The sequence below is a fragment of the Cupriavidus laharis genome, assembly GCF_914271435.1.
Classification (GTDB): Bacteria; Pseudomonadota; Gammaproteobacteria; order Burkholderiales; family Burkholderiaceae; genus Cupriavidus; species Cupriavidus laharis.
Map to the genome: position 1 here is coordinate 57,194 of NZ_CAJZAI010000015.1, position 49,924 is coordinate 107,117.

Below are 49,924 nucleotides of genomic sequence, written 5' to 3' on the forward strand. Positions count from 1 at the left end.
CGGTCGTAGCAGTCGCGGATGTCGCGCACGACGGCGTCGTAGCGCTCCTTCGAGGTCTTGTAGATCTGGTCCTGCAGGTCCTTGCGCTGGGCCTGTCGGTTGGTCGGGATCACCACCACCTCCAGGCCATAGATCTCCTGGAATTCGTAGGCTTCGGTGTCGGCCGTGCCAGTCATGCCCGCCAGCTTGGCGTACATGCGGAAGTAGTTCTGGAAGGTGATGGTCGCCAGCGTCTGGTTTTCCTGCTGGATCGACACGCCTTCCTTGGCTTCGACGGCCTGATGCAGACCGTCGGACCAGCGGCGGCCCGTCATCAGGCGGCCGGTGAATTCATCGACAATCACGACTTCGTCGTTCTGCACCACGTAATGCTGGTCGCGGTGGAACAGGCTGTGCGCGCGCAGGGCGGCGTACAGGTGATGCATCAGCGTGATGTTCTGCGGTGCGTAGAGCGATTCGCCCTCGCCGATCAGGCCCTGCTGCACCAGGATCTCTTCCGCTTTCTCGTGGCCGGCCTCGGTCAGGTAGACCTGGTGGCCCTTCTCGTCCACGTAGTAGTCGCCCGGCTTCTCCACGCCCGTGCCGTCGGCCTTTTCCTCGCCGATCTGGCGCTCGAGCAGCCTGGGGATGCCGTTCATGCGCTGGTAAAGGTCGGTCTGGTTCTCGGCCTGTCCCGAGATGATCAGCGGTGTACGGGCCTCGTCGATCAGGATCGAGTCCACTTCATCGACGATCGCGTAGTTCAGCGGCCGCTGCACGCGCTGCGACGGGTCATAGACCATGTTGTCGCGCAGGTAGTCGAAGCCGAACTCGTTGTTGGTGCCGTAGGTGATGTCGGCGTTGTATGCGGCCTGCTTCTGGTCATGCGCCATCTGCGACAGGTTCACGCCCACCGACAGACCCAGGAAGTTGTACAGGCGCCCCATCCACTCGGCGTCGCGCTGGGCCAGGTAGTCGTTGACGGTCACCACGTGCACGCCCTTGCCGGTGATGGCATTGAGGTACACGGCCAGCGTCGCAGTCAGCGTCTTGCCCTCGCCGGTGCGCATTTCGGCGATCTTGTTGTCATTGAGCACCATGCCGCCGATCAGCTGCACGTCGAAGTGGCGCATCTTCATGACGCGCTTGCTGGCCTCGCGGCACACGGCGAAGGCCTCGGGCAGCAGCGATTCGAGCGATTCGCCGCCGGCGTGGCGCTGCCGGAAGGTCTCGGTCATGCCGCGCAGGTCGTCGTCAGAGAGCTGCTCGAACTTGGGCTCCAGCGCGTTGATCTGCGCCACCGTGCGGCGGTATTGTTTGATCAGCCGCTCGTTGCGGCTGCCGAAGACTTTCTTGAGAAGGCCCGTGATCATCGAGTGCTTTCACCTGCGCGGACCGGATCGGCGACCCGCGTACGGGAAGCCCCAGCCGTGCCAGGCATGGATAGATTGGCGCAAAACGCCGAGTTTATCATGTGCCGGGGTCGCGGCCGGGATGGGGGGTGGCCGTGTTACCAAAGCCCGACGGGCCCCGGCGGGACGTTGATTTATCGAGAGATCGGGGCAAACCGGCAAGGTTCAATCGCCCGCCTCCGGACGCGCCGCGACCGCCGCCGCGGGAGGCTCCGCGGCCGCCTGCAGAAAGCCGTGCGGATTGCGTGGCACGCCGTTCACATGGACCTCGAAATGCAGGTGCGGGCCCGTAGAGCGGCCGGAGCTGCCCACGCGCGCGATCGCCTGCCCGGGCCGGACCAGGTCGCCGGCTTTCACCAACACCGCCGAAGCATGCGCGTAACGCGTGCGCAAGCCGTCGCCGTGGTCGATATCGACCAGGTTGCCATACTCGGGATGGAATTCGGCGGCGACCACCACGCCACCCGCCGCCGCGACGATGGGGGTTCCCGACGGCGCGGCAAAGTCCACGCCTTCATGGCGCACGCGCCGGCCGGTGAACGGGTCCAGCCGCGTACCGAAGCCCGAGGCGTCATAGCCCACCGCCACCGGGCGCACACGCGGCAGGCGCCGTTCGCGCATCTCGCGGTCGAGCAGCGCGGCTTCCAGCACGTCGAAATAGTCGGCGCGGGTCGCAGCCTGCTCGCGCAGACGGCGCAGCTCATCGCGCAGCTCGGGCAGCGTAAGCGCCGGCAACCTGCCCGGCGGCAGCGGGCCGCCCCGTCCGGGCGGATGCTGGAAATCGAAGTCCTGCGGCGCGATGCCAGCCAGCCCGGACACCCGCGCCCCCAATGCATCCAGGCGCACCATCTGCGCCTGGAGTTCGCCAACGCGCGTGGCCAGCTCAGTGAGGTTGTCGCGAAGGTAGGCGTCAGCACCACCCGGCGGCGTTGCGTGCGAACGGCCGCGCGCCAGGTGCCAGCTCGCCGCCGATGCTGCCAGAACAGCCGCCAGGCACAACGCGCCCGCGGCGGCCAGCACGCGCGGCGTCAGCGTGAAGCTGCGCACCTGCGACTGGCGCCGGTGAATGACAATGATCTGCATGACCCGATTCCCGAACCAATGACTGCGTTGACCCGCCTGCTGGGCCAGAACATCGGTCCGCTGGCTTGTTAAAATGTATGAATGCGCCTGTTCACCCACCACGCCCTGCAGACACCGGCGGCCAAGCCTCTCAACGACTGGCTGACCAAGGCCGGGCCGGTTTCCGCGCTGATGCAAACCGCGCGGGAACTCGCGACGCTGGAAGCGGAGGTGCTGTCGCTGCTGCCGCCCGGCATGCGCAACGGCATTGCCGTCGCCGGGGTCAAGCGCGGCGGCCGCGGACCGCAGCAGGAACAGGTACTGCTATTGCTGGCCGCGCATGGCGCGGCGGCGGCGCGTGTGCGCCAGGTGGTGCCGACATTGCTGTCCCGCCTGCAAGAGCGGGGCTCGCAGGTTACTGCAATCCGGGTGCGGGTACAACCGGAGGCCACGCGGCACAGCGACTGGGATATGGGGCCTGTGGTGCGGACGCGGACTGGCGGGAAGATGAGCGCCGTCGGGCTGGCAAGCCTCGATGAACTGGCCCGCAGCCTGCCGCCGTCACCGTTGCAGGACGCGTTGAAGACCTTGCTGTCGCATCATCGGTAGTACCGCAACAGCAAAAACCGGCCAAAAGGCCGGTTTTTGCTTTCAGGGCTTACCCAAATCAGGCAAACGCAGGCTGGACCTGCGGCAGGAACGCGGCGGGCGCATCCTCCACGCGATCGAAGGTCACGACTTCATAGGCTTCCTGGTCAGCCAGCAATGCACGCAGCAGCTGGTTGTTCAGGCCGTGCCCCGACTTGTGCGCGACATAGGCGCCGATCAGCGGATGGCCGACGACGTAGAGGTCGCCGATCGCATCCAGGATCTTGTGGCGCACGAACTCGTCGCCATAGCGCAGCTCTTCGTTGTTGAGCATGCGATGCTCATCGAGCACGATCGCGTTGTCCAGGCTGCCGCCGCGGGCCAGGCCCATCTCGCGCAGCGCCTCGACCTCATGGGCAAAGCCGAAGGTGCGGGCACGGGCGATCTCGCGCACGTAGCTGGTATCGGCAAAGTCGATCGAGAAATTCTGGCCGGTCTTGTCGACGGCCGGATGGCGGAAGTCGATCGTGAACGACAGCTTGAAGCCGAAGAACGGCTCCAGGCGCGCCAGCTTGTCGCCTTCGCGCACTTCCACCGCCTTTTTCACGCGGATGAAACGCTTGGCGGCGTTCTGCTCTTCGATGCCGGCCGATTGCAGCAGGAACACGAACGATGCCGCGCTGCCGTCCATGATCGGAATTTCCTCGGCATCGACATCGACATAGAGGTTGTCGATACCCAGGCCGGCGCAGGCCGACATCAGGTGTTCGACCGTGGACACGCGCGCACCATCCTTCTGCAGCACCGATGCCAGGCGCGTGTCGCCAATGGACCCGGCGGCAGCGGGAATTTCCACGGCTTCCGGCAGGTCCACGCGGGTGAATACGATACCGGTGTCAGCCGGTGCCGGCCGCAGGGTCAGCGTCACTTTGCGACCCGAGTGCAGACCGATGCCGACCGTCTTCACCAGGGACTTGATGGTGCGCTGTTTGAGCATGGCGGTCTCAGTAATTATTAAAACCTATTAGGTTTCATTATTCAATTAAGCGATTTTACCACTGCTAGGGAAATCCCGCTAAGACTCTTTGTTTCGGCGTGTTAATCCACGCACACGGCGCGTCATATGCATCACATCGAATGACTGATCTGTGTCAGCCGCGCAACGCCTCGAGCATCGCTTCCGCACTGCTGACCTTGAATTCGCCAGGGGCTTCCACTTGCAGGTGGGTCACCACGCCATCGTCCAGCACCATGGCGTACCGCTTCGAGCGCACGCCCATGCCGCGCGCGGAAAGGTCCTGGTCCAGCCCCAGCGCACGCGTCCATTCTGCGCTTCCGTCGGCCATCATGCGGACCTTGCCCGCGGTGCGCTGCTCGCGGCCCCAGGCGCCCATCACGAAGGCGTCATTGACCGAAACGCACCAGACCTCGTCCACGCCCGCGTCACGCAGGGCCTGCGCCTCGGCCACATAGCTAGGCACGTGCTTGGCGGAACAGGTCGGCGTGAAGGCGCCGGGCAAGGCAAAGACCACGATCTTGCGGCCTTTGACCAGATCCGACACGCGGAAAGCATTGGGACCCAACGAGCAGCCGTCGCTCTGGGTATCGAAGAATTCCTGCAGCGTGGCGTCCGGGACGCGTTGTCCGACAGCGATCATGGTGATTGGCGTCCTGTCAAAAAGAGGGGAGCAAGGCCTGCCGGCAATCATAGGCTCCCGGGCGCGCTCGTCCAAGATCAATGACATCCGGTGGCATTTCGAAACAGCTTGCTACAAAAACGTCCGCGCGGCGCACCTGTGAGGCACGCCGCGCGGACGACGGCACATCCCGACCGGGAAGGCGGGAAACCAGTCCGGGGAGGCGGCCAGCGGCCGCCTGTCCCGGCAACAGGATGTGAGCGGAGGCGGTTCAGCGCGGACGCGGCATCACCGGCAGCCCGGGCGGTTCACACAGTCCATGCAAGGCACGCGCGGATAGGGAGCGCTGCGTGCTTCGCGACAAGGACGCGCAAGCCGTCAGGGACCGGCCCTGCGATGCTGGATCCGGCCGTTCCGGCTCAGTCTGCCTGCTTGCGCAGGAAGGCCGGGATGTCGTACGTATCGACACCCTTCTCCTGCAGCGCGGCCACGTGGGCCGACGCCGATTCACGCGAGCTGCGCCACACTGCCGGGGTATCCAGGCCGCTGTAGTCCGGCGAGCTGTGATGCGTGGCCGCCGCAGCCATGCCGGCCATCATCTGCACCGGGATGTTGTCGGTGCCGGTCTTGAGCAGGGTCATCGGCTGCTGCTTCTTGGCCGAACGGCCCAGGCCCGTCGCCACCACGGTCACGCGCAGGGCATCGCCCATCGCGTCGTCGTACACCGTACCGAAGATCACGGTCGCATCTTCCGCGGCGTAGCTGCGGATGGTGTTCATGACTTCCTTGGTTTCCGACAGCTTGAGCGAACGGCTGGCGGTGATGTTGACCAGCACACCGCGCGCGCCCGACAGGTCCACGCCTTCCAGCAGCGGGCTGGCCACGGCCTGCTCGGCAGCCAGGCGGGCGCGGTCGACGCCCGACACGGTGGCCGTACCCATCATGGCCTTGCCCTGCTCGCCCATCACCGTCTTCACGTCTTCGAAGTCGACGTTCACCAGACCGTCCACGTTGATGATTTCGGCAATGCCGGCCACGGCGTTGTGCAGCACGTCGTCGGCGCACTGGAAGCACTTGTCCATCTCGGCGTCATCGCCCATGACTTCGAAGAGCTTCTCGTTGAGCACCACGATCAGCGAATCGACCGAGCTTTCCAGTTCGCTCGATCCATGTTCGGCCACCTTGGCGCGGCGCGCGCCTTCGAAGTCGAACGGCTTGCTGACCACGCCCACCGTCAGGATGCCCATTTCCTTGGCCACCTGCGCCACGATCGGCGCGGCGCCGGTACCGGTGCCGCCGCCCATGCCGGCAGTGATGAAGACCATGTGGGCGCCGCGCAGTGCGTCCGCGATCTGCTCGCGGGCCTGCTCGGCGCAGTTGCGGCCGACTTCCGGCTTGGCGCCGGCACCCAGGCCGGAATTGCCCAGTTGGAGCACGCGCGAAGCGGTCGAGCGCTTCAGTGCCTGCGCGTCGGTGTTCATGCAGATGAATTCAACACCCTGCACGCCGCGGCTGATCATGTGCTGCACGGCATTGCCGCCCGCGCCGCCCACGCCCACCACTTTGATGATGGTGCCGTCCATCACTTCCGTTTCGATCATGTCAAAGTCCATCACTGCCTCCGAGAAAAATCAGTCCCCAGACTTTGCAGCCTCCCCGCCGCAACCCCTGGTTCCTGAACAAGAAACCGATTAAAAGAAATTGTTCCCTTCAACGCGCCATCCCTGCCTAGGTAGACACGAACGACAAAGACAGCGCGACTTTCCTTTCGTCAGACAAGCTTCACGTCAGAAGTTGCCGACAAACCATTCCTTCATGCGGCCCCACACCTGCTTGACCGAACCGCTCTGCACCGCAACCTTTCGTCCGCGCATGCGCTGCACGCGGCCTTCTAGCAGCAGGCCCATCACCGTGGCATAGCGCGGGCTCTTCACCACCTCATGCAAGTTGCCGCGGTACTCCGGCACGCCCACGCGCACCGGCTTCAGGAAGATGTCCTCGCCAAGCTCCACCATGCCCGGCATCATCGCCGTGCCACCAGTGATCACCACGCCGGACGAGAGCAGCTCTTCGTAGCCCGACTCGCGCACCACCTGGTGCACCAGCGAATACAGTTCCTCGATGCGCGGCTCGATCACCGCCGCCAGCGCCTGGCGCGACAGCGTGCGCGTGCCGCGGTCGCCCACGCCCGGAACCTCGATCATGTCGTCCGGGTCGGCAATGGCCTGCTTGGCGATGCCGTACTGGATCTTGATGTCCTCGGCGTCCGGTGTCGGCGTGCGCAGCGCCATGGCGATGTCGTTGGTGATCTGGTCGCCGGCGATGGGGATCACGGCCGTGTGGCGGATCGCGCCTTCGCTGAAGATGGCGATGTCGGTGGTGCCGCCGCCGATGTCGACCAGCACCACGCCCAGCTCCTTCTCATCCTCGGTCAGCACAGCCAGGCTCGAAGCGAGCGGCTGCAGGATCAGGTCATGCACTTCCAGGCCGCAGCGGCGCACGCACTTGACGATGTTCTGCGCCGCGCTGACCGCGCCGGTGACGATATGCACCTTCACTTCCAGCCGGATGCCGCTCATGCCGATCGGCTCGCGCACATCTTCCTGGCCGTCGATGATGAATTCCTGCGTCAGGATGTGCAGGATCTGCTGGTCGGTCGGGATATTGACCGCCTTGGCGGTTTCGATCACGCGTGCCACGTCGGTCTGCGTGACCTCCTTGTCCTTGATGGCCACCATGCCGCTCGAGTTGAAGCTGCGGATATGGCTGCCGGCAATGCCGGTGAACACTTCGGCAATCTTGCAGTCGGCCATCAGCTCGGCCTCTTCGAGCGCCTTCTGGATCGACTGCACGGTGGCCTCGATGTTGACCACGACCCCTTTCTTCAGACCCTTGGACTCGGACTGGCCCATCCCGATCACCTCGTAGCTGCCGTCGGGGCGCAGTTCCGCCACCACGGCCGCCACCTTCGAGGTGCCGATATCGAGACCGACCAACAGGTCCTTGTATTCCTTGCTCATCGGTTTTTCTCCGCGTTCTTGCTCTTCAGTCGCGTCGGATTGTTGTTGGAAGTACCAGTTGCCGTTGTTCCCGTGCCGGCCGCCGCCTTGGCCTTCGCGGCTGCCGCAGCCTGCGCGTCGGTCAGGAAGCGCGCGTTGGCCGTGCGGATCGCAAACCCGTTCGGGTAGCGCAGGTCCGCGTAGTCGATCTGCTTGCCCCACTGCTCGGTGACCTGGGGCCACGCGGCGACGAAGCGCTTCACGCGCTGCTCCATCGCCGCGCGTTCCTCGTCGTTCTGCTCGCGGCCCAGTTCCACCACCATGCCGTTGGAAAGCCTGGTGCGCCAGGCATAGCGCCCGGACAGCGCCACCGACAGCGGTTCGGCCTTGAGCGGCTTGAACCATTCGCGCATGACCTCGAGCTTCTCGATCACGTCGCCTTCGCTGTCGGGCGGGCCGTCCAGCGCCAGCAGCTGGGCGTCTTCCTCGGCCTCGGCGGTATTGGCAACGAAAACCTCGCCATAGGTATTGATCAGCCTGCCGCTGTCGGGAGCGCCCCAGGTGCCTAGCGGCTCGTGCTCCTCGACTTCCACGGTCAGCCCGTTGGGCCATTCGCGCCGCACGCTGGCGCGCCGCACCCAGGGCACCGACTCGAATACCTGCCGCGCCGCGTTCAGGTCCAGCGTAAAGAAGTTGCCGGTCAGCTTGCCCACCGCATTGGCCCGCACACTCGGCGCGTTGACGTGGCGCAGCGTGCCGCCGTCCATCGGCGCCACCACCACATGGGTAATGGCGAACACGGGCCGCTGCGCCAGCCACAGCAAACCAGCCGCGAGCGCCATCAGCGCCACCAGCGCGTAAAGCGCGGAGGCGATCAGGTTGAGCAGGCGTGCGTTATGCCACATGGTGCGAGGTCGTCCGGTGCGGTCTTGCCAGGGTTATTCGGGTTTCCAGTGTTCGTTCGGATGCAGGTCCAGCGTCGCGGCGGCCACCACCTGCATGACGAAGTCCTCATAGCTGATGCCAGCCGCGCGCGCGGCCATCGGCACCAGCGAATGGCCGGTCATGCCCGGCGAGGTATTCATCTCAAGCAGGAAAGGCTTGCCGTCGGCGCGCAGCATCACGTCCGCGCGCGCCCAGCCACGGCAGCCCAGCACGCGGTAGGCCTGCACCGCCAGTTGCTGCACTTCGCGCTCAACCTCGGCGCTCAGGCCCGACGGACACAGATATTGGGTATCGTCAGTAAAGTACTTATTTTGATAGTCGTAGTTGGAATCCGGCGCGACGATGCGGATCACCGGCAGCGCTTCGGCCGTGGCGCCCTCCCCGACGATCGGGCAGGTCAGCTCGGCGCCGTCGATGAAGGTCTCGGCGATGACGTCGTTGTCCAGCGCCGCCGCCTTCTCGAAGGCTTCGCGCATCTGCGACGCGTCGGTGACCTTGCTCAGGCCGATCGACGAGCCCTCGCGCGCCGGCTTGACGATCAGCGGCAGACCCAGGTCGGCCACGACCGCGTCGAAATCCGTATCGGCATACAGCATGGCGAAGCGCGGCGTGGACAGGTCGTGCGTCATCCACAAGCGCTTGGTCGCCTGCTTGTCCATCGCCAGCGCGGAAGCCAGCACGCCGCTGCCCGTGTAGGGCACGCCGAGCTGCTCGAGCAGGCCCTGCATGGTGCCGTCCTCGCCGTAGCGGCCGTGCAGCGCGATAAAGACGCGGTCAAAACCCGCCGCTGCCAATTCGGCCACGCCCTGCTTGCCCGGATCGAAACCATGCGCGTCGACGCCGCGCGACTGCAGCGCGGCCAGCACGCCGCTGCCGGACATCAGCGAGATCTCGCGCTCGGCCGAGCGGCCACCGTACAGCACGCCGACCTTGCCCAGCGATTTCGGGTCGATCTTGGGATGGGCGACGAAGCTCATGCCGCACCTCCGGCCTGCAGCGGCTGCTGATGCGAGACCACTTGCCCCGGCACCGCGCCGATCGAGCCGGCCCCCATGGTCACGACCACATCGCCGGGCCGGGCGGCACTCATGATGGCCTGCGGCATCTCCTCCATCTGCTCCACGAAAACAGGTTCGACCTTGCCTGCCACACGCAGGGCACGGGTCAGCGCGCGGCCATCGGCCGCGACGATCGGCGCTTCGCCGGCGGCATAGACTTCCGCCAGCAACAGCGCGTCAACGGTGCCCAGCACCTTGACGAAATCCTCGAAACAATCGCGCGTACGCGTGAACCGGTGCGGCTGGAACGCCAGCACCAGGCGGCGGTCCGGGAATGCGCCACGCGCGGCAGCGAGCGTGGCGGCCATTTCCACCGGGTGGTGGCCGTAGTCGTCGACCAGCGTGAACGTGCCGGTGCCGTCCGCCGTGGCCACTTCGCCGTAGCGCTGGAAGCGGCGTCCCACACCGTGGAACTCGCGCAGCGCCTTGACGATGGCGGCGTCGGGCACCTCGAGTTCGGTGGCGATGGCGATCGCGGCGAGCGCGTTCTGCACGTTGTGCAGGCCCGGCAGGTTCAGCACCACGTCCAGCGGTGGCTCGGTATTGCCGTTGAGCTGGCGCAGCACGGTGAAATGCATCTGGCCGTCGACGGCGCGTGCGTTGACCGCGCGGATCTGGGCGTCCTCGGCAAAGCCGTAGCGCACCACCGGCTTGGACACGAACGGCAGGATCTCGCGCACGTTCGGGTCGTCCACGCAGAGCACGGCGATGCCGTAGAACGGCAGGCGCTGCGTGAATTCGACGAACGCCTGCTTGAGCCGCGCAAAGTCGTGGCCGTAGGTGTCCATGTGGTCGGCATCGATATTGGTGATGACCTCGATGACCGGGAACAGGTTGAGGAACGACGCGTCGGATTCGTCCGCCTCGGCCACGATGAAGTCGCCCGTGCCCAGGCGCGCGTTGGCGCCGGCGGAATTCAGGCGGCCGCCGATCACGAAGGTCGGGTCCAGCCCGCCTTCGGCCAGCACCGAGGCCACCAGGCTCGTCGTAGTGGTCTTGCCGTGCGTGCCGGCGATGGCCACGCCCTGCTTCAGGCGCATCAGTTCGGCCAGCATCACCGCGCGCGGCACCACCGGGATGCGCTTGCTGCGGGCCGCCAGCACTTCGGGGTTGTCGCCGCCCACGGCAGTGGAAACCACCACGGCGTTGGCGCCGGTGATATTGGCCGCGTCATGCCCGTGCATGACCGTGGCGCCCAGCGAGGCCAGGCGCCGCGTGGCGGCATTGCTGCCCACATCGGAACCCGAGACCTTGTAGCCCAGGTTCAACAGGACCTCGGCGATGCCGCTCATGCCGGCGCCGCCGATGCCTACGAAGTGGATGTTCTTGACGATATGCTTCATTGAGTCACTACATGTATTGGGCTTCAGTCCCTGGCCATCTGGCTGCACACCTCGGCTACGCGCCGGGTCGCCTCAGGCTTGGCCAGTCCGCGCGCCAGGCGCGCCATCTCTTTCAGTTGCGGCCGGTTCAGGCCGGCGATGGTTTTCGCCAGCCCGTCCGCCGTCAGTTCTTTTTGCTGCACGAGCAGGGCCGCGCCCTGCTTCGACAGGAATTCCGCATTGGTCGTCTGGTGATCGTCCACCGCATGCGGGAACGGCACGAACAGCGCCGCCACACCGGCGGCCGCCACTTCCGACACCGTCATCGCGCCCGCGCGGCAGATCACCAGGTCGGCGTCGGCATACGCCTTCGCCATGTCGTCGATAAAAGGCACGGTCTGTGCAGACACCTGCGCGGCGGCATAGTTCGCGCGCAATGTGTCGATCTGCTTCGCCCCCGCCTGGTGCGTAACCACCGGACGCTGATCTTCCGGCAGCATGGCGATGGCCTTCGGCACGACTTCGTTGAGCGCCGCGGCGCCCAGGCTGCCGCCAACCACCAGTACGTTCAGCGGACCGGTACGCTGGTCATAGCGCGCCTCGGGCTCCGCCATATGCGCCAGCTCTTCGCGCACCGGGTTGCCGGTCCACTCGCTGCCAGGCAGCGTGTCCGGAAACGCGCACAGCACGCGGTCCGCGACCTTGGCCAGCACCTTGTTGGCCAGCCCGGCGATCGAGTTCTGCTCGTGCAGCACCAGCGGGCGCCCGATCAGCGAGGCCATCATGCCCGCCGGGAAGGTGATATAGCCACCCATGCCCAGCACCACGCTCGGACGCACGCGGCGCAGCGCGCCGAGGCTCTGCCAGAACGCGCGCAGCAGGTTCAGCGGCAGCAGGAACTTGGTCACCAGCCCCTTGCCGCGCAGCCCGCCGAACTGGATGAACTCCATCGGGATGTCGTGCCTGGGCACCAGCGTGGCCTCCATGCCGGTACGGTTGCCCAGCCAGACCACCTTCCAGCCCTGCTCGCGCAGCGCATGCGCGACCGCCAGCCCCGGGAAGACGTGCCCCCCGGTGCCGCCGGCCATCACGAGCAAGGTGCGCTGCTGCGTCATACCTTGCCTCCGCGCATCTCACCGTCATTCCCGCGCAGGCGGGAATCCAGTGTGTTTGAAACGCCGGCAAAAGCCGCTGGGTCCCCGCCTGCGCGGGGACGACGTTGGATTGGGCGCGTCAGCTTCATACCTTGCCTCCGCGCATCAATACCCGGTTTTCATAGTCAATGCGCAGCAGGATCGCCAGCGCCATGCAATTCATCAGGATGCCCGAGCCGCCATAGCTCACCAGCGGCAGCGTCAGCCCCTTGGTCGGCAGCAGGCCCAAGTTCACGCCCATATTGATGAAGGTCTGCCAGCCGATCCACACGCCGATGCCCTTGGCCACCAGGCCGGCAAAGGTGCGGTCGAGCTGCAGTGCGGTGCGGCCGATATTGAACGCGCGGCGCACCATCCAGTAGAACAGGATGATGACGACCAGCACGCCCACGAAGCCGAATTCCTCGCCGATCACGGCGAGGATGAAGTCGGTATGCGCTTCGGGCAGGTAGTGCAGCTTCTCGATGCTGCCGCCCAGGCCGACGCCGGTCCACTCCCCGCGCCCGAAGGCGATCAGCGAGTGCGTGAGCTGGTAGGCCTTGCCGAGCGCATTGCTCTCTTCCCACGGGTTGAGGTACGCGAAAATCCGCTCGCGCCGCCATGGCGACGCCGTGATCAGCAGCGCGAACGCGCCGACCGCCACGCCGACCAGCCCGGCGAACAGCTTGCCGTTGATGCCGCCCAGGAACAGGATGCCCATGGCCACTGCGGCAATCACCAGGAACGCCCCCATGTCGGGCTCGAGCAGCAGCAGCATGCCGACCACCACCACGGCCACACCCATTGGCAGGAAGCCCTTGGACACAGTCTGCATCCACTCCTGCTTGCGCACCGTGTAGTTGGCGGCGTACAGCACCACGGCCAGCTTCATCAGCTCCGACGGCTGGAAGTTCATGACGCCGAGCGGGATCCAGCGGCGCGCGCCGTTCACGCCCTTGCCGACGAACGGCACCAGCACCACCACCAGCAGCAGGAGCGCGATGATGAAGAGCTTGGGCGCGTAGCGGTCCCACACCTTGACCGGAATCTGGAATGCCGCCAGCCCCACCGAAAACCCGATCAGCAGCGCGAACGCATGCCGCACCAGGAAGTGGCTTTCGCGGTAGTTGGCGTAGCGCGGCGAATCCGGCAGCGCGATCGAGGCCGAGTAGACCATCACCAGGCCGAGCGCGAGCAGCACGATCGCCACCCACAGCAGGGGCTGGTCGTACTCCATCATGCGCGAGCGGGTCGGCTTGACGCCGGATACCGCGTCGCGCAGGCCACCCCAGGCGTTGCCGATGGTGGCGCCGATGAAACCGCTGCGCTTGACCTGCGAGTCACTCATGGCATGATCCCCCGCGACAGGGCCAGTTCTTCCACCGCCGACCGGAACACTTCGGCGCGGTGCACATAGTTGCGGAACATGTCCAGGCTGGCACAGGCCGGCGACAGCAGCACCACGTCGCCGCGCTCGGCCAGTTCCGCCGCCTTGTTCACGGCGTCTTCGAGCGTGGCAGCGTCGACCAGCGACGCACCGCTGCCCTGCAGCGCATCGCGCAGCTCGCCAGCGGCACGTCCGATCAGCACCACCGCACGCGCGTATTGCGCCACCGGCGCGGCCAGCGGCGAGAAGTCCTGCCCCTTGCCTTCGCCGCCGGCGATCAGCACGACGCGCTTGTCCAGCCCGGACAGCGCGGCCACCGTGGCGCCCACGTTGGTGCCCTTGCTGTCGTCGAAATACTCGATGTCGTCAATCGTCGCGACCCACTCCACGCGGTGCGGCTCGCCACGGTACTCGCGCAGGCCGTGCAGCAGCGCGTTGAGCGGCAGGTCGATGGCCCGGCACAGCGCCAGCGCCGCCATGGCGTTGGTGGCGTTGTGCATGCCGCGGATGTGCAGCGCGTCGGCCGGCATCAGGCGCTTGTGGCGCACCGGCACGGCTTCCTGCGCGGCGGCATCGGCCTTGCGGCGGCGCGGCTTGCCCTCCCCTTCCGCCTCCGTATCGGGTTCGGCCAGCACCAGCCAGGGCATGCCGCCCTCGCGCAGCACGCCGAAGCTGCCGGGCGTCTCGGGCAGGTCGGTGCCGAACGTCACCGGCGCCGTGCCCGGACGGGCCATGTCCATGGTCAGGCGGTCATTGCGGTTCAGCACCTGCACGCAGGCCGTGCCGGCCGGGCCGAAGATGCGCGCCTTGGACGCGGCATAGGCTTCCATCGAGCCATGCCAGTCGAGGTGGTCCTGCGTGACGTTGAGCACGGTCGCCGCGTGCGGCGCCAGCGTGTGCGTGGTTTCGAGCTGGAAGCTCGACAGCTCCAGCACCCAGACGTCGGGCAGCGTGGCCGAGGCAATGCAGGCCGACAGCTTGTCCAGCGCCGACGGGCTGATATTGCCGGCCACCGCCACGCTCTTGCCGGCGCGCTCCACAAGACGGCCGGTCAGCGCCGTGGTGGTGGTCTTGCCATTGGTGCCGGTAATTGCCAGCACCTTCGGCGCATAGCCGGACTCGGCCTGCAGGTGCGCCAGCGCGCGCGCGAACAGCTCGATCTCGCCCCACACCGGGATGCCGCGCCCCCGCGCCGTGGCCAGCAATGCGCCGGTGCCGGACTCCAGCGGCGACAGGCCCGGGCTGATCGCCACCAGGCCGATGCCGTCGAGCAGGCTTTCGGCAAACGGACCGCCCACGAACTCGGCCGACATCAGCTCGGCCTGCAGGAAGGCAAGGTTGGCGGGGGCCTCGCGCGTGTCGGCCACGCGCACCGCGCAGCCATTCAGGCCACACCAGCGCGCCATGGCCAGCCCCGATTCGCCGAGGCCCAGTACCAGCACATGAGGTTTTTGCAGCTCGCCAAACACTTCGTATTCCTGCCTTTTGAGTTCAGTAATCCTGTTGTCTATATAGAGAGCGCCGGGATCAGCGCAGCTTCAGCGTGGACAACCCGATCAGCACCAGCAGCATGGTGATGATCCAGAACCGCACGGTGACCTGCGTTTCCTTCCAGCCGCTCAGCTCGAAATGGTGGTGCAGCGGCGCCATGCGGAAGAGCCGGCGCCCTTCGCCATAGCGGCGCTTGGTGATCTTGAACCACGTGACCTGCAGCATCACCGACACGGTTTCCACCACGAAGATGCCGCCCATCACGAACAGCACGATCTCCTGGCGTACGATCACGGCCACGGTGCCGAGCGCGCCGCCCAGCGCCAGCGCGCCGACGTCGCCCATGAACACCTGCGCCGGGTGCGCGTTGAACCAGAGGAAGGCCAGGCCGGCGCCGGCCATCGCCGAGCAGAAGATCAGCAACTCCCCTGCGCCGGGAATGTGCGGGAACAGCAGGTACTTGCTGTAGACCGAACTGCCCATCACATAGGCGAACACGCCCAGCCCGCTGCCGACCAGCACCACGGGCATGATCACCAGGCCGTCGAGGCCGTCGGTCAGGTTCACCGCGTTGCTGGAGCCGACGATCACCAGGTAGGTCAGCACGATGAAGCCGGCCACGCCGAGCGGGTAGCTGACTTCCTTGAAGAAGGGCACGATCAGGTTGGACTTGTACGGCATGTCCAGCGACAGGCCGCCCTCGACCCAGCTCAGGAACAGGTCCCAGACCCGCACATTGCTGCTCTCGGAGACCGAGAACGCGAGATAAACGGCGGCGACCAGCCCGATCAGCGTCTGCCAGAAGAACTTCTCGCGGCTCGACATGCCGCGCGGGTCGCGATAAACCACCTTGCGGTAGTCGTCGACCCAGCCGATGGCGCCGTAGCCGATCGTGACCAGCATCACCACCCAGATGAAGCGGTTGCCCCAGTCGCACCACAGCACAGTGGAGATGGCGATGGAGACTAGCACCAGCACGCCGCCCATGGTCGGCGTGCCGGACTTGACCAGGTGGGTCTGCGGGCCGATGGTGCGCACGGCCTGGCCGACCTTCAGTTCGGTCAGCTTGCGGATGACCCACGGACCGGCGGCGAGGCCGATCACCAGCGCGGTGAGGTTGGCCATCACCGCGCGGAAGGTCAGGTAGTTGACGACCCGAAGGAAGCTGTAATCGTTTTGCAGCCACTGGGCCAGAGCCAATAACATCGTGTTTTCTTACTTAGTGTGCGGAAGTGTCTGCGACCAGCGCATCCACGATCCGTTCCATGCGCATGAAGCGCGATCCCTTCACCAGCACGGCGCCAGCCCTGGCCACCATGCCCCCTGCGTCTTCCCCCAGCGCCTGGGCGAGGTCCTCTGCCCGGCCGAAATGCCTGCCCTCCGCGCCAAAAGCCTGCACCGCATGCGTGGCCAGTTCACCCGTGGCCCATAACGCTTCGATGCCACGCGCCTGCGCATAGGCGCCGATCTCCGTGTGGAAGGCCGGCCCCTGGTCGCCCACTTCGCCCATGTCGCCAAGCACCAGCAGGCGCGGCGCGGCAAACCCGGCCAGCACGTCGATCGCGGCACGCATGGAATCAGGGTTGGCGTTGTAGGTGTCGTCGATCACCACCGTGCCGCCCGGCGTGTGCTTGACCTGCAGGCGGCCCTTGACCGCCTTGAACGCGGCCAGTCCTTCCTGGATGGCCGGCACCTGCACGCCGGCAGCCAGCGCACACGCGGTTGCCGCGAGCGCGTTGCGGACGTTGTGCGTGCCGAGCAGGGCAAGGCGGACCTCGAACGCATGGCCCGGTGCGCGGACCTGCATCACCTGCACGCCGTCGACCAGCGCCACGGTGGCATGCACGTCCGCGTCAGGCGTGGTGCCAAAGCTGAGCACGCGGCGCGTGCCGGCAGCCTCGCGCCAGATGGCGGCATGCTGGCCGCCGCTCTCCTCGTCGAGCGGGAACACGGCCACGCCATCGGCAGGCAGCGCGGCAATGGCCGCGGCGTGCTCATGGGCCACGGCTTCCACGCTGACCATGAATTCCTGGTGTTCGCGCTGGGCATTCGTGATCACCGCGACGGTCGGCTGGGCGATGCCGGCCAGGTAGACCGTTTCGCCCGGATGGTTCATGCCGAGTTCAAGCACCGCCAGCCGGTGCGCCGCGCGCAGGCGCAGCACCGTCAGCGGCAGGCCGATGTCGTTGTTCAGGTTGCCGCCCGTGGCCAGGCGATGATCTTCGCCCACTGCCGCGGCGAAGATCGCCGCGATCATCTCCTTGACCGTGGTCTTGCCGTTGCTGCCCGTCACCGCTACCGCCGGCAGCGTGAACTGGCGGCGCCAGCCGGCCCCGAGTTCGCCGAGCGCGATGCGGGTGTCCGGCGCGACGATGGCCGGCACGCCGGCATCGACATCGCGGCTCACCAGCACGGCGGCGGCGCCGCGCGCCACCACGTCGGCGACGAAATCATGGGCATCGAAGCGCTCGCCCTTGAGCGCAACGAACAGGTCGCCCGGCTCGACCGTGCGGCTGTCCGTATGCACGCGGGCAAAACCCCGGGTGCCGTCGCCCGAAACACGCGCGCCGGCAATCCAGCCGGCGGCTTCCTGCAAACTGGTCATCACTGATTGGCTCATGCCGATACCCCCCGCGTGGCGAGGGCCAGGCGTACATGCTCGCGGTCCGAGAACGGCCGCTTGCGGCCCTGGATTTCCTGTGTGGCCTCATGGCCCTTGCCGGCCACCAGCACCACGTCGGCACCGGCCGCGTGCTTGATTGCGTAAAGGATGGCAGCGGCGCGGTCCTCGATCTGGCGCCCGCGCGCGCGGTCGGCCATGCCGTCGGCAATGGCGTCGAGGATGTCCTGCGGATCCTCGCTGCGCGGGTTGTCGCTGGTCAGCACGATCTCGTCCGCGAGGCGCTCGGCCACGCCGCCCATCAGCGGACGCTTGATCGGATCACGGTCGCCGCCGCAGCCGAACACGCACCACAGGCGGCCATTGCGCGCCTGCGCGACCGGACGCAGCGCTTCGAGCGTCTTCTCCAGCGCGTCGGGCGTGTGCGCGTAATCGACCACGGCCAGCGGGCCGTCCTGGCCCGCGTGCGCACCGAACAGCTCCATGCGGCCGTCCACGGGCGAGAGCGCGCGCAGTGCGGCGAGTGCGGCGTCCCAGGCCACGCCATTGGCCAGCGCCGCCCCCAGCACCGCGAGCAGGTTGCTGACGTTGAAGGCGCCGATCATCGGCGTGGCCACATCGGCGTTGCCGAAGCTGCCATCGATATGGAAGGCGGTGCCGGTCGCCGTCGCGCGGACACCGGTGGCACGCAACCACTGTCCACGCGCCCCGCTGACCGAGGCGCCCGCCGCGCCGTCGATGCCGTATTCGATCACGTGCGGTGCCTGGATAGCCGCGCCATTGGACGCCAGCAGTCGCCGGCCCATCGCGTCGTCGCGGTTGATCACGGCGGTGCGCAGTCCGTCCCAGCGGAACAGGCGCACCTTGGCGGCCTCGTACTCCGCCATGGTGCCGTGGTAATCGAGATGGTCCTGCGTCAGGTTGGTCAGGACCGCCACCGAGAAGTGCGTGCCGGCCACGCGCTCCTGCTCGAGCCCGTGCGAAGACACTTCCATCGTCACCGCACGCGCGCCGGCGTCGTGCAGGCTCGCCAGGCTGGCCTGCAACTGCACGGCGTCCGGCGTGGTGAAGCCGGTCGGCTGCAGCGCATCCGGAAAGCCGGTTCCGAGCGTGCCAATGGTCGCGCATGGCGTACCGGTGGCCTGCAGCAGACGCGCCAGCCACTGGCTGCACGAGGTCTTGCCATTGGTGCCCGTGATGCCGGTCACCGCCAGCCCGCGCGCAGGATTGCCGTGCCAACCGGCAGCGATCGGGCCGGCCAACTGGTACAGGTTGTCCAGCGCCAGGTGCGGCACGGCGTCGCCGAACGGCCAGTCGTACCCGTCGGCCTCATAGAGGATGGCGCCGGCACCCGCGGCAATGGCCTGCGCGATATGCGGCCGGCCGTCGGTCGACAGGCGGTCGTTGCCGAGCACGTAGGCAACAAAGACGTCGCCGCGCACCAGCCGGCGCGTGTCGCCGGTCAGCTGGGCATTGGCCGGCACCCTGGTACGCAGCCAGGCCAGCGCGTCGCTGGCCTGTGCGGTGATTTCGAGCGGGAGCAGCGGCTTGGCCGTCATTGCGTCGAGCTCCACGGTTCGCTTTCCTGGACCTTGTCGCTGACCACGAGCTGGCGGATCGGCGAGTCGGGCTGGACGTTCAGTGCGCGCAGCGTGCCACCGGTAATCGCGGCAAAGACCGGGCCGGCCACGGCGCCGCCGTAGTGGCTGCCGGCGGTCGGCTCGTCCACGCTGACGGCCACGATCACGCGCGGGTTCGACATCGGCGCCAGGCCGATGAACGACGCGCGGTACTTGCTGCGGTTGTAGCCGCGGCCTTCGTGCTTGTACGCGGTGCCGGTCTTGCCGCCGACGCGGTAGCCCATCACCTGCGCTTCCGGCGCGGTGCCGCCCGGCGCGGTCACGGTCTCGAGCATGGCGCGCACGTCGCGGGCGACCTGCGGCGACAGGATGCGTTCGCCGGTGGCAGGGCCGTTGGTGCGGAACATTGACACGGGGATGATCTCGCCGTCATGCGCGAAGATCGTGTAGGCATGCGCCATCTGGAACAGCGACACCGACAGGCCGTAGCCGTAGGACATGGTGGCCTGCTCGATGGGGCGCCAGCTCTTGTACGGGCGCACGCGCCCCGCCACGGCACCGGGGAAGCCGATCTTGGGCGCCTGGCCGAGGCCGACGCTGGTGAACATGTCCCACATTTCCTGGGGCTTCATCATCATCGCGATCTTGGTCGTGCCGATATTGCTCGACTTCTGGATCACGCCGCCCACGGTCAGCGCGCCGTAGTTGTGGGTATCACTGATGGTGGCGCCTTCGAAGTTGTACTTGCCGGTGGTAACGACCACCGTGGACGGCGTCACGCGCTTGAGCTGCAGGGCAAGGCCGATGGTGATCGGCTTCATCATCGAGCCCGGCTCGAAGGTGTCGGTCAGCACGCGGTTGCGCAGCTGTTCGCCCGACAACCGGGAGCGGTCGTTCGGGTTGTAGGTTGGCCAGTTGGCCAGCGCCAGCACTTCGCCGGTCTGCGCGTCGAGCACCACCGCGCTGGCCGCCTTCGCCTTGCTGCGCTCGACCACCGCCTTCAGCTCGTTGTAGGCCAGGTACTGGATCTTGGCGTCGATCGACAGCTGCATGTCCGTGCCATCGCGCGGCGTCTTGATGATGCCGACGTCCTCGACCACGCGGCCCAGGCGGTCCTTGATCACCTGGCGCGCGCCGGGGCGCCCGGCCAGGCCGGCTTCGCGCGCGAGTTCCACGCCTTCCTGGCCGCGGTCCTCGACATTGGTGAAGCCGACGATGTGGGCCATCGCCTCGCCTTCCGGGTAGAAGCGCTTGTACTCGCGGGTCTGGTGGATGCCTTCGATCTTCAGCGCGGCGATCTTCTCCGCCGCATCAGGCTGGACCTGGCGTTTCAGGTAGACAAAGCTCTTGTCCTCCGACAGCTTGCGGCCCAGTTCCTTCTCGGACATGTCGAGCAGCTTCGCGAGCTGGCGGATCTTGGCGGCTTCGACCTTGTCGGGCACGTCTTCGGGCACCGCCCAGATCGCCTTGACCGGCAGGCTGGTGGCCAGCACCAGGCCGTTGCGGTCCAGGATCTTGCCGCGCGTGGCCGGCAGCTCAAGCGTGCGCTGGAAGCGTTTCTTGCCTTCGGCCTCGTAGAACTGGTTGCCGGGACCCTGGATCCACATCGCGCGTACGGCCAGCGCCACGAACGCCGCGAACATCAGGAACACGACGAACTTGGAACGCCACATCGGCAGGCGCAGGCCCAGCACGGGGCTGGCCGAGAACTGGCCGGTGCGCGGACGCGAGTTGTTCGGGCGGTTGCGCGAGGCGGCGCCGATGCGTGCCATGCTCATGGACGTTCCTCCCCGGCAGGGGCGGAGGCGCCAGCCGCGGGCGCCGGTGCTGCCTGCGGCAGCACGATGCCCGACAGGTACTGGGTCTTGCCCGCCATGACCGGCGCCATGCGCAGCTGGGTGCGCGCCGCGTCGGCAATGCGCGCGCTCTTGCCCAGCGCGCTTTGCTGGTACTGCAGCCGCGACCAGTCGATGTCGAGCTGCCTTTCTTCGGCCTGCGCGCGCTCCAGCGCCACAAACAGCGTGCGCGCCTGATGCTGCGCGCTGACCAGCGAGAGCGCACAGAAGATCAGCGCGGCGAGCAGGAAGAAGGTCAGTCGGTTCATGCCGGCACCGCCCCCCGGCCCGGTGCGGCCGGCGCCAGTTTCTCGGCCACGCGCATCACGGCCGAGCGTGCGCGCGGGTTGTCGGCAATTTCCTGCGCGCCGGGCTTGACGCGGCCCAGCAGGCGCAGCGTGGGCTGCGGCAGGTCGGCCGCACGCAGCGGCGCGCGGCGCAGCGCCGGATCGGCATCCTGCTGGGGACGGGCGTGCGCCGCCATGAACCGCTTGACGATGCGGTCCTCCAGCGAATGGAAGCTGATCACCACGAGGCGCCCCCCTACCTGCAGCAGCTCATAGGCCGCCTTCAGCCCTCTTTCGAGGTCCTCAAGCTCTTGATTGACGTGAATCCGTAGAGCCTGAAAGGTGCGGGTCGCAGGGTCCTGACCCTTCTCGCGTGTTTTGACGGCTTTCGCCACGAGCGCGGCAAGGTCGGCAGTAGTGGCGATGGGTCCGCCATCGCCGGGTTCGCGCCGGCGAGCAACAATCGCCTTTGCAATCTGTACAGCAAACCGTTCTTCCCCATAGTCTCGTATCACCCTGGCAATGTCCTGCTCTTCCGCCTGCGCCAGCCACTCGGCGGCGGTGATGCCGCGCGTGGTGTCCATGCGCATGTCCAGCGGGCCCTCGAAACGAAAGGAAAACCCCCTCGCCGCCTCATCGATCTGGGGCGAGCTGATCCCCAGGTCGAGCAGCACGCCAGCCACATGGCCGCGCCCGGCCAGGCGCTCGCCCATGTCTGCAAAGCTCGCGTGCTCAATGGAGAAGCGGGCATCCTGGATGGTGCCCGCTTCTGCGATTGCTGCTGGGTCCTTGTCGAACGCGACGAGGGCCCCGTCTGGCCCCAGCCGGGCCAGAACCGCCCGGCTGTGCCCTCCCCTGCCGAAGGTGCCGTCCACGTAAACACCGTCCGGCCGCCAGACCAGCGCCTCGACGGCCTCGTCCAGCAGCACGGTGCGATGGCGCAGGGCGGGGGTTGCCGGCGATCCGGTAGGACTCATGACCTCGTCAGAAAGAGAAATTCTTCAATGCTTCCGGCATGCCCTGCGCCATCGCCTGCTGTTCCTTGGCGGCGTATGTCGCGGCATCCCAGACTTCGAAATGGCTGCCCATGCCGAGCACCATGACTTCCTTGTCGAGCATGGCGGCACTGCGCAGCTCCGGTGCGATCAGCACGCGGCCTGCGCCGTCCATTTCCACGTCGGCGGCGTTGCCCAGGAAGATGCGCTTCCACCAGTGCGCATCCATCGGCAGCGCCGCGATCCGTTCCCGGAAACTTTCCCACTCGGGCCTGGGAAACAGCAGCAGGCAGCCGTCCGGGTGCTTGGTCAGCGTCACCCGGCCCTCGGCCTGCTGTTGCAGCGCTTCCCGGTGCCGCGACGGAATGGACATCCGCCCCTTGGCATCCAGCGAGAGCGCCGATGCTCCCTGAAACAAGCTCGCCCCCCGGTCCGGCCGGCGACTGGCTTGCCGGCACGTGCGTGAATCGCTCAGTTCCCGACCCGGGGATGATCCCACGGACAGGGCTCAATTTCACACAAAAATACACTTCCTCACACTATTTCCCACTTTAGAGGAAGCAATTTGGCGGGTCAAGGCTCGCTGCGGGGCAACAAACCGGGATTTTCGAATCAGAACAAAGACTTAGCGCGCACACCTGCGCGCACGGCAAACATGAATCCTTAATGAAATGAAGATCTTAGGGAGGAAAGCAGAGAAACCACCTGAGAACTGCCGGGGGGAGGGACTGCCGACGGTGCGGGAAAGACCGGCCCGCAACCGTGGGGAAGGATACAACATTTGGCAGGCAAGGCCGCCGCCACGGGCCCCGCGCAGGGCCCGTCCGGATCGTCAGATCCGGTACGCGGCGGTAGTCATCACGCGCGACGCGCCGCGCATCAGCGCGCGCACCGGAGCGGGCAACGGCACGCCGCCGGCAGCGCGGGCGGCATCGCCGTGGCGGATCTCGTCATCGCGCATCTGTTCGAGGATGACGCGCGAGCGGCCATCGGCGGCAGGCAGGCGTTCGAGGTGGCCGCTCAGATGCTGCTCGACCTGGTGCTCGGTCTCGGCCACGAAGCCCAGGCTGACGCGGTCGCCGGCTCGTCCGGCCAGGAAGCCGATGGCAAAGGCGCCGGCATACCACAGCGGATTCAGCAGGCTGGGCCGCGAATCCAGTTCGCGCAGCCGCTCTGCGCACCAGGCCAGGTGGTCCTCTTCCTCCCGCGCGGCTGCATCCATCTGGGCCCGCACCTCGCCATTTCGCGCGGTGAGCTTCTGCGCCTGGTAGAGGGCCTGCGCGCAGACCTCGCCGACATGGTTGATGCGCATGAGGCCGGCGACGTGATGGCGCTCCTCCGCACTGAGTTGCCCATCGTCGGGCGCCAGCCGGTCAGCCGGGTTGGCACGGCCCGAGCGCGTGGCGCCGGCAATAGCGCGCAATGCCATGTCGAATTCGCGGATGAAGGTGTCCATGCGGGAAAGCAAAAAGACCAGAGGGATGAAAAAGCGATCAGGCAAAAGGCCGGAAATCCGGGCCCGGCCCTGCCCCCCTGCCAAAGCAGGGAATCATGCCGCCGCAGACGGGCGAGAGCATCGGGATTACCCGCATTGTAGCAAGCCTCTAATTCCCGCCACCCCACGCCAGGCCTCGCAATTTACCGCTAAGTACACAAAAACCCTGAGTTGTTAAAAGCAGACAAAGGGGTTGGCACCGAATAGTGAATTAAGGGTTGTTTGTTACAGTGCTTCGCAACTTCTCACGAAGTTTGGCAGCAGGGAATGGAGACCCAGGAGGTTTCCCCGCTGACCACACAACAATCATTAGTGGAGATCCTAGAGCATGAAAAAATCGCTTATCGCGCTCGCGGCATTGGGCGCGTTTGCTGGTGCGGCACAAGCACAATCGAGCGTGACGCTTTACGGTGTGGTGGACGCCAACATCGAATACGTCAACAACGTTGGCACAGTACCGGTGGCAACCAACGGCTTCAATCGCGGCCAGTCCCATTCCGTCGCCCGCATGGATGCGGGCGGCCTGTCCGGCTCGCGCTGGGGCTTGCGCGGCACGGAGGATCTCGGCGGAGGCCTGAAGGCCGTGTTCGTGCTCGAAAGCGGCTTCAGCAGTGACAGTGGCGGCCTCCAGCAAAGCGGCCGCCTGTTTGGTCGCCAGTCGTTCGTGGGCCTGGAAAGCAACAGCGTTGGACGGTTCACCTTCGGCCGCCAGTACGTCTCGATGTTCGACGCCCTGGCCAACTTCTCGCCTACCGCCTATTCAACCCAGTACGAACCTGTCGTACTGCAGCAAGGCCCGAACTACCGCGAAGACAACACCATCAAGTACACCGGCAAGTTTGGCCCGATCACGGCGGGGGCCCACTGGTCGTTCGGGGCTGGCGTGGCCTTGCCTGCTACGGTTGGCGTGGCAACGCCGATCGGCGGCAACGGCGAAGTCCCGGGCCAGTTCCGGCGTGACACGGGCTACGGTGCAGCAGTGGCCTACGGTGCCGGCCCGTTCGGCGCGACCATTGGCTACGACCAGTGGAATCCGACCATCGGTACCGGCAACGGCACCGTCAAGAAGGCTGCGGTTGCAGCAAGCTATGCGTATGGCCCTGCCAAGATCATGGGCGGCTACCGTTGGGGCCAGCAGAAGAACGCGGCGGATGTGCTGATCCAGCGTGACGACTTCTACTGGATCGGTGCCAACTACCAGGTCACCCCGGCCATCGGGCTGACGCTCGAGTACAACTACGACAACATCAAGAGCCTGTTCGGCGACACACACGTTGCCAACCCGTGGCAGGTTGCCTTCATCGCGAACTACGCCTTCTCCAAGCGTACCGATGTCTACCTGACCACGGCCTACGCCAAGAACGCCGGCCTCACGATGGAATCGCTGGCGACCACGTACGCCACCAGCCTTTCCCTCGGCAACAGCTACGCGCTGGCCAATGGTCAGAGCTCGATGTTCGGCGCCGCCATCGGTATCCGCCACAAGTTCTGATCCCGGACTTGCACGGCATGGCAAAGGCACCTTCGGGTGCCTTTTTTCATGGGCGCGCAGGCATCGCATAGGGCATTACCTCATCGGCTCAACTCCGCGCGGAAACTAGAATGCCCTCACCAACAAGCCAGTCCACGGAATAACACAGGAGACACCCATGCAACGCAATCGCCGGCGCCTCATGGCGCTGCTGCTGTCCGGCTGCCTGGCCGGACTGGTCGGCCAGGCAGCCATGGCGGCCGATCCCTATCCGAACAAGCCGATCCGGCTCGTGGTGCCCTTCGCGGCCGGCGGCACCACGGACATCCTGGCGCGGGCCGTGGCGGCCGAACTGGCGAAGCTGCCGGGCTGGAACGTGGTGGTGGACAACAAGCCTGGCGCCGGGGGCAATATCGGTGCCGATATCGTGGCCAAATCCGCGCCGGACGGCTACACGCTGCTGATGGGAACGGTCGGCACGCATGGCATCAATCAATCGCTGTACGGCAAGCTGCCGTATGACCCGATCAAGGATTTCGCGCCGATCACCGAAGTCGCCGCGGTACCCAACGTGCTTGTCGTCAACCCGGCCTTCGCCCAGCAGAACAAGATCGGCAACGTGCGCGACCTGATCGCCTATGCACGCGCCAATCCGGGCAAGCTGAACATGGCGTCCAGCGGCAACGGTACCTCCATTCACCTGGCAGGCGAGCTGTTCAAGACCCAGACACGCACCTACATGGTCCACTTTCCGTACAAGGGCAGCGGCCCGGCGCTGACGGACCTGGCCGGCGGCACCATGCAGGTCATGTTCGACAACCTGCCGTCATCCATGGCGCTGATCAAGGCGGGCAAGCTCAAGGCGCTGGCCGTCACCAGTGCGAAGCCATCGCCTGCCCTGCCCGACGTGCCGACCGTCGCCGCCGCCGCAAACCTGCCGAGCTATGAGGCCAGTTCCTGGTTTGGCCTGCTGGCACCAGCCGGCACGCCGCCGGAGATCGTCAGCCGATTGCAGCATGAGGTCGCCAGGGCGCTGGGCTCGCCGGCCGTGCGCGAGCGCCTGCAGGCCCAGGGCGCCGAGCCGATCGGGAACACGCCCGAGCAGTTCGCGGCGTTCATTCGCGCCGAAACTGCCAAGTGGGCCCAGGTGGTCAAGGCCTCGGGCGCCAAGGTGGACTGAGACGGCATCCCGAACCGCCCAACCGGCATATACTTGAGGTATCAAATTTCCGGGCACCCGCCAGCAGCGGGCTGCCCGGCCGCATAACTTGCCATCGAGATGCCCAATCCATCCACCGCCGGCAGTGCCGATGCCGCCCCGGTCGACCTTGAAACCCGTGCCGGCGATACGGTGCATGAGGCGCTGCGCCTGTGGCTGCGCCTGCTGACCTGCACCAACCTGGTTGAGGCCGACATCCGCAGCCGGCTGCGCCAGGACTTTGCCTGCACCCTGCCCCGCTTCGACCTGATGGCCCAGCTCGACCGCCATCCGGAGGGGCTTAAGATGGGCGAGCTGTCGCGCCGCATGATGGTGACCGGCGGCAACGTCACCGGCATCACCGACCAGCTGCAGCAGGAGGGACTGGTCTCGCGCGAGGCCCTGCCGACCGACCGGCGCGCCTACCTGATCCGGCTCACGCCGGCCGGGCGCGAGGCGTTTTCCCGCATGGCGCGCGCGCATGAGGACTGGATCGAGCAACTGTTCTCGGGCCTGGCCGATACGGACCGGCGCGCCCTGTTCCGACTGCTTGGCCGGCTCAAGGCCGGGCTGACTTCGCCATGAAGACCGCGCACACACTGGTTCTGGCGGCCCTGCTGGCTGCGCTGGCCGGCTGCAATACGGCACCGCCCGCACCGCAGGTTACGCCGCTCAACGCCACCATCAAGCTCGGCCGCGTCACCGAGAAGACATTCCTGACGCGCATCGACGTAGCCGACGGCGCTGGCTACGGCAGCTATGGCGGCGTCGGGGTCGGTGCCGTGGGAGGCGGCGGCGGTGGCGGAGGCGGCGTGGGTGTCGGCTTCTCGTTCGACCTCTCGCGCCTGATCAACCGGCCGTCGGTACAACAGGTCGACCTGTTCCAGTACAAGGTACGCACCATCGACGGCACCATCGCTTCGGTCAATGCACCCGCCGCGCCCGGATTGGAGCCAGGAGCCTGCGTGCGGCTGATTTATCCCGACGGCAGCAGCGACGCCCGCCTGGCGCCATCGAACGAGTGCTGAACGGCGCGCGCAAAGCAACACGGCCTCCCATGCGGGAGGCCGTGCCGTTGGTGCCACAGGTCAGGATCAGGCTGCCTGGCGGGTATCGCGCAGTTCGCGGCGCAGGATCTTGCCGACATTGGTCTTGGGCAGCTCGGTACGGAATTCCACGTACTTGGGCCGCTTGTAGCCGGTCAGGCGCTCCTTGCAGAACTCGATCACATCGGCCTCGGTAAGCGCCGGATCCTTCTTCACCACGTAGAGCTTCACCACCTCCCCCGAATGCGTATCTGGCACGCCGACCGCGGCGACTTCCAGCACGCCCGGGCATTCTGCGGCCACGCCTTCGATCTCGTTCGGATAGACGTTGAAGCCGGACACCAGGATCATGTCCTTCTTGCGGTCGACGATCTTGGTGTAGCCGCGCTCGTCCATCACGCCAATGTCGCCGGTCTTGAAGAAACCGTCGGGCGTCATGACCTTGGCGGTCTCGTCCGGGCGGTTCCAGTAGCCGGCCATCACCTGCGGGCCACGGATGCAGATTTCGCCGGGCTGGCCGAGCGGCACGTCGCGGCCGTCATCGTCGCGGATGGCGATGTCGGTCGACGGCAGCGGCAGGCCGATGGTGCCGGAGAATGCGTTGCTGTCAGTCGGGTTGCACGTAGCCGACGGCGAAGTTTCGGACAGGCCATAGCCTTCGATGATCGGACAGCCGGTCTTGGCCAGCCACTGCCTGGCTACCGCTTCCTGCACCGCCATGCCGCCGCCATTGGCCACGCGCAGGCCCGAGAAATCGACCTTGCCGATTTCCGGGTTGTTGATCAGCGCGTTGTACAGCGTGTTGACCGCCGGGAACATGTGGAACTTGTATTTCTGCAGTTCCTTGATGAAGCCCGGGATGTCGCGCGGATTCGGGATCAGTACGCTCATGCCACCGTTGCGCATGCCCAGCAGGCAGCACACCGTCAGCGCAAAGATGTGGTACAGCGGCAGCGCGGTAATGGTGACCACCTGCTCGATCGGCGCGCCCTTGTGCAGCGCCGGCTGCATCCACGCCTCCGACTGCAGCACGTTGGCCACGACGTTCCGGTGCAGCAGCACCGCGCCCTTGGACACACCGGTGGTGCCCCCCGTGTACTGCAGGAAGGCGATGTCGTCAGGGCCGGTCGCGGCCGGCTGCAGCGTGAGCTTGCGCCCTGCGGCCAGCACGGCGTTGAAGCGCACGCAGTTTGGTAGCTCCCACTCCGGCACCATCTTCTTGACGTTGCGCACGACGAAATTGACGATCGCGCCCTTGAGGCTGCCGAGCAGGTCGCCCATGCTGGCGACCACCACGTGCTTGACCGGCGTGCGCGCAAGCACCTGCTGCAGCGTGGTGGCGAAGTTCTCCAGGATGACGATGGCCTCGGCGCCACTGTCCTTGAGCTGGTGCTCGAGCTCGCGCGGCGTGTAGAGCGGATTGACATTGACCACCACAAATCCGGCGCACAGCACCGCGGCCAGCACCACCGGGTACTGCAGCACGTTCGGCATCATGATCGCCACGCGTGCGCCGGGGCGCAGGCCGCGCGACTGCAGCCAGGCGGCAAACTGCGCGGACATCCGGTCCAGCTCGCCATAGGTGATGGCCTTGTCCATGCAGACGAAGGCGCGGCGGTCGGCATAGGTGCGGAAGGAGTGCTCGAGCAGCTGCGCAAGCGAGCGAAACTGGCTGGCATCGATCTCGGCGGGAACGCCGGCCGGGTAGTGTTTCAGCCAAAACCTGTCCATGACACCGTCTCCTGATTTCTGAATGGTCGTTCGATTTTTCGGGAATGCTAAACGGCAACCCGCGTAAAAACAACACGTTAGACGAAGTCCTCAGGGGGAAGACCAGCCCCAGGCGGATTATGCGCCACCACCGCCACGCCGGCCACGGGATAACCCCGAAGCCGCGTTCAGGCCGGCAGCACCAGCTTCATCATGTTGGAGGCGAGTTCCCGCGCCAGCGCGTCGGGATCCATGCGGCCCGGCTGGTGCCAGGTGTACATGAAGCCGACCACAGCGCCGATCGAGTGGGCCGTGACGCGCGCATCGCCGAAGGCAAACACGCCTTCGCGCTTGCCCTCTTCCAGCAGCACGTAAAGGTCGCGGTAGAACTCGCGCGCCATGCTGTCGAGCCAGGCTACCGTTTCAGGCTTCAGGTACTGGTTGTCGCGGAAGCTGAGCGTGGCCGCCACGTGGCACGACACGCAGCGCTGCGCCATTTCGAGCAGGCACGCATGCAGCCGTTCCCGGACCGGCAGCGACGGATCCGCCGTCTCGCGGATCACGGGCAGGCAGGTCTGCGCCGACTCGCGGCACAGGATGTCGAAGATCTCGTACTTGTCGGTGAAGTAGTAGTAGACCGCCGGCTTGGTCACGCCCAGGGCACGGCACAGGTCGTTCATGGTCATGCCGGGATAGCCCTTGGTGTAGAAGAGCTGCGCGGCGGTGTCCAGGATCTGGCGGCGGCGCGCTTCCTGGCGCTCGGCGATATGCGGGCGGGCCGGTGCTTCCTCGGCCGCTGCTGCGGGTTTCGGTGCAATTGACATGTCGCAATTCTCGCATGGCATCGCCGCCTCGCCATCCGGTTCCACCCATCGTGGAACACCCGGCTGGCGCGGCAATCCAGGTTGTCACAGGGATTCGGCCGGTTGACGCAAACGCGCGGCCAGCCTAGGATCATACCCATCGGTAAATAAATATACCAATTGGTAAATGCACGAGGCGTACAGGCCGCCCTGCCACCGACACATCCTGCGAGGAGACACCCGCTGATGGACCCGACTGCAAAGCCGACCCCGACGACCGACCCCACCGCAACCGGCGCGCCATGGCGTGAAGCCGAGTACCTCGCTGACCTGCGCCGGCGCTGGCAGGCCGCATGGCCCGCCGGCGCGCCGCGCGAGCCGCAGTACCCGCTGGGCCGGGTGCCGCTGTCGGAGATGCTGCGCCACTGGGCTCGCGAACGCCCGCAGCAGCCCGCCGTCCATTTCTATGGCCATGTCACCAGCTATGCCGACCTGGACGCGCAGAGCGACCGCTGCGCCGCGCTGCTGGCCACGCACGGCATCGGTCCGGGCGACCGCGTCGCGGTGCTGCTGCCGAACTGCCCGCAGTTCCATGTCGTCTTCTTCGGCATCCTGAAGCTGGGCGCGATCTACGTGCCGGTGAGCCCGCTGTCGCAGCGCGCCGAATTGCTGCACGCGCTGCGCGACAGCACGCCGTGCGCACTGGTGGCCCTTGACCAGTTGCTGCCGCTCGTGGCCGACGCACGAGCCGAACTCGGCGCGGCCGACCCGTTGCGCACGCTCTTCGTGACCAGCTATGCCGACGTGCTACCGGACGAGCCCACGCTGCCGCTGCCGCCCATGGCGCAGGCCCCGCGCCTCGTACCGGAACCCGAGGACCACGCGATCGACCTGCAGCCCGCAATGGCCGCCTGCAACGCGCCGGCGCCGCAAGCGATTCCCGACATCGACGCTCCAGCCGCGCTCAACTACACCGGCGGCACCACCGGCCTGCCCAAGGGCTGCATCCACACGCAGGGCGACATGATCGATATGGCGGCCGCGTTTGGCGCCGTGGCACTTCCCATGGCCGATGACTCCGTCATGCTCGGCTTCTTCCCCGAGTTCTGGATCGCCGGCGAGAACCTGTGCCTGATCTTTCCGGTCTTCTTCGGCCTTCCGCTGGTATTGCTGGCGCGCTGGGACGCGCAGACCTTCATGGCCGCCGTGCAGCACTACAAGGTCACCAATGCGTCGATGCTCGTCGACAGCGCGGTCGAGGTAATGGACCACCCGCGCGTCGGCGACTATGACCTGCGCACGCTGCGCCATGTTGGTGTGTCGTCCTTCGTCAAGAAGCTGAACCTCGACTACCGCCGCCGCTGGCACGCGCTGACCGGCGCCACCATCGCCGAAACCGCGTGGGGCATGACCGAAACGCAGACCTGCAACACCTTCACCTATGGCACGCAGGATGGCGACATGGACCTGCGCGCGCAGCCCGTCTTCGTCGGCCTGCCGGTGCCGGGCACCGAGTTCAAGGTGTGCGACTTCGCCACCGGCGAGCTGCTGCCGCTGGGCACCGAGGGAGAGCTATGCGTGCGCACGCCCACGCTGCTCAAGGGCTACTGGAACAAGCCCGACGCCACGCGCGAATCGCTGCGCGATGGCTGGTTCCATACCGGCGACATCGGCGTGATCGACATCGACGGCTACGTGCACTACCTCGGCCGGCGCAAGGAGATGCTCAAGGTCAATGGCATGAGCGTATTCCCGGCCGAGATCGAGACCATGCTCGGCCAGCATCCGGCCATCCTGGGCTCGGCCGTGGTCGGACGCCCCGACGAGGATCGCGGGCAGGTGCCAGTGGCCTTCGTGATGCTCAAGCCCGAGGCCGCCGGCACCGTCGACGAAGCCGCGCTGACCGCGTGGTGCCGCGGCTGCATGGCGGTCTACAAGGTGCCGCAACTGCGCATTGTCGATGCCCTGCCGCTGACGGCCACCGGCAAGGTGCGCAAGCAGGACCTGATACCGCTGGCCGAAGCGCTGCGCTGACGTCGCATTTCTTCCCAGCCGCCCCGGCATTGCGATGCTGGGGTGGAACCCTACCGCCTTTACCCCACATGAACCCGCCCAAGCTCCTGATCGCCAACCGCGGCGAGATCGCCATCCGCATCGCCCGCGCAGCAGCGGCCCTGGGCTTGCCGAGCGTGGCCATCCACAGCGAGGACGACCGCGACGCGCTGCACGTGCGCAAGGCCGACGAAGCCGTGGCCCTGCCCGGCAGCGGCCCGCGCGCTTACCTGGATATCGAACAGGTGGTCGCCGCCGCGCACCGCGCGGGCTGCCAGCTGGTCCATCCGGGCTATGGTTTCCTGTCCGAAAATGCCGACTTCGCCCAGGCATGCCTGGACGCCGGCCTGACCTTCGTCGGCCCCGCGCCCGATGTGCTGCGGCTGTTCGGCGACAAGGCACGCGCCCGCGCACTGGCCCGCGAACATGGTGTGCCGGTGGTACCGGGCACGACCGGGCCCACCTCGCTCGCCGCGGCCCATGCGTTCTTTGCCGACCTGCCGCGCGGCACCGGCATGATGATCAAGGCGCTGGCAGGCGGCGGCGGACGCGGCATGCGCGCCGTCCACGACGCGGCGCAGATCGACGAAGCATGGACACGCTGCGCTTCGGAGGCGACGGCGGCATTCGGCAACGGCGCGGTCTATGTCGAGCAGATCGTGACGGCGCCGCGCCACATCGAAATCCAGGTGGTCGCGGACGCCAGTGGGCAAGTGGTCACGCTCGGCGAGCGTGAATGCAGCCTGCAGCGCCGGCACCAGAAGCTCGTGGAAGTGGCGCCCAGCCCCACGCTCGATGAGGCGACGCGCGCGCACCTGGCCGAGGCCGCCGCCACGCTGGCGCGCGCGGCCGCTTACCGCGGCATTGGCACGTTCGAATTCCTCGTGCAGGCGTGCGACGGCCAGCCGCCGGCGTTCTGGTTCATGGAGGCCAACCCGCGCCTGCAGGTCGAACACACGGTGACAGAAATGGTCACCGGCGTGGATCTCGTGCAAACCCAGCTCGCCATCGCCATGGGCGCCGACCTTGTGCAACTGGGTCTGGAACGCGTGCCGGCACCGCGCGGCGTGGCCGTGCAGCTTCGCATCAATGCCGAGCATCTCGACGGACAGGGCCAGCTGCGCCCGGCCGCCGGCACGCTCACGGCGTTCGAGGCACCGAGCGGCCCGGGCGTGCGCGTCGACAGCGCGGGCTACGCCGGCATGGCGGCCAACCCGCGCTTCGATTCGCTGCTGGCCAAGCTGATCGTGCATGAGCCCGGCGGCAACTACGGCCGCGCGCTGGCACTCGCGTACCGCGCCCTGTGCGAGTTCCGCATCGAGGGGATCGACACCAACCGGCGCCTGCTGCAGGATCTGCTGCAGCAGGATGCGGTGCAGCGCAACGCGGTGCACACGCAATACCTCGACCACGCCCTGCCCGCGCTGGCCGCAGCCGGCGGCGACCATCCTGCGCTGCATGCAACCGGCACCGCCATTTCGGAGCAGGACGCCGACACCGAAGACGACCTGCCCGCCGATGCCGTGGCCGTGCAGGCGCCCATGGACGGCGCACTGGCCGCGCTCCACGTCCGGCCCGGCGACACCGTGCGCCGCGGCCAGCCGCTTGCCATCATCGAGGCCATGAAGATGGAGCACCCGGTCGAGGCGCCAGCCGCAGGCACTGTGCTCGCGGTGCGCACGGAGGCCGGCGCCACCGTGCGCGCCGGTGCCACGCTGGTGCTGATCGAAGCCGGCGACGATGCCGGCCACACCGAACAGGCGCGCACCGCGGCCGACCCCGATCATGTCCGTGCCGACCTGCGCGAAACGCTTGAGCGCCACGCGCTCGGCCAGGACGCCGCCCGCGAGGCTGCCGTGGCGAAGCGCCACGCGCAGGGCGGCCGCACCGCGCGCGAGAACATCGCGCAACTGTGCGACGCCGAGTCCTTCATCGAATACGGCGCACTGGCGATCGCCGCGCAGCGCCAGCGCCGCACGGAAGACGACCTGATCCGCTCGACGCCAGCCGATGGCATCGTGACCGGCATCGGCACCGTGAACGCGGCACGGTTTCCCGGTGGCGACGCGCGCTGCATGGTGCTGGCCTACGACTACACAGTGCTGGCCGGCACGCAGGGCTACTACGGCCACAAGAAGCTCGACCGCATGCTGGCGCTGGCGCGGCAGTGGCAGCTTCCGGTAGTGCTGTTTGCCGAAGGCGGCGGCGGCCGCCCCGGCGACACCGATATGCCGGTGGTAGCCGGGCTCGACTGCACCTCGTTCATCCAGTTCGCGCGGCTGTCCGGCCAGGTCCCGCTGGTGGGCATCGTGCATGGACGCTGCTTTGCCGGCAACGCGGCGCTGCTGGGCTGCGCCGATGTGATCATCGCCACGCGCAGCGCCACAATCGGCATGGGCGGCCCGGCCATGATCGAAGGCGGCGGGCTCGGCGTGTATGCACCCGAGGAAGTCGGCCCGGTCAGTATCCAGGCGCCCAATGGCGTGATCGATGTGCTGGTGGACGATGAGGAAGCCGCTGTCGATGCCGCGCGCCGCTACCTATCCTATTTCCAGGGCGACGCGCCCGACTGGCAGACCGAAGACTCGCGCCACCTGCGACACGCGATACCCGAGAACCGCCTGCGCAGCTACGACATGCGCGCGGTGATCCATGCGCTGGCCGACACCGGCTCGGTGCTCGAACTGCGCGCCGCATTCGGTACCGGCATCCTCACCGCGCTGATCCGCATCGAGGGCCGCGCGTTCGGCTGCATCGCCAACAACCCGCGCCACCTCGGCGGTGCCATCGACAGCGCCGCCGCGGACAAGGCCGCACGCTTCATGCAGCTATGCGATGCGCACGGCCTGCCGATCCTCTCGCTGTGCGACACGCCGGGCTTCATGGTCGGCCCGCAGGCGGAGAAGAGCGCCACGGTGCGCCACGTCTCGCGCCTGTTCGTCGTGGCCGGCGCGCTGCGCGTGCCGTTCTTCACGGTCGTGCTGCGCAAGGGCTACGGGCTCGGTGCGCAGGCCATGGCCGGCGGCAGTTTCGCCGCGCCGTTCTTCACCGCGGCATGGCCCAGTGGCGAATTCGGTGCCATGGGCCTGGAGGGATCGATCCGGCTGGGCTTCCGCAAGGAACTCGAAGCCGTGGCCGACCCCGACGAGCGCGAGGCGCTGTTCGCGCGCATGGTCGATGCCGCCTACCAGCGCGGCCGCGCGCTGAACATGGCCAGCCACCTGGAAATCGACGCCGTGATCGACCCGGCCGACACGCGCCGCTGGCTGCTGCGCGGGTTGGCTTCGGTGCCGCCCGGCAGCCTCGGCCGGCGCACCGGCGACGACCGCCGCTTCATCGACACCTGGTAGCAGCCTGACCCGGCCTGCGTCCGTCAGCGGCCGGGCCGGCCTGGGTCCGAGCTACGCTCCTCGGCGCTCAGTGTGCCGGTGTTGACCGCCGGTGGTGCCAGCTGGCGCAATACGGCATGGCGCTCATCCGGCGGCAGGTCGCCGATGCGGCGCGCCTCGGCATAGAAGCGCGTCCAGTCCCCGCCCACGCTGTCGAGCAGCGCGGTGAATGCCGGCACCCATTGCTGGTACGTGGCCACAGCAGCCAGGTGGGCGTTGGTCAGCGGCTGGTCGAACCAGCGGTCGTAGCCGCTGTAGCCGCCCCACTCCGTACGCAGCGCCGCGTACTGGCGCCGCAGGCTGTCGAAGATCTCCGTCTTGCCGCGGCGCTTGGTGTCATCGTCGGCGTCAGAGCGGTACAGCGCGTCGAGCCGATCGCGCGTATCGAGCAGCAGGGTGCGGAACTGCCGGCGCCGGTTGTCGTACTGCCGGTAGCTCGCGCGTGCATCGTCGGATGCATCATCGCGAAGCCAGCGCTCCACGCCGGCCATTTCCACGGCGGTCGCGAAGGACTCGTTGAAGGCCGTGTCGTTGCGCACGTACACGACCTGGTGTGCAAGTTCGTGGAAGATCATCCGCGCGAGCTCGCCTTCCGGCAGGTAGACGAAGGTATTGAGCAGCGGATCGTCGAAATAGCCGAGCGTGGAATAAGCCGGGATGCCGGCGACGTAGGTTTCCAGCCCTTCCCGGCGCAGGCCGGCGGCGTAGTGCTCGGCATCGCCCTGCGCGTAGTAGCCGCGATAGCTGATGCAGCCGACGATCGGGAAGCACCACTGGTGCAGCGCCATCGACAGCTCGGGCGTGGCGAACACGCTCCACACCACATAAGGCCGGTGCAGGTTGGCGTAGCGGCGATAACTGCCGTTGTCAGGCAGCTTCAGCTCGCGCGAGGCATAGTCGCGCATGCGGCGCGCCAGTGCCAGGCGCTGGGCCAGGCGCGCGTCGTTCGACGCCTGCGCGCTGGCAATCGCGTCGTCGAGCGACTGCGCCTGCGCCATCACCCCAAGGTGGCCGCCGATGGACTGGTAGTAGTAGCCGAGCGTATCGCAGCCGGCCACCGCCAGCGCCAGCCCTGCCGCCACCAGGATGGCCGCCGTGCGGCGGCGTCCCCTTTTCCAGTCCATCACCGGATCATGGCGCGACGGCCACCACCTCGTCGGCCTCGTGCCATGCCTCCACCTCGACCAGGCAGTCATAGAACACCGGTGCGCGGCCCAGGTCGGTGAGCCGCTGGCTGGTGAGTTCGTTGGCGTTCTTGCCGTCCGGCGCAAGCTTCTTCCACCAGATCGACAGCCCTACCACCAGCCCCTGCCGTGCGCGGTCGGTCACGCGCGCCCGCGCCAGCATGCTGCCGCGGTCATTGAAGGCGCGTACGCGGTCGCCGTTGACGATGCCGCGCGCGGCGGCATCGGCCGGGTGGATGTCCAGGTGCGGCTCGCCCTCGGTCGCGCGCAGGCTGTCGATGTTGACGAAGGAACTGTTCAGGAAGTTGCGCGCGGGTGGCGAGATCATCGCCAGCGGGTACTTGCCGGCCAGTTCCGGCGCGGACGACGGCGCCTCGTACGGCGGCACGTAGTCCGGCAGCGGATCGAGCCCCGCGCTGCGCATGGCTTCGGAATAGAACTCGCATTTGCCGGAGTCGGTCGGGAAGCCGCCGTGCGCGAACGGCGCGGCCGGCAGCGACAGCTTCTGCCAGCCTTGCTCCTTCAGCGATTCCCACGTAATCCCCTGCGCACGCGCGTCACCCGGGACGATGGCCTGCGCCGCGATCTGTTCGTCGCTGTCGGCAAAGCATGGATCGCTGAAGCCCATGCGTTGCGCCAGGCGGCGGAAAATCTCGGTGTTGGGCAAGGCCTGGCCCAGCGGCTCGATGGCGGCATTGTTCGCCAGGAAGTACGTATGCCCGTAGGCCTTGTGCACGTCCACGTGCTCGAGCTGCGTGGTGGCCGGCAGCAGGATATCGGCATAGTCGGCCGTATCGGTGCGGAATTGCTCCAGTACGACCGTGAACAGGTCCTCGCGCGCAAAACCCGCGGCCACCTTGCCCGATTCCGGCGCCACCGCCACCGGGTTGCTGTTGTAGACCACCACGGCCTCGAGGCGCGGGTTGCCGGCGCGGCCCGCATCCAGCAGCGCGTCGCCGATCGTGCTCATGTTGACGGTGCGCGGCACCCGGCCGGCGGGCAGCAGGTCGGGCCGCTGCATGGCCCTGTCGTTGATCGGGAAGAATCCCGACGCCGACAGCTGCAGCCCGCCCGCCGGATGCCGCCACGCGCCCACCAGCGAGGGCAGGCACGCCACCGCGCGCACCGCCTGTCCGCCGCCGTGCACGCGCTGCATGCCGTAGTTCAGGCGGATGGCCACCGGCTGGCGCTCGCGCACGGCCAGCGTGCCGTAAAGTCCGGCCAGCCACTCGATATCTTCCACTGCAATCCCGCAGATCTCTGCGGCACGGGCCGGCGCATACGCCTGCGCCCGCTCGCGCAGCGCGTCGAAGCCCAGCGTGTGCTGCGCGATGTAGTCGTGGTCGAGCAGGCCGTCCCGGATCAGCACATGCATGATGGCCAGCGCCAGCGCGCCGTCGGTGCCCGGCATCGGCGCGATGTGGCGGTGGCATTTCTCGGCGGTCAGCGAGCGGTACGGGTCGATCGCCACCAGCGTCGCGCCGCGGCGCTTGGCTTCTTGCGCGCGTGTCCAGAAATGCAGGTTCGAGGCGATCGGGTTGCCGCCCCAGATGATCACGAGCTTCGCGTCGACGACATTCTCCATGTCCATGCCGACGCTCGCGCCATAGGTGTAGCGCAACGCCGTGGCGCCAGCGCTCGCGCAGATGGTGCGGTCCAGCAGCGAGGCGCCGAGCTTGTGGAAGAAGCGCGCGGCCATGCTCTCGCCCTGCACCAGCCCCATGGTGCCGGCGTAGCTGTAAGGCACGATCGCCTGCGGGTCGCGCGCGGCAATGGCCTTGAGCCGGGTGGCGACTTCGTCCAGCGCCTCGTCCCAGGAGATCGGTTCAAACTTGCCCTCGCCCTTGCGCCCGACACGGCGCATCGGCGTCAGCAGCCGGTCCGGGTGGTAGGTGCGCTCGGTGTAGCGCGACACCTTGGTGCACAACACGCCCTGGGTGCCCGGGTGGTCCGGGTCGCCATTGACCTTGATCGCGCGGCCGTCCTCGACGGTGACGAGCAAGGCACAGGTGTCGGGGCAGTCATGCGGGCAAGCGGCGCGGACAATGCGGGAAGCCATGGAGTCTCCGGGCGGGGCGAGAAGGCGAAAGCCAGACAGGCGCTGGAATGTGTGTCGGGGCAGATGGCCTGGGGGATGGGCCTGAGGCCCGTCAATGCCGGGAAACCCGCGGCGGACGGGGCAGTTTCTGGATCGGATTGTATTCGATTATGATGCAGCGGCGCGTTCCGGTCTCAACCGGAAATACCCCGTCGGCCGCCCCGTGCCACGCAGCCTGAACCGGCTCGCGGCAGGCATATGTCGAGCCCCCGGGGAACCCGACGCCGGCGCAGACCGGCCCGGGCGGCGCATGGGTATCCAACCTGACTTTTTTGCGGGGTTTCATGTCCGATCTGAACGGGGTCAAGGCCAGGCGTTTCGCCGGCCTGCTGATGGCATGCGCCATCGGCTTTTGCGGCGCATCGGGCGCCGCCATCGCTGCGGAAGCCGGTGTCACGGCCGACACCATCGTGCTGGGCCAGTCGGCTGCGCTGAGCGGGCAGACCGCGGCGCTGGGCAAGCAGATGGGCGCCGGCGCGCGCCTGTACTTCGAGTCCGTCAACCGCCAGGGCGGCATCTACGGCCGCCGTATCGAACTGCAGACGCTGGAGGACTACAACGAGCCGGAGACCGCGGCAGCCAACACGCGCAAGCTGATTGGCGAGAACCGGGTCTTCGCCCTGTTCGGCTACGTCGGCACCGACAACGCCGAGGCCTCGCTGCCGGTCGCGGCGCAAGCCGGCGTGCCGTTCTTTGCGCCCTACACCGGCGCGCAGTCCCTGCGCGACCCGCGCCAGCGCAATGTCTTCCACGTGCGCGCCGGCTTCAACGAGGAAACCGCCGCCATCGTGCGGCAGATCCGCACCACCGGACTCAAGCGCGTGGCCGTGGTCTATAACGATGACGCCTACGGCAAGGCCGGCCTGGAAGGGCTGGCGCGCGCGCTGCAGGCATCGCCGGACAGCGGCGTGCAGATCGTGGCGCGGGAAAACGTGGTGCGCAACACCGTGGAGATCGGCGACGCCATGCAGGGCACGATGAAGGCCAGTCCGGATGCCGTGGTGCTGATCAGCGCCTACCGCACGGCCGGCGCCTTTGTGAAGGAAGCCCTGCGCCGCGGCTACAACGGCCAGTTCTACAATGTGTCCTACGTCGGCACGCAGGCGCTGGCGCGCCAGCTCGGCACGCTGGGCAGCGGCGTGATCATCTCGCAGGTCATGCCGCACCCGGGCAATGCCACGCTGCCGGTGGTCCGCGAATACCTGCGGCTGCTGCAGGCCTCCGGCAAGCCGGACGACTTCGACTACGTCGGCATCGAGGGCTTCGTCGCTGCCAAGGCGTTCACCGAAGGCCTGCGCCGCGCGGGCAAGGACCTGACGCGCGAGCGGCTGGTGGCGGCGCTGGAAAGCATGCGCAATGTCGACCTGGGCGGGTTTATCGTCAACTTCACGCCTGAGAACCACGTGGGGTCGAAGTTCGTGGAAATGACGATCATCAACTCGAAGGGGCAGGTGATTCGCTGAGGGTTGCGGACTGCGCGTCGCCCGATCTACGCCATATCGTTCAGGTGACACGCCGAGAGCCTTCCCGGCGCAATCTCCTTCAGCAGCGGCTGCTCCGTCGTGCAGCGCGGCATCGCATGCGGGCAACGCGGATGGAAATGGCAACCCGTCGGCGGGTTCAGCGGTGACGGAATCTCGCCTCGGATCGCTACATAGGTCTTCTTGCCGACTTCGAGCTTCGGCGCCTCGGCCAGCAGCGCCTGCGTATAGGGATGGTTGGGCGCGGCGAAGACTTGCTCGGTCGGCGCCGACTCCACCACGCGGCCCAGGTACATGATCACCACGCGGTCGCTGATGTGCTTGACCACCCCGAGGTCGTGGCTGATGAAGAGGTAGGTCAGGTTCAGTTCCTGGCGCAGGCGCATGAACAGGTTCAGCACCTGGGCCTGGATCGATACGTCCAGCGCCGCCACGGACTCGTCGCACACCAGGAATTCCGGCTTAACCGCCAGCGCGCGCGCGATGCCGATGCGCGCGCGCTGCCCGCCCGAGAACTGGTGTGGGAAGCGGCGCAGCACGGTCGGGTCCATCCCCACACGCACGAGCATGTCTTCCACATAGGTCCTCTGCTCGCCGCGCGCGACCATGCCGTGCACGACCGGTGCCTCGCCGACGATGTCGATCACGCGCAGCCGCGGATTGAGCGAGGCATACGGATCCTGAAAGATCATCTGGATCGCGAGCTGCTTCTCGCGGCGCTTCTCCGGCGGCAGGTGGTCGAGGTTGGTGCCGCGCCACAGGCGTTCGCCCTCGGTCAGCGTATGCAGGCCTACCGCCATGCGGCCGAGCGTCGACTTGCCGCAGCCGGACTCGCCCACCAGCCCCACCACCTCACCCTCACGGATGCTCAGGTCGACGCGGTCGACCGCATGCACGACCTCTTCACGGGCGTGCGCGCCGAACAGGTTGGCGATGCGCGCCGCAGTGTCCAGAGATTTGACGAAGCGCTTGGAAACACCGCGCAGTTCCAGCAGCGGCGCGGTCGGCGTGGCCGGCGGCATAGTGCCTTCCGTCATGGGAGGGGTATCCAGGTCGGTTTCACTCATGCCGCCTCCTGCCGGGACAGCACCGGATGGAAGCAACGCAGCCGCCTGCCGTCGGCCGCGGTTTCCAGCGGCGGGTCGGTCTTGCATACGGCAGTGGCATAGGGGCAGCGCTCGCGGAAGGAACAGCCGCCCGGCAGGTTCAGCAGCGACGGTGTCATGCCGGGGATCTGCTTCAGCGGCGCGCCACGCGGGTTGCGCGAGGGCGCCGAGGCGATCAGCCCGTGCGTGTAGGGATGCTCGGGATGCTCCAGCACCTGGTGTACGTCCCCCGCCTCGACGATCTTGCCCGCGTACATCACGCAGACCGAATCGGCCAGCCCCGCCACCACCGACAGGTCGTGCGTGATCCAGATCAGCGCCGTGCCCGACTCGCGGCACAGCGTCTGCATCTCGTAGAGGATCTGGCCCTGGATGGTGACGTCCAGCGCCGTGGTGGGCTCGTCCGCGATGATCAGGTCGGGCTTGTTCAGCAGCGCGATGGCGATCGCCACGCGCTGGCGCATGCCGCCCGAGAACTGGTGCGGGTACGCCAGCAGGCGCTCGTCCGGTGACGGGATGCCCACGCGCGCCAGCGCATTGCGCGCACGCTCGCGCGCTGCGGGCTTGCTGACCTTGTCGTGCGCCATCACCGCTTCGATCATCTGCGTGTCGATGCGCAGGACCGGGTTCAACGTCATCATCGGGTCCTGGAAGATCATCGCGATGCGGTTGCCGCGCACGTCGCGCTGCTGGACCGGCGTGAGCGCGCGCAGGTCGCGCGTGATGCCGTCGCGGCTGGTCAGCGCAATGCGGCCATCGACCACTTTGCCGGGCGGGTCGATCAGTCCCATGATCGAGTAGCCCGTCATCGACTTGCCCGAGCCGGATTCGCCGACAAGGCCCATGATCTCGCCGCGGCCGACTGTGAAGGATACGTCGTCCACCGCCTTGGCAATGCCGCCGCGCGTGAAGAACTGCGTCTTGAGGTGTTCGACCACCAGGGTTGGTTGTGCCATGTTGCGCTCCCCTCCCTATTTATTGCGTCTGCAGGCGCGGGTTCAGCACGTCGCGCAACTGGTCGGCCACGAGGTTCATGGCCACGATGGTGACCACGAGCGCAATGCCCGGGAAGAAGCTGATCCAGTACTTGCCCGACAGCATGTACTGCTGGCCGTTGGAGATCAGCGAGCCGAGCGACGGCTCGGTGATCGGCACGCCCAGCCCGAGGAAGGACAGCGTCGCTTCGAGCGTGATGGCCGATGCCACCTGCAGCGCCGCGATCACGATCAGCGGCGGCAGGCAGTTCGGCAGCAGGTGACGGAACATGATGCGCCCCGGCGGCAGGCCCAGGCAGGTGGCGGCTTCAATGTATTCCTTGCGGCGTTCCACAAGCGCCGCGCTGCGCGTGGTGCGCGCATAGTAGGCCCACTGGACCGCCACGAGCGCGATCACGATATTGCCGATGCCCGGGCGCAGGAACGCCAGCAGGATCAGCGCCAGCAGGATCGGCGGGAACGACAACTGCAGGTCGGCCACGCGCATGATGAAGGCCTCGGTACGCCCGCCCAGGAATCCCGCGAGCAGGCCCAGCGTGGCGCCGAGTATCAGCGCGATGACCGTACTCACCACGCCCACGCCGATGCTGATGCGCAGCCCGTACATGACCGCGGACAGGATGTCACGCCCCTGCTCGTCGGAACCGAGCACGAAGGTCATGCCGTTGCCGGCCTGCTCGCCGGGCGCGAGGCGTGCATCGAGCACATCGAGCGTCGCCAGGTCATAGGGGTTCTGCGGCGCCAGCCAAGGCGCGAAGATGGCGATCAGGATGATGGTGACCAGCGTGATCAGGCCCGCCACGGCGATCTTGCTGGACAGGAACTCGGCGGCGAAGCGGCGGAACGGCGTCTGCTCGCGCGCGGCCTTCGGTTTGTCTGCGATAGCGGCAGTCATGGCTCAGCCCTTGTTGTCGGCAATGCGCACGCGCGGATCGAGCACGCTGTAGATGATGTCCACCGCAAGGTTGATCAGGATGAACAGCGTCACGATCACCATCAGGTAGGCGACGATCACGGGCCGGTCCAGCAGCTGGATCGAATCGATGATCAGCTTGCCCATGCCGGGCCAGGCAAAGATCGACTCGGTGACGATCGCGAACGCGATGATCGAGCCGAACTGCAGCGCGATCACCGTCACGATCGGGATCAGGATGTTCTTGAGCACGTGCACGCCAACGATGCGCGTATTGGACAGTCCCTTGGCACGTGCAAACTTCACGTAGTCCTGCAGCATCGCCTCCTGCGTGCCCGCACGCGTCAGGCGGATCACCATCGCGATGTTGAGCAATGACAGCGTCACTGCCGGCAGGATCAGGTGACGGATGCCGTCGACGGTCAGGAAGCTCAGCGGCACGCCGAGCACGCGCACGGTCTCGCCACGTCCGTTGGAAGGCAGCCAGCCGAGCTGCACGGCAAACACCATGATCAGCATCAGCCCGACCCAGAAGGTCGGCAGCGAGAAGCCGAGGATCGACACCGTCATGATCGATTTTCCCGCGATGCCGTTCGGACGCAGACCGGCCCACAGGCCGAGCGGAATGCCGAGCACGATGGCCAGCAGGATCGCGCACACCGCCAGCTCGAGCGTGGCCGGCATGCGTTCGAAGATCAGCTTGAGCGCGGGCGTGCCGTGGGCAAACGACGTGCCCAGGTTGCCATGCAGCGCGTTCTGCAGGAAGACGAGATATTGCTCCCACAGCGGCTTGTCGAGCCCGAGCGCGGCAATGGTGCGCCGGATGTCTTCCTGGTCCGCCTGCGGATTGATCAGGATATCGACCGGGTTGCCGATGGCGAAGACGCCGAGAAAAACGAGCAGCGACATGATGAAGAGCACGACCACGCTCTGCATCAGCCGCCGGATGATGAAAACCAGCATATCGAACCACTATCCTTTCGCACACCGCTGCGGGCCGCGCCGGGCCAGCCCCGCGCCCGTCCCAGGCACGGCCCGCATGGTGTACGTTGCCGCGATGACTACCCGCAGGCGACCGGATGGCGCCGCTTATTGCGGCTTGAAGTTGTGCGCATAGGTGCGTTCGTCGGTACGCGGTACATAGACGATACCCTTTTGCGTGGCCCAGGTCGTCACCTGCTGGTGGATCGGGATGATACCGCCGTCATTGATGGCGATGGCAGTGGCCTCCTGCAGCAGCTTGGAGCGCTCGCCGTCATCCACGGTGGCCAGCGCCTTCTCGAGCACCACGTCCATCTTCGGGTTGCAGTACTCGCCCCAGTTGGTCGTGCCGAAGCCCTTCTTGCTGTCCTCGCAGGCCAGCAGCGCGCGCAGCGGCGAGCTGACTTCACCCGTCTGCGCGCCCCAGCCCAGCAGGCCGAACGACCATTCGTGCTTGATGCCCTTGGACGAGTAGGTCGCCATCGGCATGCCTTCCACCTTGGTCGCGATTCCGATACGCGTCAGGTTCTGCGCGATAGTCTGCGCAATCTTCTCGTCGTTGACGTAGCGGTTGTTGGGCGTGTGCAGCGTCACGCCGAAGCCGTTCGGATAGCCCGCTTCGGCGAGCAGCTTCTTGGCGCCCTCCGGATCGTACTTGACCGTCTTGAGGTTTGGGTTGTAGCCGAACAGCGTTGGCGGCACCAGGTTATTGGTCGGCTCGGACAAGCCCTCCATCAGCCGGTCCTTGATGCCCTGCCGGTTGATGGCCATGCTGATGGCGTTGCGCACGCGCGCATCCTTCAGCGGGTTCTTGTCCATCGGCTGGCCTTCCTTCGTCGTGACATACGGAGACTTGTCACGCTTGGCATCGAAGTACAGGTAGATCACGCGATGCGAGATCTTGGAAAAGAACGACAGCTTGGGATCCTTGCGCACCTTGGGCAGGTCCGGCGTCGGCACGTTCTCGATAGCCTGCACGTCGCCGGACAGCAGCGCGGCCAGGCGCGTGGCCGGGTTGGGAATGAAGCGCAGTGTCACCTTGTCCCATGCCGGCTTGGGGCCCCAGTAGTCGTTGTTGCGCACCAGCTCGACGCGGTCGTCGCGCGCGTAGCTGACGAACTTGAACGGGCCGGTGCCGATCATGCCCTTGCCCTGGGCAAAGTCGTCGGAACTCAGGCCCTGCGTCGCCTTCTTCTGCACGATGAAGATCGACGTCAGGTCGTTCAGCATCAGCGGGTACGGCTGGCTGGTGGTGAGTTGGATGGTGTACTTGTCGATCACCTTCTTGTTGACGATCGCCTTGGTGTAGACGTCAAACTTGCCGGGGCTGTTCTGGATCGTGGCCGGGCGGTCGAGCGACCAGACGATGTCCTCGGTGGTCAGCTCCGAGCCGTCGTGGAACTTCACACCCTTGCGGATCTTGAACTCCCAGGTCAGGTTGTTGACCAGCTTCCACGACTCGGCCAGGCCGGGGATGATGCGGCTGTCCGGATCCATCTTGATCAGCGAATCGAAGATGTGCTCCGACACGTTGATGTTCGAAAACAGGTTGTAGAAGTGCGGATCCATCGAGGTCGGCGGCGAGCTCATGGCCAGCTTGAGATCGGCAGCCTGTGCCGCGCCGGCCAGCGCAAGGCTCATGGCCCCGGCTACCGCGACAGCACCAAATGCCTTCTTGAATGTGCGAAGGGACATCGCGCAATTCTCCCAGGAACAGGTGAAGCAGACGTTAGGATCGGCAATGCGTGCGCGCAGCGGGCCCGAAGGCGGGCTGCATTTTGGTGCGGTCAGGCATCAGGTCGCGACGATATTGCCGGCCGGGCACTTCAAGCATGAACTGTTCCAGCAGCCAGTGAAACGGGGCATTGGGGGAAACCCACCCGCGGCGTATTGCACTGCGCCATCGCGCAGGTGCCCATGCGAATGGTGTGAGCCGCAAACCGGCCAGTTTTGGCGCTTTGCGGGCGGGCGTCGTATGATCGGGGGTATCCACCGCCAGTCGTACCGTCTCCGGCATCATGAAGCTCATTCCCGAAATCCTGCAGGCGCAAGACGAAATCCGCACGATCCGACGCGACATCCATGCGCATCCCGAGCTATGTTTTCAGGAACAGCGCACTGCCGACGTGGTGGCGCGCACCCTGGAATCCTGGGGGATCGAGGTCCACCGCGGACTGGGAACGACCGGCTTGGTCGGCGTGATCCGCCAGGGCAACAGCCCGCGCAGCATCGGCCTGCGCGCCGACATGGATGCGCTGCCGCTGCAGGAGGCCAACACCTTCGGCCATCGGTCGCAGCATGACGGCCGGATGCACGCATGCGGCCACGACGGCCACACGGCAATGCTGCTGGGCGCTGCACGTTATCTGGCCGAGCACCGCAACTTCGACGGCACCGTCAACCTGATCTTCCAGCCGGCAGAAGAAGGCGGCGGTGGCGCGCGCGAGATGATCAAGGACGGTCTCTTCGAGCGCTTCCCATGCGATTCGGTCTACGGCATGCACAACTGGCCGGGCATGCCGGTCGGCACGTTCGGCACGCGCGCCGGCCCGCTGATGGCATCGAGCAATGAGTTCCGTATCGTCGTGCGCGGCAAGGGCGCGCATGCGGCCATGCCCAACAACGGCAATGATCCGGTGTTCACGGCGGCGCAGATCGTGTCGGCGCTGCAGGGCATCATCACGCGCAACAAGCGGCCGATCGACACGGCCGTGATTTCCGTCACGCAGTTCCACGCCGGCGACGCGACCAACATCGTGCCGGACCAGGCCTGGATCGGCGGCACCGTGCGCACTTTCACGCTGCCGGTGCTCGACCTGATCGAGCGGCGCATGGCGGAAGTGGCGCGCGCAGTGGCATCGGCTTTCGATTGCTCGGTCGAGTACGAATTCCACCGAAACTATCCGCCGACGATCAACAGCGCGGCAGAGGCAGAGTTTGCTGCCGGTGTTGCTGCGGAGCTGGTAGGCGCCGAGAACGTCGATGCCGATGTCGAGCCAACGATGGGCGCGGAGGATTTCTCCTTCATGCTTCAGGAAAAGCGTGGCTGCTACCTGTTCATCGGCAATGGCGACGGCGCGCACCGCGAGTCCGGCCACGGCATGGGGCCATGCATGCTGCACAACCCGAGCTACGACTTCAACGATGACCTGCTGCCCGTCGGGTCGACCTTCTTTGTCAGGCTGGTGGAAAAGTGGCTGGCCACGGCCTGAGCGAGTACGACAGCCATGGCGCGCATCGCACTGGACCGAAGTATCGCGGATGGCTTTGCCCGCGTGGCGCTTGAGAACATCGGGCGCCGCTACCCGTACAAGGTAGACCATATGTTGACCGGGCCGGACGAGCCGCTCGATCCGGCCGTCCTTCACCCGGTGTTCTGCGGCAGCTATGACTGGCATTCCAGCGTGCACATGCACTGGATGCTGGTCCGCCTGCTGTCGCTCTGGCCCGATCTCGACGACGCTTCTCGGATCCGCGCCATGCTTGATGAGCAGTTCCGGCCAGAAGCAATCCAGGCAGAGCTGGCGTATTTCCACCGGCCGGCATCGCGCACATTCGAGCGGCCCTATGGCTGGGCCTGGCTGCTTCGGCTGCAGGCCGAACTGCAGTCCGCCGGCGTGCACGATGCACAGGCCGCACAATGGGCCGAAAGCTGTGCGCCGTTCGCCCGGCATCTGGCCCAGCAACTCGTGGACTATCTGGATGTGGCCGATTTCCCGGTCCGCACCGGCACGCATTTCAACAGCGCGTTTGCGCTGATCATGGCACTGTCCTACGCACGCACGGACCAGCATCACACGCTGCGCCGCGCGATTGTCCGGCGCGCGCACCGCTGGTTCGGCCACGACCAGCGCTATCCGGCCCGCTATGAGCCCGGCGGCGATGAATTCCTGTCAGGCGGACTGACGGAGGCCGTGCTGATGCACGCGGTGATGGACGGGTGCGCCTTCGCGGAATGGTGGGAACTGTTCGCGCCCACGCGGGCGGAACTGGCCAACTGGCTCACGCCCGTCTCGGTCACGGACCGCGGCGATCCCAAGATGTCGCATCTCGACGGCCTCAACCTGTCGCGCGCGTGGTGCTGGCGCATGCTGGAGCCTGCGCTGCCAGAGGACCAGCGCCCCCTGGCGGTGCGTGCGTGGTCCGACCATATCGAAGCCTCACTGCCACAGGCCATACAGGGCGACTATGTCGCGACGCACTGGCTGGCATCATTTGCCGTGCTGGCTCTCAGCGAGCCGGTTGGCGGCCAGTAGGGAATCCTAGTCCAGCGCGATGTCGCCGTACCAGGACTCCGCCTTGCTGCGGGTGTTGTCGGTATCGGTCATGATGCCGACGGCGATGACCCGGCCCGGGTCCGTGCCGAAAGCCTTGCGGTAGTCGGCGCGCAGGTCGCGTTCGTGGCAACGCCATTCATTGGCATGCTTCATGCCGCTATCCACCACGATCATGCGCACGCGATCCGTATGCGGATTGGGCAGGACCGTGCCCTCCGGACGCTTGCCGCCCCAGATGTACATCAGCGTCGCATAGGGCATTTCGCGGCCCGTCGTCAGGCGGGCCATTTCGTACATCAGCTGGTCCTTCAGCGACAGGCTGCCCTTGTCGCCATCGAACGCGACGAACAGGCGCAGCGGAGAATCTTCGCGCGGCCCTTGACCGTTGTCTGCATTGCGGATGATGTCGTTGGTCTTCCAGGTCCAGCGCAGCATGCCCGCATCGCGATCGCGCAACGGGACGTAGAGGCCGGATGCGGAGCTATCGGCCTGCGCGTGCACGACTACCCGCTGATCGATCTCTGCGAGGGAATAGCGGGTAGGCGTCTTGTTCCGGTTGATCGTCCACGGCTGCCAGCCAACGGGCAGCCGGTTCCGCAAGTGCGCGGAGGAAAAGCGTGGAAGGCTGGCCAGCAGCGGTGGCGGTGCATCGCCGTCATCGCCGGCTTCCGCTTCCACGGCTTGCTCGTTGGCAATGGTCATCGGATCAGGCATCCGCTCGTCGGATGCGCTCGCCGCCTGGGCGGCGACACGTGCTGCGAAGACTTTGCAGTCCATGGCCGAAACGGCTGCCATTGCTGCAGGGTCCGCAGGCTGACTGACTTGCGTCGATGCGCATCCCGCCAACGTCAGCGCGACCGCCACGCCAGTCAATACAAGCCAATACTTCCTGGCCGCCATGTGACCCCCTGCTTCCGAAATTCCGCCGTGCTGCTGTTTCGCAGCGGGCTTTAGTATTGCGTACTGCTTGCCGCGTATTGCGCGCGGCAGACTACTTCATCCCGGCATCATCCGAGACTTGGGATGGAAGTTATCAGAAGCGGTGTGCGTCCGGAATACTCCGCTACCCTCGAATCGCAGGCAAACAACAGCTGGCAAGAATCGAAGGTGCCCTTGCTCAGGCTTTCGACACCCAGAAAGACAAAACCCCTCGCAGCGAACGCTGTCGAGGGGTTTTGAGGGATAAGAGCCTGGCGATGACCTACTTTCACACGGGTAATCCGCACTATCATCGGCGCGGAGTCGTTTCACGGACCTGTTCGGGATGGGAAGGGGTGGTTCCAACTCGCTATGGTCACCAGGCATGAGGGGTTGTGGCGTTGGGGTTGAGGCCAACGTCACGAATAGGGATGTAGTCTGTAGTGTTGGGTTGTGCTTGCTGTGTCAACACACGGG

At 66.6% G+C, this 49,924-nt stretch carries 41 protein-coding genes and 1 rRNA gene (1 of these 42 only partly in view); 10 read left to right on the forward strand and 32 right to left on the reverse strand.

What is annotated here, in order from left to right:
* Positions 1-1,352, reverse strand: the start of a protein-coding gene (secA, locus tag LDO29_RS22955; RefSeq protein WP_224082036.1) for a preprotein translocase subunit SecA. The gene continues 1,423 nt to the left of window position 1, outside the view; only the first 1,352 of its 2,775 coding nucleotides appear in the window; the start codon lies at positions 1,350-1,352; its stop codon lies off the left edge, out of view.
* Positions 1,353-1,556: 204 nt separating this feature from the next.
* A complete protein-coding gene (locus tag LDO29_RS22960; protein WP_224082037.1) occupies positions 1,557-2,474 on the reverse strand; it encodes a M23 family metallopeptidase in 918 nt (305 codons plus the stop codon).
* 81 nt (positions 2,475-2,555) lie between these two features.
* Here LDO29_RS22960 and LDO29_RS22965 point away from each other — a divergent pair, with 81 nt between their 5' ends.
* On the forward strand, positions 2,556-3,062 hold the full coding sequence (locus LDO29_RS22965) for a DciA family protein (RefSeq protein WP_224082038.1): 507 nt from the start codon (positions 2,556-2,558) through the stop codon (positions 3,060-3,062).
* 58 nt (positions 3,063-3,120) lie between these two features.
* Here LDO29_RS22965 and lpxC read toward each other — a convergent pair whose 3' ends face one another.
* From lpxC to coq7, 18 genes are all read right to left on the reverse strand, one after another.
* Positions 3,121-4,038 (reverse strand): UDP-3-O-acyl-N-acetylglucosamine deacetylase, encoded by a 918-nt coding sequence (gene lpxC, locus LDO29_RS22970; RefSeq protein ID WP_224082039.1) that lies wholly within the window; start codon positions 4,036-4,038, stop codon positions 3,121-3,123.
* 154 nt (positions 4,039-4,192) lie between these two features.
* Complete coding sequence (locus LDO29_RS22975; protein WP_224082040.1) at positions 4,193-4,699, reverse strand: peroxiredoxin; 507 nt, start codon at positions 4,697-4,699, stop codon at positions 4,193-4,195.
* Positions 4,700-5,097: 398 nt separating this feature from the next.
* Entirely contained in the window at positions 5,098-6,291 is a 1,194-nt protein-coding gene (gene ftsZ, locus LDO29_RS22980; RefSeq protein ID WP_224082041.1) for a cell division protein FtsZ, read from the reverse strand.
* 174 nt (positions 6,292-6,465) lie between these two features.
* Positions 6,466-7,698: a cell division protein FtsA gene (ftsA, locus tag LDO29_RS22985; protein ID WP_224082042.1), complete on the reverse strand. Its 1,233-nt coding sequence runs from the start codon at positions 7,696-7,698 to the stop codon at positions 6,466-6,468.
* Positions 7,695-8,582, reverse strand: coding sequence for a cell division protein FtsQ/DivIB (locus LDO29_RS22990; protein WP_224082043.1), 888 nt, complete (start codon positions 8,580-8,582; stop codon positions 7,695-7,697). Before LDO29_RS22990 ends, ftsA begins: the two co-directional genes overlap by 4 nt.
* Positions 8,583-8,615: 33 nt before the next feature.
* Positions 8,616-9,599, reverse strand: coding sequence for a D-alanine--D-alanine ligase (locus LDO29_RS22995; protein WP_224082044.1), 984 nt, complete (start codon positions 9,597-9,599; stop codon positions 8,616-8,618).
* Complete coding sequence (gene murC, locus LDO29_RS23000) at positions 9,596-11,023, reverse strand: UDP-N-acetylmuramate--L-alanine ligase (RefSeq protein ID WP_224082045.1); 1,428 nt, start codon at positions 11,021-11,023, stop codon at positions 9,596-9,598. Before murC ends, LDO29_RS22995 begins: the two co-directional genes overlap by 4 nt.
* 23 nt (positions 11,024-11,046) lie before the next feature.
* The gene (gene murG, locus LDO29_RS23005) at positions 11,047-12,117 is read right to left on the reverse strand and encodes an undecaprenyldiphospho-muramoylpentapeptide beta-N-acetylglucosaminyltransferase (protein ID WP_224082046.1); all 1,071 of its coding nucleotides are present in this window, start codon (positions 12,115-12,117) and stop codon (positions 11,047-11,049) included.
* Positions 12,118-12,241: 124 nt separating this feature from the next.
* A complete protein-coding gene (gene ftsW, locus LDO29_RS23010) occupies positions 12,242-13,483 on the reverse strand; it encodes a putative lipid II flippase FtsW (RefSeq protein WP_224082047.1) in 1,242 nt (413 codons plus the stop codon).
* Positions 13,480-14,991 carry a UDP-N-acetylmuramoyl-L-alanine--D-glutamate ligase gene (gene murD, locus LDO29_RS23015; RefSeq protein WP_224082048.1) on the reverse strand — a complete coding sequence of 504 codons (1,512 nt, stop codon included), beginning with the start codon at positions 14,989-14,991 and terminating at the stop codon, positions 13,480-13,482. The genes ftsW and murD overlap by 4 nt, the downstream gene beginning before the upstream one ends.
* 58 nt (positions 14,992-15,049) lie before the next feature.
* Positions 15,050-16,219 carry a phospho-N-acetylmuramoyl-pentapeptide-transferase gene (gene mraY / locus LDO29_RS23020; RefSeq protein ID WP_224082049.1) on the reverse strand — a complete coding sequence of 390 codons (1,170 nt, stop codon included), beginning with the start codon at positions 16,217-16,219 and terminating at the stop codon, positions 15,050-15,052.
* A gap of 13 nt (positions 16,220-16,232) precedes the next feature.
* Positions 16,233-17,633 carry a UDP-N-acetylmuramoyl-tripeptide--D-alanyl-D-alanine ligase gene (locus LDO29_RS23025; RefSeq protein WP_224082050.1) on the reverse strand — a complete coding sequence of 467 codons (1,401 nt, stop codon included), beginning with the start codon at positions 17,631-17,633 and terminating at the stop codon, positions 16,233-16,235.
* The gene (locus tag LDO29_RS23030) at positions 17,630-19,192 is read right to left on the reverse strand and encodes a UDP-N-acetylmuramoyl-L-alanyl-D-glutamate--2,6-diaminopimelate ligase (protein WP_224082078.1); all 1,563 of its coding nucleotides are present in this window, start codon (positions 19,190-19,192) and stop codon (positions 17,630-17,632) included. The genes LDO29_RS23025 and LDO29_RS23030 overlap by 4 nt, the downstream gene beginning before the upstream one ends.
* Positions 19,189-20,991 (reverse strand): peptidoglycan D,D-transpeptidase FtsI family protein, encoded by a 1,803-nt coding sequence (locus LDO29_RS23035; RefSeq protein ID WP_224082051.1) that lies wholly within the window; start codon positions 20,989-20,991, stop codon positions 19,189-19,191. Before LDO29_RS23035 ends, LDO29_RS23030 begins: the two co-directional genes overlap by 4 nt.
* Positions 20,988-21,317 (reverse strand): cell division protein FtsL, encoded by a 330-nt coding sequence (ftsL, locus tag LDO29_RS23040; protein WP_224082052.1) that lies wholly within the window; start codon positions 21,315-21,317, stop codon positions 20,988-20,990. Before ftsL ends, LDO29_RS23035 begins: the two co-directional genes overlap by 4 nt.
* The gene (rsmH, locus tag LDO29_RS23045; protein WP_224082053.1) at positions 21,314-22,312 is read right to left on the reverse strand and encodes a 16S rRNA (cytosine(1402)-N(4))-methyltransferase RsmH; all 999 of its coding nucleotides are present in this window, start codon (positions 22,310-22,312) and stop codon (positions 21,314-21,316) included. The genes ftsL and rsmH overlap by 4 nt, the downstream gene beginning before the upstream one ends.
* A gap of 7 nt (positions 22,313-22,319) precedes the next feature.
* Entirely contained in the window at positions 22,320-22,748 is a 429-nt protein-coding gene (gene mraZ / locus LDO29_RS23050) for a division/cell wall cluster transcriptional repressor MraZ (protein WP_224082054.1), read from the reverse strand.
* A 414-nt stretch (positions 22,749-23,162) separates the two neighbouring features.
* Complete coding sequence (coq7, locus tag LDO29_RS23055; protein ID WP_224082055.1) at positions 23,163-23,786, reverse strand: 2-polyprenyl-3-methyl-6-methoxy-1,4-benzoquinone monooxygenase; 624 nt, start codon at positions 23,784-23,786, stop codon at positions 23,163-23,165.
* A gap of 367 nt (positions 23,787-24,153) precedes the next feature.
* On the opposite strand from coq7, the gene LDO29_RS23060 reads away from it, so the two are divergent.
* The 4 genes from LDO29_RS23060 (at position 24,154) to LDO29_RS23075 (ending at position 27,522) form a co-directional block, all read left to right on the forward strand.
* Entirely contained in the window at positions 24,154-25,317 is a 1,164-nt protein-coding gene (locus LDO29_RS23060; RefSeq protein ID WP_224082056.1) for a porin, read from the forward strand.
* Between the two features lie 157 nt (positions 25,318-25,474).
* Positions 25,475-26,476 (forward strand): Bug family tripartite tricarboxylate transporter substrate binding protein, encoded by a 1,002-nt coding sequence (locus tag LDO29_RS23065; RefSeq protein ID WP_224082057.1) that lies wholly within the window; start codon positions 25,475-25,477, stop codon positions 26,474-26,476.
* A gap of 99 nt (positions 26,477-26,575) precedes the next feature.
* Positions 26,576-27,079, forward strand: coding sequence for a MarR family winged helix-turn-helix transcriptional regulator (locus LDO29_RS23070; RefSeq protein ID WP_224082058.1), 504 nt, complete (start codon positions 26,576-26,578; stop codon positions 27,077-27,079).
* Positions 27,076-27,522, forward strand: coding sequence for a hypothetical protein (locus LDO29_RS23075; protein ID WP_224082059.1), 447 nt, complete (start codon positions 27,076-27,078; stop codon positions 27,520-27,522). The genes LDO29_RS23070 and LDO29_RS23075 overlap by 4 nt, the downstream gene beginning before the upstream one ends.
* Before the next feature lie 66 nt (positions 27,523-27,588).
* Here LDO29_RS23075 and LDO29_RS23080 read toward each other — a convergent pair whose 3' ends face one another.
* Together LDO29_RS23080 and LDO29_RS23085 are read right to left on the reverse strand one after the other, a co-directional pair.
* Entirely contained in the window at positions 27,589-29,271 is a 1,683-nt protein-coding gene (locus LDO29_RS23080; RefSeq protein WP_224082060.1) for a long-chain fatty acid--CoA ligase, read from the reverse strand.
* A 167-nt stretch (positions 29,272-29,438) separates the two neighbouring features.
* Positions 29,439-30,074, reverse strand: coding sequence for a TetR/AcrR family transcriptional regulator (locus LDO29_RS23085; RefSeq protein ID WP_224082061.1), 636 nt, complete (start codon positions 30,072-30,074; stop codon positions 29,439-29,441).
* A 225-nt stretch (positions 30,075-30,299) separates the two neighbouring features.
* Here LDO29_RS23085 and LDO29_RS23090 point away from each other — a divergent pair, with 225 nt between their 5' ends.
* Complete coding sequence (locus LDO29_RS23090) at positions 30,300-32,087, forward strand: AMP-binding protein (protein ID WP_224082062.1); 1,788 nt, start codon at positions 30,300-30,302, stop codon at positions 32,085-32,087.
* Positions 32,088-32,155: 68 nt separating this feature from the next.
* A complete protein-coding gene (locus LDO29_RS23095) occupies positions 32,156-35,455 on the forward strand; it encodes an acetyl-CoA carboxylase family protein (RefSeq protein WP_224082063.1) in 3,300 nt (1,099 codons plus the stop codon).
* Positions 35,456-35,478: 23 nt separating this feature from the next.
* Here LDO29_RS23095 and LDO29_RS23100 read toward each other — a convergent pair whose 3' ends face one another.
* Entirely contained in the window at positions 35,479-36,618 is a 1,140-nt protein-coding gene (locus LDO29_RS23100) for an aminopeptidase (RefSeq protein WP_224082064.1), read from the reverse strand.
* 7 nt (positions 36,619-36,625) lie between these two features.
* Positions 36,626-38,737: a molybdopterin-containing oxidoreductase family protein gene (locus tag LDO29_RS23105; RefSeq protein ID WP_224082065.1), complete on the reverse strand. Its 2,112-nt coding sequence runs from the start codon at positions 38,735-38,737 to the stop codon at positions 36,626-36,628.
* Positions 38,738-39,060: 323 nt separating this feature from the next.
* On the opposite strand from LDO29_RS23105, the gene LDO29_RS23110 reads away from it, so the two are divergent.
* A complete protein-coding gene (locus LDO29_RS23110) occupies positions 39,061-40,239 on the forward strand; it encodes an ABC transporter substrate-binding protein (protein ID WP_224082066.1) in 1,179 nt (392 codons plus the stop codon).
* Positions 40,240-40,265: 26 nt separating this feature from the next.
* On the opposite strand, the gene LDO29_RS23115 is transcribed toward LDO29_RS23110, so the two are convergent.
* The 6 genes from LDO29_RS23115 to LDO29_RS23140 all read right to left on the reverse strand — a co-directional run bounded on the left by LDO29_RS23115 (position 40,266) and on the right by LDO29_RS23140 (position 46,281).
* Complete coding sequence (locus tag LDO29_RS23115) at positions 40,266-41,324, reverse strand: ABC transporter ATP-binding protein (protein WP_290369616.1); 1,059 nt, start codon at positions 41,322-41,324, stop codon at positions 40,266-40,268.
* A complete protein-coding gene (locus LDO29_RS23120) occupies positions 41,321-42,319 on the reverse strand; it encodes an ABC transporter ATP-binding protein (protein ID WP_224082067.1) in 999 nt (332 codons plus the stop codon). The genes LDO29_RS23115 and LDO29_RS23120 overlap by 4 nt, the downstream gene beginning before the upstream one ends.
* A 19-nt stretch (positions 42,320-42,338) precedes the next feature.
* Complete coding sequence (locus LDO29_RS23125; RefSeq protein WP_224082068.1) at positions 42,339-43,253, reverse strand: ABC transporter permease; 915 nt, start codon at positions 43,251-43,253, stop codon at positions 42,339-42,341.
* A 3-nt stretch (positions 43,254-43,256) separates the two neighbouring features.
* Positions 43,257-44,234, reverse strand: coding sequence for an ABC transporter permease (locus LDO29_RS23130; protein ID WP_224082069.1), 978 nt, complete (start codon positions 44,232-44,234; stop codon positions 43,257-43,259).
* A gap of 126 nt (positions 44,235-44,360) precedes the next feature.
* Positions 44,361-45,947 (reverse strand): ABC transporter substrate-binding protein, encoded by a 1,587-nt coding sequence (locus LDO29_RS23135; protein ID WP_224082070.1) that lies wholly within the window; start codon positions 45,945-45,947, stop codon positions 44,361-44,363.
* 34 nt (positions 45,948-45,981) lie between these two features.
* Positions 45,982-46,281, reverse strand: a complete 300-nt coding sequence (locus tag LDO29_RS23140) for a hypothetical protein (protein WP_224082071.1) — start codon at positions 46,279-46,281, stop codon at positions 45,982-45,984.
* On the opposite strand from LDO29_RS23140, the gene LDO29_RS23145 reads away from it, so the two are divergent.
* Together LDO29_RS23145 and LDO29_RS23150 are read left to right on the forward strand one after the other, a co-directional pair.
* Positions 46,271-47,464 (forward strand): M20 aminoacylase family protein, encoded by a 1,194-nt coding sequence (locus tag LDO29_RS23145; protein WP_224082072.1) that lies wholly within the window; start codon positions 46,271-46,273, stop codon positions 47,462-47,464. The genes LDO29_RS23140 and LDO29_RS23145 overlap by 11 nt on opposite strands.
* Positions 47,465-47,479: 15 nt before the next feature.
* Complete coding sequence (locus tag LDO29_RS23150; protein WP_224082073.1) at positions 47,480-48,508, forward strand: DUF2891 domain-containing protein; 1,029 nt, start codon at positions 47,480-47,482, stop codon at positions 48,506-48,508.
* Positions 48,509-48,514: 6 nt separating this feature from the next.
* On the opposite strand, the gene LDO29_RS23155 is transcribed toward LDO29_RS23150, so the two are convergent.
* Positions 48,515-49,429 (reverse strand): DUF3047 domain-containing protein, encoded by a 915-nt coding sequence (locus LDO29_RS23155; RefSeq protein WP_224082074.1) that lies wholly within the window; start codon positions 49,427-49,429, stop codon positions 48,515-48,517.
* Positions 49,430-49,717: 288 nt separating this feature from the next.
* A 5S ribosomal RNA gene (gene rrf, locus LDO29_RS23160) occupies positions 49,718-49,831 on the reverse strand.
* Positions 49,832-49,924 lie beyond the last annotated feature (93 nt).

What these genes read in the sequence shown, in the direction of transcription:
- LDO29_RS22960 (WP_224082037.1), bottom strand. Translation starts at nt 2,474, where the DNA reads ATGCAGATCATTGTCATTCACCGGCGCCAGTCGCAGGTGCGCAGCTTC.
- LDO29_RS22965 (WP_224082038.1), top strand. Translation starts at nt 2,556, where the DNA reads ATGCGCCTGTTCACCCACCACGCCCTGCAGACACCGGCGGCCAAGCCT.
- lpxC (WP_224082039.1), bottom strand. Translation starts at nt 4,038, where the DNA reads ATGCTCAAACAGCGCACCATCAAGTCCCTGGTGAAGACGGTCGGCATC.
- LDO29_RS22975 (WP_224082040.1), bottom strand. Translation starts at nt 4,699, where the DNA reads ATGATCGCTGTCGGACAACGCGTCCCGGACGCCACGCTGCAGGAATTC.
- ftsZ (WP_224082041.1), bottom strand. Translation starts at nt 6,291, where the DNA reads ATGGACTTTGACATGATCGAAACGGAAGTGATGGACGGCACCATCATC.
- ftsA (WP_224082042.1), bottom strand. Translation starts at nt 7,698, where the DNA reads ATGAGCAAGGAATACAAGGACCTGTTGGTCGGTCTCGATATCGGCACC.
- LDO29_RS22990 (WP_224082043.1), bottom strand. Translation starts at nt 8,582, where the DNA reads ATGTGGCATAACGCACGCCTGCTCAACCTGATCGCCTCCGCGCTTTAC.
- LDO29_RS22995 (WP_224082044.1), bottom strand. Translation starts at nt 9,599, where the DNA reads ATGAGCTTCGTCGCCCATCCCAAGATCGACCCGAAATCGCTGGGCAAG.
- murC (WP_224082045.1), bottom strand. Translation starts at nt 11,023, where the DNA reads ATGAAGCATATCGTCAAGAACATCCACTTCGTAGGCATCGGCGGCGCC.
- murG (WP_224082046.1), bottom strand. Translation starts at nt 12,117, where the DNA reads ATGACGCAGCAGCGCACCTTGCTCGTGATGGCCGGCGGCACCGGGGGG.
- ftsW (WP_224082047.1), bottom strand. Translation starts at nt 13,483, where the DNA reads ATGAGTGACTCGCAGGTCAAGCGCAGCGGTTTCATCGGCGCCACCATC.
- mraY (WP_224082049.1), bottom strand. Translation starts at nt 16,219, where the DNA reads ATGTTATTGGCTCTGGCCCAGTGGCTGCAAAACGATTACAGCTTCCTT.
- LDO29_RS23025 (WP_224082050.1), bottom strand. Translation starts at nt 17,633, where the DNA reads ATGAGCCAATCAGTGATGACCAGTTTGCAGGAAGCCGCCGGCTGGATT.
- LDO29_RS23030 (WP_224082078.1), bottom strand. Translation starts at nt 19,192, where the DNA reads ATGACGGCCAAGCCGCTGCTCCCGCTCGAAATCACCGCACAGGCCAGC.
- LDO29_RS23035 (WP_224082051.1), bottom strand. Translation starts at nt 20,991, where the DNA reads ATGAGCATGGCACGCATCGGCGCCGCCTCGCGCAACCGCCCGAACAAC.
- ftsL (WP_224082052.1), bottom strand. Translation starts at nt 21,317, where the DNA reads ATGAACCGACTGACCTTCTTCCTGCTCGCCGCGCTGATCTTCTGTGCG.
- rsmH (WP_224082053.1), bottom strand. Translation starts at nt 22,312, where the DNA reads ATGAGTCCTACCGGATCGCCGGCAACCCCCGCCCTGCGCCATCGCACC.
- coq7 (WP_224082055.1), bottom strand. Translation starts at nt 23,786, where the DNA reads ATGGACACCTTCATCCGCGAATTCGACATGGCATTGCGCGCTATTGCC.
- LDO29_RS23060 (WP_224082056.1), top strand. Translation starts at nt 24,154, where the DNA reads ATGAAAAAATCGCTTATCGCGCTCGCGGCATTGGGCGCGTTTGCTGGT.
- LDO29_RS23065 (WP_224082057.1), top strand. Translation starts at nt 25,475, where the DNA reads ATGCAACGCAATCGCCGGCGCCTCATGGCGCTGCTGCTGTCCGGCTGC.
- LDO29_RS23070 (WP_224082058.1), top strand. Translation starts at nt 26,576, where the DNA reads ATGCCCAATCCATCCACCGCCGGCAGTGCCGATGCCGCCCCGGTCGAC.
- LDO29_RS23075 (WP_224082059.1), top strand. Translation starts at nt 27,076, where the DNA reads ATGAAGACCGCGCACACACTGGTTCTGGCGGCCCTGCTGGCTGCGCTG.
- LDO29_RS23080 (WP_224082060.1), bottom strand. Translation starts at nt 29,271, where the DNA reads ATGGACAGGTTTTGGCTGAAACACTACCCGGCCGGCGTTCCCGCCGAG.
- LDO29_RS23085 (WP_224082061.1), bottom strand. Translation starts at nt 30,074, where the DNA reads ATGTCAATTGCACCGAAACCCGCAGCAGCGGCCGAGGAAGCACCGGCC.
- LDO29_RS23090 (WP_224082062.1), top strand. Translation starts at nt 30,300, where the DNA reads ATGGACCCGACTGCAAAGCCGACCCCGACGACCGACCCCACCGCAACC.
- LDO29_RS23095 (WP_224082063.1), top strand. Translation starts at nt 32,156, where the DNA reads ATGAACCCGCCCAAGCTCCTGATCGCCAACCGCGGCGAGATCGCCATC.
- LDO29_RS23100 (WP_224082064.1), bottom strand. Translation starts at nt 36,618, where the DNA reads ATGGACTGGAAAAGGGGACGCCGCCGCACGGCGGCCATCCTGGTGGCG.
- LDO29_RS23105 (WP_224082065.1), bottom strand. Translation starts at nt 38,737, where the DNA reads ATGGCTTCCCGCATTGTCCGCGCCGCTTGCCCGCATGACTGCCCCGAC.
- LDO29_RS23110 (WP_224082066.1), top strand. Translation starts at nt 39,061, where the DNA reads ATGTCCGATCTGAACGGGGTCAAGGCCAGGCGTTTCGCCGGCCTGCTG.
- LDO29_RS23115 (WP_290369616.1), bottom strand. Translation starts at nt 41,324, where the DNA reads ATGAGTGAAACCGACCTGGATACCCCTCCCATGACGGAAGGCACTATG.
- LDO29_RS23120 (WP_224082067.1), bottom strand. Translation starts at nt 42,319, where the DNA reads ATGGCACAACCAACCCTGGTGGTCGAACACCTCAAGACGCAGTTCTTC.
- LDO29_RS23125 (WP_224082068.1), bottom strand. Translation starts at nt 43,253, where the DNA reads ATGACTGCCGCTATCGCAGACAAACCGAAGGCCGCGCGCGAGCAGACG.
- LDO29_RS23130 (WP_224082069.1), bottom strand. Translation starts at nt 44,234, where the DNA reads ATGCTGGTTTTCATCATCCGGCGGCTGATGCAGAGCGTGGTCGTGCTC.
- LDO29_RS23135 (WP_224082070.1), bottom strand. Translation starts at nt 45,947, where the DNA reads ATGTCCCTTCGCACATTCAAGAAGGCATTTGGTGCTGTCGCGGTAGCC.
- LDO29_RS23145 (WP_224082072.1), top strand. Translation starts at nt 46,271, where the DNA reads ATGAAGCTCATTCCCGAAATCCTGCAGGCGCAAGACGAAATCCGCACG.
- LDO29_RS23140 (WP_224082071.1), bottom strand. Translation starts at nt 46,281, where the DNA reads ATGAGCTTCATGATGCCGGAGACGGTACGACTGGCGGTGGATACCCCC.
- LDO29_RS23150 (WP_224082073.1), top strand. Translation starts at nt 47,480, where the DNA reads ATGGCGCGCATCGCACTGGACCGAAGTATCGCGGATGGCTTTGCCCGC.
- LDO29_RS23155 (WP_224082074.1), bottom strand. Translation starts at nt 49,429, where the DNA reads ATGGCGGCCAGGAAGTATTGGCTTGTATTGACTGGCGTGGCGGTCGCG.